Origin of the sequence: Acidovorax sp. YS12 (genome assembly GCA_021496925.1) — a bacterium.
Lineage (GTDB): Bacteria > Pseudomonadota > Gammaproteobacteria > Burkholderiales > Burkholderiaceae_C > Paenacidovorax.
The window spans coordinates 4,907,501-4,965,171 of record CP053915.1; the positions used below are offsets into that span (position 1 = coordinate 4,907,501).

A 57,671-nucleotide genomic window follows, 5' to 3' on the forward strand; every position below is an offset into this window, starting at 1 on the left:
GGAACTCGGCAAATTGATACCGTAACTTCGGGAGAAGGTATGCCCCAAGTAGGTGAACTCGTACAGAGGGAGCCAAAAGGGGTTGCAAAAAATCGGTGGCTGCGACTGTTTAATAAAAACACAGCACTCTGCAAACACGAAAGTGGACGTATAGGGTGTGACGCCTGCCCGGTGCTGGAAGATTAAATGATGGGGTGCAAGCTCTTGATTGAAGTCCCAGTAAACGGCGGCCGTAACTATAACGGTCCTAAGGTAGCGAAATTCCTTGTCGGGTAAGTTCCGACCTGCACGGGAATGGCGTAACGATGGCCACACTGTCTCCTCCGCAGACTCAGCGAAGTTGAAATGTTTGTGATGATGCAATCTCCCGCGGAAAGACGGAAAGACCCCATGAACCTTTACTGTAGCTTTGTATTGGACTTTGAACGGATCTGTGTAGGATAGGTGGGAGGCTTTGAAGTGAGGTCGCTAGATCTCATGGAGCCAACGTTGAAATACCACCCTGGTGCGTTTGAGGTTCTAACCTAGGTCCATTAGCTGGATCGGGGACAGTGCATGGTAGGCAGTTTGACTGGGGCGGTCTCCTCCCAAAGCGTAACGGAGGAGTTCGAAGGTACGCTAGTTACGGTCGGACATCGTGACGATAGTGCAATGGCATAAGCGTGCTTAACTGCGAGACTGACAAGTCGAGCAGATGCGAAAGCAGGACATAGTGATCCGGTGGTTCTGTATGGAAGGGCCATCGCTCAACGGATAAAAGGTACTCTGGGGATAACAGGCTGATACCGCACAAGAGTTCATATCGACGGCGGTGTTTGGCACCTCGATGTCGGCTCATCTCATCCTGGGGCTGTAGTCGGTCCCAAGGGTATGGCTGTTCGCCATTTAAAGAGGTACGTGAGCTGGGTTTAAAACGTCGTGAGACAGTTTTGTCCCTATCTTCCGTGGGCGCTGCAGATTTGAGGAAGCCTGCTCCTAGTACGAGAGGACCGGAGTGGACACACCTCTGGTGTACCTGTTGTCACGCCAGTGGCATCGCAGGGTAGCTAAGTGTGGAAGAGATAACCGCTGAAAGCATCTAAGCGGGAAACTCGTTTCAAGATGAGATCTGCCGGGGCCTTGAGCCCCCTGAAGAGTCGTTCTAGACCAGGACGTTGATAGGCTGGGTGTGGAAGCGCAGTAATGCGTTAAGCTAACCAGTACTAATTGCTCGTGCGGCTTGACCCTATAACTTTGACATACCGTCAGACAGTTATGCCAAGCACGCAATCAAATGAATGATTCGTCTCTATGAATTCGCTCTCCTGGCAAAAACCAGGAAAGCAACCGTTTAAGCCTGATGACCATAGCAAGTTGGAACCACTCCTTCCCATCCCGAACAGGACAGTGAAACGACTTCGCGCCGATGATAGTGCGGATTCCCGTGTGAAAGTAGGTCATCGTCAGGCTAATATTGTGAAACCCCCCGCAGCTACCAAGCTACGGGGGGTTTTCTTATTCTAGACTTCTCGATTGTGAGACCATGCAATTGCAGGATATTCTTTATTCCCAAGGCTTCGGAACCCGGCGTGTATGCGCGGGGCTGGTGCAGCAAGGCTGGGTGGAGATTTCCGGTCTAGGAGAGAAGGGCGCTCCCGTCATATGCACCGACGCAACGCAGGAATTTGTTCCGGAGGGGCTTCATTTGCGTGTTCAGGGCGTGGATTGGCTGTACCAGGCCAAGGCCTATCTGATGCTGCACAAGCCTGCGGGAACAGAGTGCTCCCAGAAGCCCTCGGCATACCCCAGCATCTACACCTTGCTGCCCAGTCCGCTGCGCCAGCGTCCCAGCAAAAGCGCGGTGCAGGGCGTTCAGGCTGTGGGCCGGCTGGACCAGGATACGACCGGCCTGCTGCTCATGAGCGACGATGGCCAATTCATTCATCGCATGAGTTCCCCCAAGAAGCACGTGCCCAAGGTCTATCGTGTGTATGCGAAACACGTGCTGACGGCGGAGCAGGTCGGGCGTCTGCTGTCCGGCGTTGTCTTGGACGATGATCCTCACCCCGTGAAGGCTGCGGATTGTGTGCGGGTCGATGACCACGTCATGGACCTTACGTTGACCGAGGGCAAATACCATCAGGTCAAGCGCATGGTCGCAGCCGTAGGGAACCGAGTGGAAGGATTGCATCGCTGGCGCATTGGTGGGCTGGCGTTGCCCCTGGATCTTGCCCCTGGCGAATGGCGCTGGCTGTCGGCCGAAGACCATGCGTTGCTGGGCTTGGCATAGCGCAGTCTGTCGCGTTTTTATCTTTCTCCGGTGATCCCTGCACGGCTACACTGGTGCGTTTCCGACAAAGCCCTTGTGTTTGTGAAGAATCTCTTTTCTGGCGCGCTGGCGGCCCTCTTGCTCTGGTCTGCTGGCGGTACTGCGGCATTGGCTGCTTCGGCCCCTCCGGTCTTCGTGCTCAATTCGCTGGATGCCAGCATCAGCGTCATCGATCCGGTGACCTGGCAGGAGAGCATGCGTCTTCCTACCGGCAAGGAGCCGCACCACCTCTATCTCACACCGGACGAAAAGTCGCTGATCGTTGCCAATGCGCTGGCCGACACGCTGACGTTTGTCGATCCCCGGACGGCCCAGGTGCAGCGGACGGTGCGCGGCATCGTCGATCCTTACCATCTGCGCTTCACGCCCGACATGAAGTGGCTGATCACGGCTGCCAACCGCTTGAACCACGTCGATTTCTACCGCTGGGATGGCAAGGAACCCACCTTGGTGCAGCGTGTGCCTACCGGCCGCACGCCCAGCCATCTGTGGGTGAACAGCCGCAGCACGACGGTCTATGCCACGATGCAGGACAGCGATGAGCTGGTCGCCATCGACATCGCCAGCCAGAGCATCAAATGGCGCACGCCCACGGGGGCCATGCCCGCAGATGTGTACGGCCGGCCCGATGACAAACTGCTCTTCATTGGCTTGACGGGGAGCGACAGCGTGGAGGTGTTCGACATCTCCGGCCCCGAACCGCGCAGCATCAATCGCATCAAGACGGGCAAGGGCGCGCACGCCTTCCGTGCTGCTGGCGACGGCCGCCATTTGTTCGTCAGCAACCGCGTGGCCAACACCATCAGCAAGATTGATATGCAGGCCCAGGAGGTGGTGGCCAGCTACCCGGCCCCGGGTGGGCCGGACTGCATGGATGTGTCTGCTGATGGGCGCTGGATCTATGTCAGCTCGCGCTGGGCCCGCAGGCTGACCGTGATCGATACGCGGGAAAGGAAGGTCGTGCAGCAAATCCCCGTGGGCAAGTCGCCCCACGGCGTATGGACGCTGCAGCACGCCCCCCGTTGAGGTCGCCTGTGTTGCCGTGCCGCTCTTTTGCTTTTGTTTTGATAGCTGCTAGCGCTTGCCAGATAAGCGTTGCAGGCCAAAATGACTGTGAAAAGCCGCTGTATCTGACCTGGGATACTGGCCATATGGAGATCGCTCCCATGGTGGCCGAAGTGCTGCAGCGCCAGCAGGTGCGTGTGACTTTCTTTGCCGCCAATGAAGCGACACGGCAAGGCGACGGCAGCCTGGGTGACCACTGGGCTCCCTGGTGGCGCGCGCGGGCCGCGGAGGGCCATGCGTTCGCATCGCACACCTGGAACCACGTGTACTGGCGTGCTGATGCGGGGCCGGAATCTGCCCCCCGTTTCCGCGTGCGCCCCTCGGCCGGGCCGCGCAGTGGGCAGGTGTTCGAGATGGATGCCGCGGGCTATTGCGCCGAGATCGCCCATGCCAGCACCCGCCTGCAAGAGATCACGGGGGACAAGCCATTGCCCTTGTTCCGCGCTCCCGGGGGCAAGACCTCGCCCCGGTTGCTGCGCGTCGCCAAGGGCTGCGGCTATGCCCACGTGGGCTGGAGCCCTGCTGGCTTTCTCGGCGATGAGCTGCCCAGCGAACGCTACAGCAACGCCCACCTGCTGGAGCAGGCGCTGCAGCGTATCCGCAGCGGCGATATTCTGCTGGCCCATCTCGGCATCTGGTCGCGCAAGGACGCGTGGGCGCCTGCGGTGCTGGAGCCGTTGATCGTCGGCCTGAAACAGCGCGGCTTTTGCTTTCGCACGCTGCGCGAACATCCTGACTACCAGGCTTGGCTGGCCGGGCACCCTTGAAGGTTTTGCAGCGCCATGGAATGGTTGAGCAGCTTGTTTGACGACGCGCAGCAGCGTCTGTTCGAGAGTGTGGTGCAGCCCGTGCTGTTCGGTCTCGGATGGGGCAACCTGTTGGAGGACGGGTACGTGGCCACGGGCTGGCTGCTGGTAGGCCTGCTGCAACTGGCGGTGATGGTCGCGGTCATCGCGCCCTTGCAGCGCTGGCGTCCGGTCGAGCCTGTGACGGACCGCCAGGCCATACGCACCGACATTCTCTACACCCTGGTCCATCGCCTGGGGCTGTTTCGCGTGGCGCTGTTCTTCGCTTTTGGCCCGCTGTGGGACGGCCTGTTCGGCCTGCTGCGCGTACAGGGCCTGACCACGTTCCACCTGGACGCGCTCTGGCCCGGCGTGACCGACATTCCCTGGGTCAGCCTGCTGCTGTACCTGGTGGTGTTCGATTTCGTGCACTACTGGATCCACCGCGGGCAGCACCAGTTCGAATGGTGGTGGCAGCTGCATGCCTTGCACCACTCGCAGCGGCAGATGACGATGTGGACGGACAACCGCAACCACCTGCTCGACGACCTCCTGAGCGACACCCTGATCGTTATCGTGGCCCAATTGATTGGCGTGGCCCCAGGGCAGTTCGTCGCCATCGTGGCCTTGACCCAGTTGAGCGAGAACTTCCAGCATGCCAACCTGCGGATGTGGTTCGGGCGTGTGGGCGAGCGGTTGTGGGTCAGCCCGCGCTTTCACCGGCTGCACCATGCGATCGGCATAGGCCACGAATCCCAGGGGCGGCAGACCCTGGGCGGGCACAACTTCGGCGTCCTGCTGCCCTGGTGGGACATGCTGTTCGGCACCGCCAATTTCGAGCTGCGCTACGACCCCACCGGGACGCGCGACCAGGTCGAACCCGATGCGCAGGGCCGTGCGCGCGACTATGGGCGCGGTTTCTGGGCGCAGCAGTGGCGTGGCCTGCTGCGCCTGGCGGGACGCGCCTAGCGGGGGAGAGGCGGCGTGAACACGCTATGCTTGCGCGCCATGGGACTGCTCTTTGACTCCTTCTGGCGCGCCGTGGCTTACTGCGTGCACCCGCGCGTGATCGCGCTGTCCTTCCTGCCGCTGCTCATCATGGCTGCGCTGGCGGCGGGCCTGCATTACTTTTACTGGGATGCCGCCGTGCAGTTCGTGCGCGCGGCGCTCGAATCCAGCAGCTGGCTGGGAACGGTGTGGCAGTGGCTGCAGAACTGGGGCATGACCGAAGTGCCAGCCTTTCTGGCGCCGCTGCTGGTCATCGTTGCCGTCACGCCCGCCGTGGTGGTGGTGGCCTTGCTGGCGGTCGGGCTGTTCATGACGCCTGCATTGGTGAGTCTGGTGGCCGTACGGCGCTTTCCTGCGCTGGAGCGCAAGAAGGGCGGCTCGCTGCTGCTGGGCCTGGGCTGGATGCTGGGCTCCACGCTGCTGGCGGTTCTGGCGCTGCTGGTGTCCATGCCGCTGTGGCTGATTCCGCCGCTGGTGCTGCTGCTGCCGCCGCTGATCTGGGGGTGGCTCACCTTCCGCGTGATGTTCTTCGATGCGCTGGCCGAGCATGCCAGCAAGGAGGAGCGCCGCGCGCTGCTCACGCGCTACCGCTGGAGCCTTTTGGTGATGGGCGTGCTTAGTGGGTACCTAGGGGCGGCTCCGGGCATCGTCTGGGCGTCGGGCGTGGTGTTCGCCGCGGCCTTCATGGTGCTGATTCCGGTCGCGATCTGGATCTACACGCTGGTGTTCGCCTTCTCCTCGCTGTGGTTCGCCCACTTTTGCCTGGCGGCGCTGCAGCAGTTGCGCCGGGAGAATGGCGTGGAGCCGCCGGCCAGCCCGCAGCCGCCCGCCGCGGTGGAGGTGATTGACGTGACTCCCACGCCCGCCTTGCCGCCCCCGGCGCCCGGCATTTCAGCTCCCTGAGCCATGTCCAGCACCTTCGGCCTCCTCATCATCGGCGACGAAATACTTTCGGGCAAGCGTGCCGACAAGCACATGGCCAAGGCCATCGAATTGCTGGGCCAGCGCGGGCTGGCGCTGTCCTACGCGGAGTACGTGGGGGACGACCCCCGGCGCATCACCGCTGCACTGGCGCGCGCCTTTGCCTCGGGCGACGTGGTTTTTTCCTGTGGCGGCATCGGCGCCACCCTGGACGACCATACGCGCCGCTGCGCCGCTCAGGCCCTTGGCGTGGAACTGGTCCTGCATCCCGAAGCCAAGGCACTGATCCGCGAACGCATCCAGGACGTGGCGCGCGAGCAGGGGCTGCCCTACGAGCCCGAGCGGCCCGACAACCTGCACCGCCTGCACATGGGGGAATTCCCCGCCGGGGCGCGCCTGATTCCGAATCCCTACAACAAGATCCCGGGCTTTTCCTGCCGGGGCCAGGGCGGAGGCAGCGTGCACTTCGTTCCGGGCTTCCCCGTGATGGCATGGCCCATGATCGAATGGGTGCTGCAGGCGTACTGCGCCGATGCGTTCAATGGCGCTCCGCAGGCGGAGCATTCGGTCATCGTGTACCGTGGCATGGAGGCCGCGCTCACCCCGTTGATGGAATCCATCGAGGCCGCCCATCCCGGTGTCAAGGTATTCAGCCTGCCCAGCGTGGACCACCCCGAGCATGGCCTGCACATCGAACTCGGCGTGAAGGGGGCTGAATCGCTGGTGCCCCCTGCCTGGGCGGCGCTCCTGCAAGGCTTGCACCAATATGGTGCAAGCCTTGGCCCCGAATTGGTGCGTCACCGCTGATTCACCGTGCTGGTGCGCGCTGCCGTACAGTAGCGGTGCCTGGCACACAAACTGCTTACAACTTTCGTATCTTTCAACAGCCGCTTTTTCTGGAGAACACTGATGGCCAAGACCGTTGCAGACGTGATGAAGATGGTGGAAGAAAACGAGGTCAAGTTCGTTGACTTCCGTTTCACCGACACCCTGGGCAAGCAGCACCACACGACGGTGCCCGTGTCGCACTTCGACGAAGACAAGTTCACCGCGGGCCACGCCTTCGACGGTTCGTCGATCGCGGGCTGGAAGGGCATCGAGGCGTCGGACATGCAGCTCATCCCCGACCCGAGCACCGCCAACATCGACCCGTTCTTCGAGGAAACCACGCTGATCCTGACCTGCGACGTGATCGAGCCCAGCGACGGCAAGGCCTACGACCGCGACCCGCGCTCCATCGCCAAGCGTGCCGAAGCCTACCTGAAGGCATCCGGCCTGGGCGACACGGCCTTCTTCGGCCCCGAGCCCGAGTTCTTCATCTTCGACGGCGTGCGCTGGAGCACGGCACCGAACAACACGTTCTACGACATCGAGGAATACGAAGCCCCCTGGAACACCGGCGCCAAGCTCGAAGGCGGCAACCGGGGCCACCGTCCCACCGTCAAGGGCGGCTACTTCCCCGTGCCGCCCATCGACAGCACGCAGGACATGCGCGCCGAGATGGCCCTGGTGCTCGAATCCCTGGGCATCCCGGTCGAAGTGTTCCACCACGAGGTGGCCGGTGCCGGCCAGAACGAGATCGGCACCAAGTTCTCCACCCTGGTGGAGCGTGCAGACTGGACCATCCTGCAGAAGTACGTGATCCACAACGTGGCCAACACCTACGGCAAGACCGTGACCTTCATGCCCAAGCCCTACCACGGCGACAACGGCTCGGGCATGCACGTGCACCAGTCGGTGTGGAAGGAAGGCAAGAACCTGTTCGCGGGCGACGGCTATGCGGGCCTGTCGGACTACGCGCTGTACTACATCGGCGGCATCATCAAGCACGCCCGCGCGCTCAACGCCATCACCAACCCTGGCACCAACAGCTACAAGCGCCTGGTGCCGCACTTCGAGGCGCCAGTGAAGCTCGCCTACTCGGCCAAGAACCGCTCCGCCTCGATCCGCATCCCCTACGTCTCCAACCCCAAGGCACGCCGCGTGGAAGCCCGCTTCCCCGATCCGCTGATGAACCCCTACCTGGGTTTCGCCGCCCTGCTGATGGCGGGCCTGGACGGCGTGGAGAACAAGATCCACCCCGGCGAAGCCGCCACCAAGGATCTGTACCACCTGCCGCCCGAGGAAGACAAGCTGGTGCCGACCGTGTGCCACAGCCTGGACCAGGCCCTCGAAGCGCTGGACAAGGACCGCGCGTTCCTGACCAAGGGCGGCGTGTTCAGCGACGCCATGATCGACGCCTACATCGACCTGAAGATGCAGGACGTCACGCGCATGCGCATGTCCGTGCATCCGGCTGAGTTCGACATGTACTTCTCCCTGTAAGTCCCCCTGTAAGCGCGCGTGCGCTGAAAGAGGAAAAAGGCGGCGCAAGCCGCCTTTTTTCATGCAGGAACCAATCCCCTGCGGAGCTGTCGGACGGGATTCATTGGCCCCTGGGTGGGATTGCGGGATACTTTCCGCCTTGGCTGGCTTGGCCCTAAGGAAATCGAATGAACAAGACGCTCTTCTCCCTGTTGTTGGCTGCGGCACTGCTGCCGGCGGGGGCCTGGTCGCAGGACCGGATCTACCGCTGCGGCAACGAATACACCAACAACGCCACCCAGGCCAAGGAGCGTGGCTGCAAGCTGGTCGAGGGCGGCAACGTCACCGTGCTGGGCTCATCGCCCAGCCGTCCGGCCAGCGGCGGAGGGGCAGCCGCCAGCGGGGGCGGGAGCGCCAGTGCCGGCAGCTCTCCCGCGGCGGCGCCGCGCGTGGGCGGCAACGAGCAGCGCGCCCGCGATGCCGATGCCCGCGCCATCCTGGAAGCCGAGCTGCGCAAGGCCGAGGCCCGCCAGGCCAGCCTGGCCAAGGAATACAACAATGGCGCGCCCGAGCGTACGGCGCAGGAGCAGGGCAACCCGCAGCAATACGCCGAGCGCACCGCCGATCTCAAGGCCGCGCTCGCCAGGGCGGAAAGCGACATCGCCGGCATCAAGCGCGAAATCGGCCGCCTGCCGCCCGCGGCCAACTGAGGCTGGCCCATGACCAGTGCCGCACGGTTTGCCGCGCTGGATTGGCTTTCCACCCTGGTCGCAGTGCTCGACGGCACGGGCGGCACGGTGCGCTTTGCCAATGCAGCCCTGGAAGATGCCCTGGGCTTGTCCCGCCGCACGCTCGGCGGGGCGGACTTTTCCCAGCTTTTCGCCGAGCCCGCGCTGCTGCAGTCCGCGCTGGCGGGGGCGCGTGGCGCCGAATTCACCGCCATGCGCTTCGAGGCCAGCCTGCGCCGCCTGGGGCAGGAGCCCATGCCGGTCCACGTCCAGGTGTCGGTGCTCGATGCCTCGGGCGAGATCCTGGCCGAGCTGTGGCCGCTGCAGCAGCAGGTGCGCCAGGACCGCGAGGAGCGGCTGCGCGAGCAGGCCCACGCCCAGAAGGAGCTGGTGCGCAACCTGGCGCACGAGATCAAGAACCCCCTGGGCGGCATCCGCGGCGCAGCGCAGCTGCTGCAGATGGAGCTGGCCAGCCCCGAGCTGGCCGAATACACCCAGGTGATCGTGCACGAGGCGGATCGCCTGCAAAGCCTGGTGGACCGCCTGCTGGCGCCGCACCGCCAGGCGCAGCGCGTGGGCGACGTGAACATCCACGAGGTGTGCGAGCGCGTGCGCTCGCTGGTGCTGCTGGAGCATCCGCAGGGCCTGCGCGTGCAGCGCGACTACGACACCTCGATCCCCGAATTCCGCGGCGACCGGGAGCAGCTCATCCAGGCGCTGCTCAACATCGTGCAGAACGCCGCCCAGGCGCTGTCGGGGCGCATCGCGGCGGGAGATGCCGAGATCGTGCTGCGCACGCGCGTGGCCCGGCAGGTGACTTTGGGGCGCCAGCGCTACAGGCTGGCATTGGAATTGCATGTGATCGACAACGGGCCAGGCGTGCCCGCTGCCATCGCGGACCGGATCTTCTATCCCCTGGTATCGGGGCGCGACGGTGGCTCAGGCCTGGGGCTGACACTGGCGCAAACCTTCGTGCAGCAGCACCACGGTTTGATCGAGTGCGACAGCCAGCCCGGCCGTACCGATTTCCGCATCCTGATTCCTTTACCTTGAAGCATGGGCTGCGGGCGGTGCGTAACACCATGAAGAACTGACACCCGTAAAGGCACTGCACATGAAGCCGATCTGGATAGTGGACGACGACCCTTCGATCCGCTTCGTCCTGGAAAAAGCGCTGGCGCGCGAGAACCTGCCCACGCGCAGCTTTACCAACCCGCGCGAGGTGCTCGATGCCCTGGCCGACCTGGAGCCCGGCGACCCGGGCCGCCAGGGGCCCCGGGTGCTGGTCAGCGACATCCGCATGCCCAACGGCTCCGGACTGGAGCTGCTGGAGAAGGTGCATGCCCAGCAGCCGGGCCTGCCGGTCATCATCATGACCGCCTACTCCGACCTGGACAGCGCCGTCTCGGCCTTCCAGCGCGGCGCCTTCGAGTACCTGCCCAAGCCGTTCGACGTGCCGCTGGCCATCGAGCTGATCCGCCGCGCCATGCAGGAGAGCGAGCGCGAGCAGGTGGACGAGGAAGGGCCGGGCGCCGCGCCCGAGATGCTCGGCCAGGCCAGCGCCATGCAGGAGGTCTTCCGCGCCATCGGCCGCCTGAGCCAGAGCCAGGTCACGGTGCTCATCACCGGCGAGTCGGGCACCGGCAAGGAGCTGGTGGCGCGCGCGCTGCACCGCCATTCGCCGGTGGCGCGCGGCCCCTTCGTGGCCATCAACACGGCGGCCATCCCCAAGGACCTGCTGGAGAGCGAACTCTTCGGCCATGAACGCGGTGCCTTCACCGGCGCGCAGACGCAGCGGCGCGGGCGCTTCGAGCAGGCCGAAGGCGGCACCCTGTTCCTGGACGAAATCGGCGACATGCCGCTGGACCTGCAGACACGCCTGCTGCGCGTGCTCAGCGACGGGCAGTTCTACCGCGTGGGCGGCCACCAGGCCGTCAAGGCGCATGTGCGTGTGATCGCCGCCACCCACCAGGACCTGGAGCAGCGCGTGCAGGCCGGCCAGTTCCGCGAAGACCTGTTCCACCGCCTGAACGTCATCCGCCTGCGCCTGCCCGCCTTGCGCGAGCGCCGCGAGGACGTGCCCATGCTGGCGCGGCACTTCCTGCAGCAGAGCGCGCGCCAACTGGGTGTGGAGCCCAAGCGCATTTCCAGCGCCGCGCTGGGGCAGCTCGCCACGTTCACCTTTCCGGGCAACGTGCGCCAGCTGGAGAACATCTGCCACTGGCTCACGGTGATGGCGCCGGCCCAGGTGATCGAGCCCAAGGACCTGCCGCCCGAGGTGCGCGGGCCTGTGTCTGCGCCCGCGGCGGCGCCCGCCATGGCCGAGGAGGCGCTCGCCTTGCCCGGGGCCGAACCCCTCCTGGCCCCGAGGCCCGCCGCGTTCACCGATGCCGCAGCCGCCGTGCCGTGGGAAGAGGGGCTGGCGGCCGAGGTGTTCTCGCAACTGGCATCGGGCTCCAACGACGTGTGGGACCAGCTCTCGCGCCGCTTCGAGTCGCGGCTCATCCAGGCGGCGCTGGCCAGCACGCAGGGGCGGCGCATCGAGGCCGCACACCGCCTGGGCATTGGCCGCAACACCATCACGCGCAAGATCCAGGAATTGGGTTTGGAGTGATTTTGGCCCGCAGCGCTTGCCAGGCAAGCGCTGCCAGCTATCAAGAACGTAGCAAAAAACCATGCAGCCATGCGGATTCGTGAGAAAAATCACGAAAAGATCACGCGACGGGATTTACAAAACTTTATAAATTTTGACAAACGGGCAAAATCCGGGCTCTTCGTTGCCCTCACAGGATGCCCCGCTTGTCTTCTTCCCTGGTTTTCTCTTCGTCCGTTTCCCAGGCCGCCGCCCGCCTGCGCGCCTGGGCCGGGCGCCGGGCGGTGCTCGATGGCAGGGGCGTGGCGCTGCTGATGGCCGTCTACGGCCTGGTCTGGGTGCTGCTGTACGCGCTGACCACGCTGTCGCCGCCGGTGGACAACGTCGAGCAGCTGGTGTGGCTGCGCTCCATGGAGTGGGGCTACTTCAAGCACCCGCCGCTGCCCACCTGGATCCTGGGGGCCGTGGCCACCGTGTTCGACGCCACGCCGGGGCTCACCTACCTGCTCGGCGCCCTGGCCACGCTGGCGTCGCTCGCGCTGTACTGGCACCTGCTGCGCGGCCTGCGGGGCGCGCGCTATGCCACGCTGGGGCTGCTCGCGGCCATGGGCATCACCCTGTACTGCGGCCGCATCTACTACTACAACCACAACGTCCTGCTGATGCTGTGGGTGGCGTGGGCCGCGTGGCTTTCCTGGCGCCTGGCCGTGCGGCCCAGCCTGGGCACCTGGGCGCTGCTGGGCCTGGTGGCGGGCCTGGGCATGCTCACCAAGTACCAGTTCGTGCTGGCGCTCGCCGTGGTCGGGCTGTGGTGGCTGCGTCTGCAAGGCTGGCGCCATGCCGTGCACCGCAATGGTGCGCTGCTTGCGGCGCTGGTGGCCGGGCTGGTGTTCGCGCCCCACCTGTGCTGGCTGGTGTCGCATGAGTGGATGCCCCTGGCCTACGCCCAATCCAGCGCCCTCGGCCATGACCTGCGCGGCACCCAGCGCCTGCTGCATGGGCTGCAGTTCGCCCTCGACTGGCTGCTCAACCGCAGCCTGCCCGCCTGGCTGGTGCTGGGCGGCGCCTGGTGGTGGGCGCGGCGCCAGCCCGCCGCCGTGCAGGTGGAGGCTGGCACGCCGGCCCCGCTGGCACGCCAGTTCCTGCTGCTCTGGGGCTTCGTGCCGTTGGCCCTGATGCTGCTGATGGCGTGGCTGGGCGGCTCCAAGCTGCACTTGCACTGGGGCACGGCCTTCATGCTGTGGACGGTTCCGGCGGTCATGGAATGCATCGGCGCGCGCGCGCCCTGGTCGGCACTGCGCACCGTGCGTGCCGCGTGGCTGGTGTTCGCGCTGGTGCAGGGCCTGGTGATGGCCCAGGCGTGGATGGCCTCGCCCAAGGGCGTGCGCGGCTACAAGGCCGACCATACGGATTTCTTCCCGTCCGAGCGCGTGGCGGCCAGCATCGAGCGGCAGGCGGAGGCCTTGCTCGACGGCCCGGTCGACATCGTCAGCGGGCCGCAGGAACTGGCCAGCGTGATTGCCGTGCGCCTGGGCGCCAAGCCCCGGGTGCTGGTCGATGGCAAGCTGGCGTTCAGCCCCTGGATACGCCCCGAGGAGCTGCATGGCCTGCGCGTGATCGAGGTCTTCTACGCCGCGAACAGCCTGCCCGCCGGGGCCTACCGCGCTGAAGGGAACGTCGCCTGGCGGCCCTGGACCGGTTCAGCATCAAAATAGCCTCCAGCCCTTGCCTGGCAAGCGCTGGAAGCTATCAAAACAGGAGTTTTCCCGGGTTCACGCGGCCTGCAGCGTGGCCACCACGGGCGCGTGGTCGCTCGGCTGCTTGTTCTTGCGCGGCTGGCGGTCCACCGTGCAGGCGGTCACCAGCGGCGCGAGCGCCTGGCTGACCAGGATGTGGTCGATGCGCAGGCCCCGGTTCTTCTGGAAGCCCAGCATGCGGTAGTCCCACCAGGAAAAGCTCTTCTCCGGCTGCGCGAACAGGCGGAACGCATCCGTCAGGCCCAGGTCCAGCAGCGCCTGGAAATGCTGGCGCTCCTGCGTGGTGTGGTGGATGGTTTCGCGCAGGCCTTCGGGGTCGTAGCTGTCGCGGTCTTCCGGGGCGACGTTGAAGTCGCCCACCAGCGCCAGGCGCGGGTGCTGCGCCAGTTCCCCGCGCAGCCAGTCCTGCAGCGCCTGCAGCCAGCGCATCTTGTAGGCGAACTTGTCGCTGTCCGGCGCCTGCCCGTTGACGAAGTAGCCGTTCACCAGGCGCAGCGGCCCGGCGGGCGTGTCCAGGGTGGCGGCGATCACGCGCGCCTGTTCGTCCTCGAAGCCGGGAATGTTGCGCACCATGTCGGCCATCGGGTGGCGGCTCAGGAGGGCCACGCCGTTGTAGGTTTTCTGCCCGAACGCCACTGCCTGATAACCTGCCGCAGCGAAGGCATCGGCCGGAAACTTGTCGTCGGTGAGCTTGAGCTCCTGCAGGGCCAGTGCATCGACGGGGTTGGCGGCCAGCCAGTCCAGCACCTGGGGCAGGCGCACGGCGAGGGAGTTGATGTTCCAGGTGGCAATACGCATTTGGTCTGTATTTTATTGATTTATAAGGCTTTTTAAGCGCTGGCTTGTTGCAGCCCCCTTACATGAGCGAAGAGGGAGGCTCCAGTGGCGTCGCCATGTTCGGGGGATGCATCGTGCCAATTTATCTGAATTGCTTGTAAGAGTAGAAATTTACAGTAGAATGCAAGGCTCTACGGAACATGATTTTGTAGGAAGTGCCGGTGTAGCTCAGTCGGTAGAGCAGCTCATTCGTAATGAGAAGGTCGGGTGTTCGATTCATCTCTCCGGCACCAAATTCCCAAAAAAATCAACAAGTTAAAAGCCGCCTCGTGCGGCTTTTTGCTTTTCTGCCGATGTGCCATGCGGCACCGCAACGCTCAGGGGCTGTCGGTACCAGGCGTGCACCATTTTTTGACGATCTGCGAGTCTCTGTGTCCCGCCTCGGCTGTCGGAGTCAGGACTTCTGTTTTCTCTAGAAGCAGGCCCAAAGCTGGTCGGCCAGGGTGACCAGGAAATCGGGCCGCGTGTACAGCCCGAACACCGCCAGCAGCGCCACCAGGGCAGCAACGTAGGCCAGGACCTGGCGCTTGGGCATCGGTCAGGCTCCTTGGGGTGCTGTGCGCTGGATGGCGTTTTCGCGCACGGGCAGGTTCACCAGGCCCGCGATCACGCCCAGTGCGATGGTCAGCAGCCACACGATGTCGTAGCTGCCCAGGCGGTCGTACAGGTAGCCGCCCAGCCACACGCCCATGAAGCTGCCGATCTGGTGGCTGAAGAAGACGAAGCCGCCGAGCATCGACAGGTGCGCCACGCCGAAGATCTGCGCCACCACGGCCGTGGTGGGGGGCACGGTGGACAGCCACAGCATGCCCATCACGGCGGAGAACAGGTACACGCTCATGGGCGACAGCGGCGCCAGCAGGAACACCGTGATGACCACCGAGCGCGCGAAGTAGATGAAGGCCAGGATGTTCTTCTTGGGCAGGCGCTGGCCCAGCGAACCGGCGGCGTAGGTGCCGATGACGTTGAACAGGCCCACCAGCGCCAGCGCATAGCTGGCCACCTGGGGCGACAGGCCCTGGTCCTTGAGGTAGCTGGGCAGGTGCACGCCGATGAACACCACCTGGAAGCCGCAGACGAAGTAGCCTGCCATGAGCAACTGGAAGCTGGGGTAGCTGAACGCCTCGCGCAGCGCCTGGCCGATGGTCTGCTCGCGTTGCAGCAGGGCCCCGCCGGCAAAGCCTGGCTCGCGCAGGCCGCGCGCCAGCGGCACGATGAGCAGCGCTGCCAGGCCCAGCAGCACCAGCGCCTGCTGCCAGCCGAACTGGCTGATCAGCAGCCCCTCGGTGGGCACCATCAGGAACTGCCCGAAAGAGCCCGCCGCCGCCGCGATGCCCATGGCCCAGGAGCGGCGCGAGGCATCGACGTTGCGTCCGATGACGCCGTAGATCACCGCGTAGGTCGTGCCCGCCTGGGCCATGCCGATCAGCACCCCGGCCGTGATGGCGAATACCATGGGGGTGGCCGAATACGCCATGCCCACCAGCCCCAGTGCATAGAGCAGGGCGCAGCCGACGATGACCTTGAAGGCGCCGAAGCGGTCGGCCAGCATGCCCGCGAAAATCCCCGTAATCCCCCACACCAGGTTCTGCACGGCGATGGCCAGGGCGAAATCCTGGCGCGTCCAGTCCAGCGCCTGCGTCATGGGCTGCAGCCACAGGCCGAAGCCGTGGCGGATGCCCATGGACAGCGTGACGATCAGCCCCCCGCAGGCCAGCACCTGGCCCATAGACAGTTTTTGGTTTTGCTTATGCATCGCGCGAATGTAGCCAATCCGGGAAAACTCTGCAGCGCGTGCTTCGCAGCCTGTTTTTTCATCCAGTGACGCAGTGCCTGCCGCACTACAATCCGCGCCCATGGCAGTCAAACCCCCTTCCGCATCCGACTATTCCGAGGGCTCGATCCGCGTGCTCAAGGGCCTGGAGCCCGTCAAGCAGCGGCCGGGCATGTACACCCGAACCGACAACCCCCTGCACATCATCCAGGAGGTGCTGGACAACGCCGCCGACGAGGCGCTGGCCGGCTTTGGCAAGAAGATCAAGGTGACGCTGCATGCCGACGGCTCGGTCAGCGTCGAGGACGACGGCCGGGGCATTCCCTTCGGCCTGCACCCCGAGGAAAACGCGCCGGTGATCGAGCTGGTGTTCACCCGCCTGCACGCGGGCGGCAAGTTCGACAAGGGCAAGGGCGGGGCCTACAGCTTCTCGGGCGGCCTGCACGGTGTGGGCGTGAGCGTGACCAACGCCCTGGCCACGCGCCTGGAGGCCACCAGCCACCGCGAGGGCCAGGCGGCGCGCCTGGTGTTTGCCGGGGGCGACGTGGTGGAGCCGTTGGCGGCGCGTGCGCTGGAGCCGGGCGAGCGCAAGCAGGGCACCACGGTGCGCGTGTGGCCCGATGCCCGGTATTTCGAGTCGAGCCACCTGCCCATGGGCGAGCTGACGCACCTGCTGCGCAGCAAGGCCGTGCTCATGCCCGGCGTGGCGGTGACGCTGGCCAACGAGAAAACCCGCGAAACCCAGACCTGGCAGTACAAGGGCGGCCTGCGCGACTACCTGTCGCAGACCCTGAGCGCCGACCCGGTGATCCCGCTGTTCGAGGGCGAAGGCTTTGCCGGTGCCGCTGACGAGAGCTTTGCAGAAGGCGAGGGTGCCGCCTGGGCCGTGGCCTTCACGGAAGAGGGTGCGCCGGTGCGCGAGAGCTACGTCAACCTCATTCCCACCAGCGCCGGCGGCACGCATGACAGCGGCTTGCGCGACGGGCTGTTCCAGGCCGTCAAGGGCTTCATCGAGCTGCACAGCCTGCTGCCCAAGGGCGTGAAGCTGATGCCCGAGGACGTGTTCGCGCGCGCCAGCTATGTTCTTTCCGCCAAGGTGCTGGACCCGCAGTTCCAGGGCCAGATCAAGGAGCGCCTGAACTCGCGCGACGCCGTGCGCCTGGTGAGCAGCTTCGTGCGCCCCGCGCTCGAACTCTGGCTGAACCAGCATGTGGAGTACGGCAAGAAGCTGGCCGAGCTGGCCATCAAGGCAGCGCAGACGCGCCAGCGCGCCGGCCAGAAGGTGGAGAAGAGAAAAGGCTCGGGCGTGGCCGTGCTGCCCGGCAAGCTCACCGACTGCGAAAGCCGCGACCTGGCCTACAACGAGGTCTTCCTGGTCGAGGGCGACTCGGCCGGCGGCAGCGCCAAGATGGGCCGCGACAAGGAAAACCAGGCCGTGCTGCCGCTGCGCGGCAAGGTGCTCAACACCTGGGAGGTGGAGCGTGACCGCCTGTTCGCCAACACCGAGGTGCATGACATCTCGGTGGCCATCGGCGTCGATCCGCACGGGCCGGATGACACGCCCGACCTCTCGGGCTTGCGCTACGGCAAGGTCTGCATCCTGTCGGACGCCGACGTGGACGGCGCGCACATCCAGGTGCTGCTGCTCACGCTGTTCTTCCGCCACTTTCCCAAGCTCATCGAGGCCGGCCACATCTACGTGGCGCGCCCGCCCCTGTACCGCGTGGACATTCCGGCGCGCGGCAAGAAGCCCGCCGCCAAGCTCTACGCGCTCGATGAGGGCGAACTCGAAGCCATCCTCGACAAGGCCGCCAAGGACGGCGTGCCGCGCGAGAAATGCCAGCTCAGCCGCTTCAAGGGCCTGGGCGAGATGAACGCAGAGCAGTTGTGGGAAACCACGCTCAACCCCGACACACGCCGCTTGCTGCCCGTGCAACTGGGCAGCCTGGGCTTTGCCGACACCGAAGGCCTCATCACCAAGCTCATGGGCAAGGGCGAGGCCGCCTCGCGCCGCGAGCTGATGGAGCTGCACGGCGACGCGGTGGACGTGGATATTTGATGTTTTTGGCCTCCAGCGCTTATCCAGCAAGCGCTGGTAGCTCCTATTTTTGAAGCATGAGCGACTCTCCTCTCCTCCTTCCCTCCGGTGCCGACGCGGGCGATGCGCTCGACCTGGGCGGCTACGCCCAGCGCGCCTACCTGGAATACGCCCTCAGCGTGGTCAAGGGCCGCGCGCTGCCCGATGTGTGCGACGGCCTCAAACCCGTGCAGCGGCGCATCCTCTACGCCATGGACCAGATGGGCCTGTCCTACAGCGGCCCGAACCGCAACGTGGCGGCCAAGCCGGTCAAGAGCGCGCGCGTGGTGGGCGACGTGCTGGGGCGCTTCCACCCGCACGGCGACCAGTCGGCCTACGACGCCCTGGTGCGCCTGGCGCAGGACTTCAACCAGCGCTACCCGCTGATCGACGGCCAGGGTAACTTCGGCAGCCGCGACGGCGACGGCGCCGCCGCCATGCGCTACACCGAGGCGCGGCTGACGCCCATCGCGGGCCTGCTGCTCGACGAAATCGGCATGGGCACGGTCGATTTCGTGCCCAACTACGACGGCAGTACCGAGGAGCCGCGCCAACTGCCCGCACGTCTGCCGTTCGCGCTGCTCAACGGCGCCAGCGGCATCGCCGTGGGGCTGGCGACCGAGATTCCCAGTCACAACCTGCGCGAGGTGGCCGACGCCTGCGTGGCGCTACTGAAGAACCCGCAGCTTGGCGATGAAGAGCTGTTCGCGCTGGTGCCTGGCCCCGACTACCCCGGCGGCGGGCAGATCATCAGCAGCGCCGCCGACATCCACGACGCCTACCGCAGCGGGCGCGGCAGCCTCAAGGTGCGCGCGCGCTGGAAGATCGAAGACCTGGCGCGCGGCCAGTGGCAACTGGTGGTGACCGAACTGCCGCCCGGCGTTTCGGCGCAGAAGGTGCTGGAGGAAATCGAGGACATCACCAACCCCAAGGTCAAGACCGGCAAAAAAGCGTTGACGCAGGAGCAGACCCAGCTCAAGGCCAGCATGCTGGCCGTGCTCGACGGCGTGCGCGACGAATCGAGCAAGGACGCGCCGGTGCGCATCGTGTTCGAGCCCAAGACCGGCAAGGTGCCGCAGCAGGAGCTGATTACCGCGCTGCTGGCGCACACCAGCCTGGAAACCTCGGCGCCCATCAACCTCACCATGGTGGGGCTGGACGGCCGGCCCACGCAGAAATCGCTGCGCCAGATGCTGGCCGAGTGGGTGGCGTTCCGCCAGGGCACCATCACGCGGCGCAGCCAGCACCGCCTGACCAAGGTGCTGGAGCGCATCCACATCCTCGAAGGGCGGCAGCTGGTGCTGCTCAACATCGACGAAGTGATCGCCATCATCCGCGCGGCCGAGGAGCCCAAGGCGGCGCTGATGGCGCGCTTCAACCTGTCGGAGCGCCAGGCCGAGGACATCCTCGAAATCCGCCTGCGCCAGCTGGCGCGGCTGGAGGCCATCAAGATTGAGCAGGAGCTGTCGGCGCTGCGCGAGGAGCAGGGCCGGCTGGAGGACATCCTGGCCAACCCGGCCTCGCTGCGCCGCCTGATGGTCAAGGAAATCGAAGCCGACGCGAAGCAGTTCGCCGATGCGCGCCGCACGCTCATCCAGGCCGAGAAAAAGGCCGTGGCCGAAGTCAAGGTACTCGACGAACCCGTCACCGTCGTGGTGTCGCAAAAGGGCTGGGTGCGCACGCGCCAGGGCCATGGGCATGAGGCGGGCAGCTTTGCCTTCAAGGCCGGCGATGCCCTCTACGGCACCTTCGAGTGCCGCACAGTGGACCAGCTCATCGTCTTCGGCAGCAATGGCCGGGTGTACTCCGTGCCGGTGGCCAGCCTGCCCGGCGGGCGCGGCGACGGCCAGCCCGTGACCACGCTGATCGAGCTGGAGACGGGCACCCAACTGCTGCACTATTTCGCCGGGCCGCCGCAGGCGCAGCTGCTGCTGGCCAGCTCGGGCGGCTACGGCTTTCTGGCGCTGGTGGAAAACCTGGTGTCGCGCCAGAAGGGCGGCAAGGCCTTCGTCACGCTGGGCGAGGGCGAGACGCTGTGCGTGCCCTCGCATGCGGCGGGCAGCAGCGGCAGCCAGCCGCTGCCGCCGGCCACGCACGTGGCCTGCGCCTCGGCGGGCGGGCGCATCCTCACGTTCGAGATCGGCGAGCTGAAAGCCATGGCCCACGGCGGGCGCGGCCTGATGCTGATCGACCTGGAGGACAAGGACAGCCTGGCGGGCGCCGCCGCGTACACGCGCAGCGTGCGCATCGAGGGCCTGGGGCGTGGCGCCAAGGAGCGCGAGGAACAGCTCGAAATCCGCAGCCTGAACAACGCCCGCGCCGCCCGTGCGCGCAAGGGCAAGGCCGCCGACCTGGGCTTCAAGCCCCAGCGGGTGACGCGCGTGGAGTGAGCGATGCCGGCATTGCGCTGGTGCAGCGCCGCTGAAATAAATGCTGCGCTCGTCTGTAAAGATAGGTAAATTGCAAGCAATGCCTGCGCACAATAGGCGCAACAAGAGACAAGGCACCAGGAGGAAAAAATGCCGCAACTTCGCATGGCCCACAAGCTGTGGTCGGCCGTCATCGTCATCGTCGTGGCGCTGGTGGCCGTGGTCGGGTTCTCCGGCTACCGGACGTCCAAGGCCCAGGCCCAGGCGGATGCCACGTCGCGCGAGATGGCCACGCGCGTCGAGTCCGCCCTGCGCTGGACGGGGTTGACGGAAACCAACGCCGCGCGCACGCAGGCCCTGGTGGTCAGCAGCGATCCGGCGGTGGAGGCCGAGTTCAAGGCCATCATCCCCGCGACCTCGGCGCAGATTTCCGAGGTGCAGAAAAAGCTCGAAACCCTGGCCACCGGCGACGCCGACAAGGCGCAGATGGCCAGGATCGCCGCTGCGCGCAAGGCCATGATCGACCTGCGCGGCCAGGCCATGAAGCTCAAGGCCGACGCGCAGCACGATGCCGCGGTGGAGCTGGTCAAGCAGTCCTACAACCCGGCGGTGGCGGCCTACCTGAAGACCCTGCACGACTTCGTGGAGCTGCAGCGGCAGCAGGCGCAGGCCAGCCAGGCGGACATCGCCGGCAACCGCCTGCTCACCGTGAAGATCGCTGCCGTGGTGGTGGGCCTGCTGATTCTGGCCATCGTCGTGGGCGCCTACTTCCTCATCGGCAGCATCGAGCGCCCACTGGAGCAGGCGCGCAGCCTGGCGGCGCAGATCGCCGAGGGCGACCTGAGCGGACGCGAGGCGGTGACGCGGGGCGACGAATTCGGCGACCTGCTGCGCTCGCTGTACGCGATGAGCGAAGCGCTGTCGCGCATGGTGCAGCAGGTGCGCCAGAGCACGGACAGCATCGCCACGGCCAGCGCGGAGATCGCACTGGGCAACCAGGACCTGTCGGCGCGCACGGAACAGACCTCGAGCAACCTGCAGCAGACGGCGGCGGCGATGGAGCAGTTCACCAGCACGCTGCAGCAAAGCGCGGGCAGCGCGCAGCAGGCCAGCAGCCTGGCGGCGGGGGCCTCGGGCGTGGCGCGCCGTGGCGGCGAAGTGGTCGGGCAAGTGGTCGCGACCATGCAGGACATCCACCACAGCAGCCAGAAGATCGCCGACATCATCGGCGTCATCGACGGCATCGCCTTCCAGACCAACATCCTGGCGCTGAACGCTGCCGTGGAAGCGGCACGCGCGGGTGAACAAGGCCGGGGCTTCGCCGTGGTGGCCGGCGAAGTGCGCAGCCTGGCGCAGCGCAGCGCCGACGCGGCCAAGGAAATCAAGGGACTCATCACTGCCAGCGTGGAGCGCGTGGAAACCGGCTCGCGCCTGGTGGAAGGCGCGGGCAGCACCATGCAGGAAGTGGTGCAGGCGGTGCAGCGCGTCACGGACATGATCGGGGAAATCACGGCGGCCTCGCAGGAGCAAAGCGCGGGCGTGGCGCAGGTCAACCAGGCGGTGGGGCAACTGGACCAGATGACGCAGCAGAACGCGGCGCTGGTGGAGCAGAGCGCGGCAGCGGCGCACAGCCTGCGCGAGCAGGCGCAGCAGCTGGCGCAGGCCGTCTCGGCGTTCAAGGTGGCGGGCGTGGCCGCCGCGCAGGCAGCCACCTACCAGGCACCGCGGGCGGTGGCGCCCCGGCCCGCCCCGGCCATGCCGGCGCCGGCCAAGCCGCGCGCCGTGGCGGGCAAGGCGGCGCCAGCACCCGCGCCACGGGTAGCCGCGCCCACACCGGCGCCCAAACCGGCAGCCAAGGCCGCGCCCAAGCCGCCCGCTGCCGCACCGCGCATCGCAGCCGCGCCCAAGAAGGCGGCCGACGATGGCGAGTGGGAAAGCTTCTGAGCCCTGGTGGGCGCACAAGCCTTCCGGCACCTGGCCTGCGGCGGTTCACCCGGGGCCTCGTGGTTTTCCCTGAAAGGGGGCGGTTTTGGCCGCGAAGTAGTCATCCCTGCCTAGAAAGTGGGAAAGGTCCCACAGTAAATTACGTTTAGTGACGTATTTGCTGTGGCGGGCTCCCAAGCATTTGGAACCGCTCCACTGGAGGAGACATGCGGTTTCAGAATATGCGCACGGCCACCAAGCTCTGGGGGGCCGTGGCCTGGATTGTCATCATGATGCTGGCGGTCGTAGCCTCTGCAGGCTACCGCTCGGCCCGCACCCAGGCCGAGGCCAACGTGGTGCTGCTGGAGCTGAACACCCGCGTCGAGGCCGCGCAGCGCTGGATGGGCCTGACCGAGACCAACACGGCGCGCACCCAGGCCCTGGTGCTGGGGGGCGACGCGGAAACCCGGGCCGAGCTCAAGGGCATGATCGCCGCGACGTCCGCCAGGATCGACGAAGCGCAGAAAACGCTCCAGTCCCTTCCCTTGAGAGACGAGGACAGGACGCAGATGGCCAAGATCACGGCCGCCCGCACCGACTTGCAGCGCATGCGCCAGCAGGCCAGCGCGCTGGCCGAGCAGGACAGCGCGGCAGAGGCCAAGGCGTTCCTGCGCCAGTCCTACAACCCGGCGGCCACCGCCTACCTGCAAATGCTGCAGGACTTCGTGACCATGCAGCAGCACTATGCGCGCGAGCGCCAGATCGCGCTGGGCGGCGAGCGCGTGCGCACGGTGCAGATTGCGGGCGGCTTTGCCAGCCTGGTGCTGCTGGCGGTGTGCGTGGGGGCGTATTTCCTGATCCGCAGCATCCAGCATCCGCTGGCCCAGGCGCGCAGCCTGGCGGATCGTATCGCCAGTGGCGACCTGAGCGGACGCGAGGCGGTGACGCGGGGCGACGAATTCGGCGACCTGCTGCGCTCGCTGTATGCGATGAGCGAAGCGCTGTCGCGCATGGTGCAGCAGGTGCGCCAGAGCACGGACAGCATCGCCACGGCCAGCGCGGAGATCGCACTGGGCAACCAGGACCTGTCGGCGCGCACGGAACAGACCTCGAGCAACCTGCAGCAGACGGCGGCGGCGATGGAGCAGTTCACCAGCACGCTGCAGCAAAGCGCGGGCAGCGCGCAGCAGGCCAGCAGCCTGGCGGCGGGGGCCTCGGGCGTGGCGCGCCGTGGCGGCGAAGTGGTCGGGCAAGTGGTCGCGACCATGCAGGACATCCACCACAGCAGCCAGAAGATCGCCGACATCATCGGCGTCATCGACGGCATCGCCTTCCAGACCAACATCCTGGCGCTGAACGCTGCCGTGGAAGCGGCACGCGCGGGTGAACAAGGCCGGGGCTTCGCCGTGGTGGCCGGCGAAGTGCGCAGCCTGGCGCAGCGCAGCGCCGACGCGGCCAAGGAAATCAAGGGACTCATCACTGCCAGCGTGGAGCGCGTGGAAACCGGCTCGCGCCTGGTGGAAGGCGCGGGCAGCACCATGCAGGAAGTGGTGCAGGCGGTGCAGCGCGTCACGGACATGATCGGGGAAATCACGGCGGCCTCGCAGGAGCAAAGCGCGGGCGTGGCGCAGGTCAACCAGGCGGTGGGGCAACTGGACCAGATGACGCAGCAGAACGCGGCGCTGGTGGAGCAGAGCGCGGCGGCGGCGCACAGCCTGCGCGAACAGGCACAGCAGCTGGCGCAGGCCATCTCGGCATTCAAGGTGGCGGGCGTGGCGCCAGCCCAGGCGGCCCGCTCGGCGCCACGGGCCGCCGCCGTACCCATGCCGGCGGCGCCAGCCAAGCCGAAGGCGGCTGCGGCGCCAGCGCCACGGGTGGCGGCGCCCAAGCCTGCTGCGCCCGCCGCGCCGCGCATTGCGGCCGCGCCGAAGAAGGCGGCCAGCGACGGCGAGTGGGAAAGCTTCTGAGGCATTAAAAAAGCGGGCCAGGCCCGCTTTTCTTTTCCGGGGCGGGCTGCACATCCTGCCCGCAAGTAGCACCCGTCAGCCCAGCTCGGCGATCAGCTCGATCTCCACGCACGCGCCCAGCGGGATCTGCGCCACGCCGAAGGCGCTGCGCGCGTGCGCGCCCTTCTCGGCGCCGAAGACCTGGCCCAGCAGCTCGCTGGCGCCGTTGGTCACCAGGTGCTGCTCGGTGAATTCGCCGGTGGAGTTGACCAGGCTCATCAGCTTCACGATGCGCTGCACCCGGTTCAGGTCGCCGCCGGTGGCGGCGTGCAGCGTGCCCAGCAGGTCGATGGCCACGGCCCGCGCGGCGGCCTGGCCTTGCTCCGTGGTCACGTCGCGGCCCAGTTGGCCGACCCAGGGCTTGCCATCCTTGCGCGCAATGTGGCCGCTGAGGAAAACGAGGTTGCCTGTCTGCGCGTAGGGCACGTAAGCTGCGGCAGGCACAGCCACGGGGGGCAGGGTGATGTTCAGGGCTTTCAATTGGTCGTAAACGCTCATGGTCTGGCTCGTTTCAGTCGGCGGATAAAGGGGCACATGGTACCCGGGAGCGCGGCCGCATGAACGCCTGGCGCCTGCCCTGGCTGCTGGCGGGCCTGCTTGCCGGGGCCGCCCTGCAACTGGCGCAGCCACGGCTGTGGCCAGGGGGCGGGTATGCGGCGGGCATGGCGGCCGCGGTGCTGCTGGCCGCGCTGCCCTGGCGCCGCCACCGCGCCGGGGTGATGGCGTGCGCCACGCTGGCCATGTTCGCCCTGTGCGGCCTGCGTGCCGTGGCCTTCCAGGCCCAGGCGCTCGATCCCCGGCTGGAGGGGCGCGACCTGCGCGTGCAGGGCGTGGTGGCGGCCATGCCGCAGCGCGGCGATGCGGGGCTGCGCTTTCGCTTCGCGGTGGAGGCGGCATGGCTCGACGGGCGGGCCGTGCGCCTGCCGCCGTTGGTCGAACTGGGCTGGTACGCCAGCGGGTGGCAGGGCGCCGATGCGCCGGGCGAGCCCCAGCGCCCGCTGCCCGCCCTGCGCGCCGGCCAGCGCTGGGAGGCCACCGTACGCCTGAAGGCGCCGCACGGCGCGCGCAACCCGCACGGCTTCGACTACGAGCTGTGGCTGTGGGAGCAGGACGTGCAGGCCACGGGCTACGTGCGCGCGGGCCGCAGGGACGCCGCGCCCCGGCTGCTGTCAGAGGGCTGGCGCCACCCGGTGGAGCAAGGGCGCCAGCGGGTGCGCGACGCCATCGTGCTGCGCCTGTCGCGGCCCGAGGCCGAGGCGGCGCAGCGCGAGCGCGCCGCACGTGCCGCCGGGGTGGTGGCGGCGCTGGTGACGGGCGACCAGCGCGCCATCGACCGCGCCGACTGGGACCTGTTCCGCGCCACCGGCGTGGCCCATCTCATGAGCATCTCGGGCCTGCACATCACCCTGTTCGCCTGGATTGCCATGGCCGCCGTAGGCTGGCTGTGGCGCCGTTCGCAGCGGCTGTGCCTGCGCTGGCCGGCGCAGCACGCGGCCCTGCTGGGCGGTGTGCTGCTGGCGGCGGGCTATGCGCTTTTCAGCGGCTGGGGTGTGCCGGCGCAGCGCACGGTGCTGATGCTGGCGGTGGTGGCGCTGCTGCGCCTGGCGGGGCGGCGCTGGCCCTGGCAGCAGGTCTGGCTGCTGGCGTGTGCCGCCGTGGTGCTGGCCGACCCCTGGGCGCTGCTGCAGCCCGGTTTCTGGCTCAGCTTTGTCGCCGTGGGGGTGCTGTTTGCTTCCGATTTCGTAGCTGGTAGCGCTGATGGGGCAGGCGCTGGCGGCCTTTTTTGCCATGTGCGCAGGTTCCTGCGCGAGCAGTGGGTGGTGACGCTGGCGCTTACGCCCCTGTCGCTGCTGCTGTTCGGCCAGGTGTCGGCGGTGGGCGCGCTGGCCAACCTGGCGGCCATTCCCTGGGTCACGCTGGTGGTGACGCCGCTGGCGCTGCTGGGCATGCTGTGGCCGCCGCTGTGGCAGGCGGCCGCGGCCAGCCTGGGGCCCCTGGTGGCGCTGCTGCAGGCCCTGGCGGCGTGGCCCGGGGCCGTGCTGGCCTTGCCAGCGCCGCCGCTGTGGGCCGCCGTGGCGGCGGTGCTGGGCGGTGCGTGCCTGGCGCTGCGCTGGCCCTGGCGCCTGCGCGTGCTGGGCCTGCCGCTGCTGGTGCCGGCGCTGTGCTGGCAGCCAGCCCGGCCCGCGCCGGGGCAGTTCGACCTGCTGGCGGCGGACGTGGGGCAGGGCAATGCCGTGCTGGTGCGCACGGCCGGGCATGCGCTGCTGTACGACGCGGGGCCGCGCTTCGGCATCCACAGCAATGCGGGCGAGCGCGTGCTGGTGCCGTTGCTGCGCAGCCTGGGCGTGCGCCTGGACGCGCTGATGGTGAGCCACGGCGACACCGACCACGCCGGCGGCGCCCCGGCCGTGCTCGCCGCGCAGCCCGGGGCCGCGCTGTGGGGCGCGGCGGTGGAAGGCGCCGCCGCCGAGGCCCGGCCCTGCGTGGCCGGGCAGCGCTGGGAGTGGGACGGCGTGGCCTTCGAGCTGCTGCACCCGCCGCAGCAGCAGGATGCACCGCGCCCCAATGCGCAAAGCTGCGTGCTGCGCATCCGCAGCGCCCAGGGCGTGGCGGCCGTGCTGGCGGGGGACATCGAGCAGCCGCAGGAGCAGGCCCTGCTGGCCCGTGGCGCGCCGCTGGCGGCCGTGCTGCTGCTGGTGCCGCACCACGGCAGCAAGACATCGTCGAGCCCCGCCTTCATCGGGGCCGTGGCGCCGCGCTGGGCCCTGGTGCAAGCGGGCTACCGCAACCGCTACGGCCACCCGGCGCCCGCGGTGGTGCAGCGCTACCGCGCGCGCGGCGCCGAGGTGGTGGACTCCAGCGCGTGCGGCGCGGCGCGCTGGGATTCGGCCCGGCCGCAGGAGATGCGCTGCGAGCGCGCGCAGCAGCCGCGCTATTGGCAGCACGGCGGATTCATTCACACGTTCTGATGCTGCCCCGGGGCGGCAGCCTGCGCGATGGTGCCAATCGGCGCACAATACGGGAATTCCCGCGCAGCACCGGCCTATCCCAGCGCCAGCACTGCTGCCCGACACCGCTCCGCCTCCCATGCCATCCCCGTCACGCAATGCCCTGATCGACTCGGTCAAGGGCTTGGCTTGCGCCACCATTGTCGCCCACCACCTGGCCTTCTACGGCCCCATGTCGGACTCCGCCCACGACCTGCTTCCAAGCCTGATCGACGGGCTCTCCGCGTACGGCCGCATGGCGGTGCAGGTGTTCCTGGTCCTGGGCGGCTACCTGGCCGCGGCCAGCCTGGCGCCCGACGGGGTGCTGCGCGAGGGGCCGGCGGCGCAGCACATCGGGCGGCGCTTCGTGCGCCTGATCGTGCCGTACGCGGTGGCGCTGCTGGTGGCCGTGCTGGCGGCGGCGCTGGTGCGCCCGTTCATGGAGCACCCCTCGGTTCCGGGCGAGCCCGGCCTGCACCAGCTGCTGGCCAATGCGCTGCTGCTGCAGGACATCGTGGGGGAGGAAGCGCTTTCCGCTGGCGTGTGGTACGTGGCCATCGACTTCCAGCTGTTCGCCTGCGCGGTGCTGCTGCTGGCGGCGCTGCGCCACGCGCCGGCGCGGGCGCAGCGCTGGGCGCCCGGCATGGTGGCCACGGGCGGAGCGCTGTCGCTGCTGGTGCTCAACCGCATGCCCGAGCAGGACATGTGGGCCTGGTACTTCTGGGGCTCGTACAGCCTGGGCATGTGCGCCTTCTGGGCCGCGCGTGCCCCCCGGGCCTGGGGCTGGGGCCTGTGCATGGCGGCGCTGGGGCTGCTGGCGCTGTGGCTGGAGTTCCGCGCGCGCATCGCCGTGGCGCTGGTGGCCGCCTTGGTGCTGATGGTGGTGAAGCGCCATGGCGCGGCGTGGCGCGGGGCCGACTGGCTGCCGCGCCTGGGCCAGATGTCGTACTCGGTGTTCCTGGTGCACTTCTCGGTGTGCCTGCTGGTGAATGCCGTGGTGAGCTACCTGTGGCCCGATGCGCCCTGGCCCGGCCTGCTGGGCATGGTGCTGGCCTTCGCGCTGTCGATCGCCGCCGGGCGCGTGCTGTACCTGCGCGTGGAGCGCCATGTGCCCTCCTGGAGCGTGGCGCTGCGCTGGCAGGCCGGCATGGTGGGCACCGGCATGCTGGTGGCGCTGGCCAGCAGCCGGTTGTGAAATGCTCTTGATTTCGTAGCTGCTTGCGCTTTCTGGCCAAGGGCTGGAGCCATTTTTCCCTGTAAGTCCTCAGCGGTGCAGTTCGCCTGCCGCTTCGGGCTGGTACACCACTTCCTTGACGCGCACCGTCATGGCCTTGCCGCCGGGGCCGGGCCAGGCCAGCTCGTCGCCCACCGACAGGCCGAGCAGCGCGCTGCCCACGGGCGCGAAGATGGAGATGCGGTCGGCGCTGCCGTCCATGTCGCGCGGGTAGACCAGGGTCAGGCAGAACGCCTTGCCGGTCTCGACGATGGTGAATTGCACCGTCGAGTTCATCGTGACCACGGTGGGCGGCATTTCCTCGGGCGCCAGCACGTCCGCGCGGTCCAGCTCGGCCTGCAGGTCGGCCTTGCCGGGGAAGGCGCTGGCCGGGATGGCGGCGAGCAGGGCTTCGATGCGGTCCAGATCGAGCGAGGACAGGATGATTTGCGGCTTGCGGGACATGGCGTGTGTTCTTTCCATGGAGAGAGGGATGTTGCGCGGGACTGTAGCGAAACGCCCATCCCGCACTGCCGCGCAGGGGTTAGCGGCAGGGCGCGAAGGCGTCCAGGCTGCCCTGGTACGCGCTGGTGTGCACGTCCAGCAGGCCCAGCACCGAGTGGAAGTAGTTGTCGTGCGAGAGGCGCTGGCGTGCCCACTGGCGCTGCAGGCAGGCGGTGGCCACGCCGCTGCGCGCCTGCAGCGCGGGCGACAGCCAGGCGATCCACGGCACATGCTTTTGCACGTCGGGCGCGATGGCGTAGGGCAGGCCGTGCAGGTACAGGTTGTTCTCGCCCAGCGATTCGCCGTGGTCCGAGACGTACAGCAGCGCCGTCTGCGCCTGGTGGGCGCGCGCCTGCAGCCATTCGATGGTGGCGTTCAGGAAGAAGTCGGTGGCGACGATGCTGTTGTCGTAGGCGTTGACGACCTGCTCGCGCGAGCACTGCTGCAGCGCGTTGGTCTGGCACTCCGGGGCGAAGCGCTTGTGCGCGGGCAGCGAGCGCCTGGCGTAGGCCGGGCCGTGGCTGCCCATCTGGTGCAGCACCACGACCACGCCGCGCGCGCGCCGCTCGGGCGGCAGGGCGGCGATGTGCGCGTCCAGGTCGCGCAGCATGATGGTGTCCTGGCAGTCGCCGCCGGGGCACAGTTGCGCGTCGGCCAGGCGCGCGGTGCCGATTTCGGTCACGCGGTCGCATACGCCCTTGCAGCCCGACTGGTTGTCGATCCAGACCACGCCCAGGCCGGCGTGCTGGAGCACGTCCAGCAGGCCTTCGGCATCGGTCTTGCGCTTGCCGAATTCGGCGCGCCCCAGGTGCGAGAACATGCAGGGCAGCGAGGCCGCCGTGCTGGTGCCGCAGGACCAGGCGTCGGGCGCGTTGGCCAGGTCCTGGCGGGCGGACAGCAGCGGCGTGGTGGGGCGCTCGTAGCCATTGAGCGCGAAGTTGGCCGCGCGCGCCGTCTCGCCCACCACGAGCACGAGCAGCGGGGGCTGGGCCTGCGCGGCGTAGCTGCTGCCCAATTGGGCGTCGCGCCCCAGCGGCGCGAGCGTGCGCGTGTCCATGCGCAGCGGCCGGGTGGCGAGGTCGACCACCGCGTACAGGCTGTTGAGCGGGTTGATGAGGTAGCGCAGCTGGGTGTGGTTGCGCATGGTGGCGGCGAAGTCCTGGAACACCAGCAGCAGGCTGCCCACGCCCACCAGCACCGCCGCCACGACCAGCAGCGCGCCGTGCCACAGCTGGCGCCACCAGCCCAGGCGGCGCACGGGGCGGGGCAGCAGCCACGCCAGGGGCGGTGCGGCCAGCAGCAGCAAGGCGGCGGCCATGCGCCAGTTGAGCAGGTCGCCGGCCTCGCGCGGGTCGGTCTGCAGCACGTTCACCAGCATGGTGGTGTCGATGACGATGCCGTAGCTCCACATGAAGTACACCCCGGCGGCGCCCGCCAGCAGCATCAGCGCGAGCACGGGCTTGAGCGCGCGGCCCCAGGCCAGCAGGCCGATCACGGCCGCGTTGCCCGCTGCCACCAGCACCATGAAGGCCAGGCCGAAGCCCCAGCCGCGCAGGCCTTCGGTACCGGGCAGCGCTGCCACGGCGCGCCACAGCGGCAGGTTGCACACGCTGGCCAGCCACAGGCTCGCCAGCACCACCAGGGTGGCGGGGTGCGAGGCGCGGGAGGCAGGAGGAAGGGGCGAGGGCGCGGCGCGGGTGCGGCGCAGGCGCTGCAGGAAGGCGGGCATAGGTGCGCGATTGTAGGCAGCAGGCTCAGCCCAGCGCCGCCGCGTGGTGATGCAGGTGGTCGTCGATGAAGCTCTGGATGAAGTGGTAGCCGTGGTCGTGGCGCGCGTGGCGGCGCAGGGTGAGGGGCTGCCCGGCGCGGGCGCACGCGGCCACCAGGGCATCGGGCTGCAGCTGCTGCGCGGCCAGCCAGGCATCGGCCAGCCCCTGGTCGACCAGGATGCCGCGCGGGTACGGGGCGCGGGCCTGGGCGGCCATCAGGGCGCAGGCGTCGTGCTGCAGCCAGGCCTGGCGGTCGGGGCCCAGGCAGGCGCCGAAGGCCTGCTGGCCGCACGGGCTGCTGGCGGCGCTGGCAATGGGCGCGAAGGCCGACAGGCTCCTGAACAGGCCGGGGTGGCGCAGCGCCAGCATGAAGGCGCCGTGGCCGCCCATGCCGTGGCCCAGGATGCCCAGGCGCAGGCCGTCGATGGGCAGTTCGGCGGCCACCAGCGGCAGCAGTTCGCGCACCAGGTAGCTCTCCATGCGCCAGTGGCGCGACCAGGGCGCCTCGGTGGCGTCGAGGTAGAAGCTGGCGGCCGCTTCGGGCAGGTGGGGCAGGTGCGCCGCGCGCGGGCGGGTGTCGGGGGTGAGCAGGGCCAGGCCCATTTCCGAAGCCAGGCGCTGGGCCCCGGCGAGGCTGGCGAAGGTGTCCTCGCTGGCGTCCACGTCCGCCAGGCACAGCAGCGCGGGCACGGGCGCGCGGTGCAGCGCGCGCGGCGGCAGGTAGATGCCGAACGGCATGTGCAGCCCGGTTTCCCGGGAGGCATGGCGGTAGTAGCGTTGCACGCCTCCGAAGCAGGCATGCGAGGCCACGAATTCAAGGGGTCTGTGCATGGCGGTTGCTTTGAAAACGATAGCTGCAGGCGCTTGTTGTAAAAGAATCTCAGAACGAAAACAAGCACAAAAGCTTGTGCAGCAAGCGCGGGCAGCTCACTTTTTCATACTGCCCACGGACGCGCGCCGATAAAAAAAGCGGCCCCGAAGGGCCGCTTGCCAGTGCAGCGTGCGCAACGCTCAGGCGGCAACGCCCTTGGCCACTTCCGCGTATTCCTCGATCTGGTCGAAGTTCATGTAGCGGTAGACGCTGGCCTTGTCGGCATCGATCACGCCCATTTCCTTGAGGTATTCCTCCTTGGTGGGCAGTTTGCCGATGCGCGAGGCGATGGCGGCCAGCTCGGCCGAGCCGAGGAACACGTTGGTGTTCTTGCCCAGGCGGTTGGGGAAGTTGCGCGTGGAGGTGGAGATCACCGTCGCGCCCTCGCGCACCTGTGCCTGGTTGCCCATGCACAGCGAGCAGCCCGGCATTTCGGTGCGCGCACCGGCTGTGCCGAAGGCGGCGTAGTGGCCTTCCTTGATCAGCTCGCTCTGGTCCATCTTGGTCGGCGGCGCCACCCACAGCTTGACGGGGATGTCGCGCTGGCCGCCCAGCAGCTTGGCGGCTGCACGGAAATGGCCGATGTTGGTCATGCACGAGCCGATGAAGGCTTCGTCGATCTTGGTGCCGGCCACTTCGGACAGGAACTTGGCATCGTCCGGGTCGTTGGGGCAGCAGACGATGGGCTCCTGGATGTCGGCCAGGTCGATCTCGATCACGGCGGCGTACTCGGCGTCCTTGTCGGCTTCGAGCAGGTTCGGGTTGGCCAGCCAGGCTTCCACCTTCTCGATGCGGCGCTGCAGCGTCTTGGCGTCCTGGTAGCCGTCGGCGATCATGTTCTTCATCAGAACGATGTTGGAGCGCAGGTACTCGGCGATCGGCTCGGGGTTGAGCTTGATCGTGCAGCCCGCGGCCGAGCGCTCGGCGGAGGCGTCGGACAGCTCGAACGCCTGTTCGACCTTCAGGTTCGGCAGGCCCTCGATTTCGAGGATCTTGCCCGAGAACACGTTCTTCTTGCCGGCCTTGGCCACCGTGAGCAGGCCCGCCTTGATGGCGTACAGCGGAATGGCGTGCACCAGGTCGCGCAGCGTCACGCCGGGCTGCATCTCGCCCTTGAAGCGCACCAGCACCGACTCGGGCATGTCCAGCGGCATCACGCCGGTGGCGGCGCCGAAGGCCACCAGGCCGGAGCCCGCAGGGAAGGAAATGCCGATGGGGAAGCGCGTGTGCGAATCGCCGCCCGTGCCCACGGTGTCGGGCAGCAGCAGGCGGTTGAGCCAGCTGTGGATCACGCCGTCGCCGGGGCGCAGGGCCACGCCGCCGCGGTTGCTGATGAACTGGGGCAACTCGCGGTGCGTCTTCACGTCCACGGGCTTGGGATAGGCGGCGGTGTGGCAGAACGACTGCATCACCATGTCGGCCGAGAAGCCCAGGCAGGCCAGGTCCTTCAGCTCGTCGCGCGTCATCGGGCCGGTGGTGTCCTGCGAGCCCACGGTGGTCATCTTCGGCTCGCAGTACGTGCCGGGGCGGATGCCCTGGCCTTCGGGCAGGCCGCAGGCGCGGCCAACCATCTTCTGCGCCAGCGTGAAGCCGGCGTTTGATTCGGCCGGTGCCTTGGGCAGGCGGAACACGGCCGAGGCGGGCAGGCCCAGGGCCTCGCGCGCCTTGGCGGTGAGCGAACGGCCGATGATCAGGTTGATGCGGCCGCCGGCGCGCACTTCGTCCAGCAGCACGTCGCTCTTGAGCGCAAACTCGGCCACGGTCTCACCGTTCTTGACGATCTTGCCGTCGTAGGGCAGCACGTCGATGACGTCACCCATTTCGAGTTGGGACACGTCCACTTCGATCGGCAGCGAGCCCGAGTCTTCCTGCGTATTGAAGAAGATGGGGGCGATCTTGCCGCCCAGCGTGACGCCGCCGAAGCGCTTGTTGGGCACGAAGGGGATGTCCACGCCCGTGGCCCAGATGATGGAGTTCGTGGCCGACTTGCGGCTGGAGCCGGTGCCCACCACGTCGCCCACGTAGGCCACCATGTGGCCCTTCTTCTTCAGGTCGTCGATGAACTGCATCGGACCGCGCTTGCCGTCTTCCTCGGGCTTGAAGGCCGCGTCGGGACGGGTGTTCTTGAGCATCGCCAGGTAGTGCAGCGGGATGTCGGGGCGGCTCCAGGCGTCGGGCGCGGGCGAGAGGTCGTCGGTGTTGGTCTCGCCAGGCACCTTGAACACGGTGACGGTGATCTTCTTCTCGACCTCGGGACGGGTGGTGAACCACTCGGCGTCGGCCCAGCTCTTCATCACTTCCTGCGCCTTGGCGTTGCCGGCCTTGGCCTTGGTGGCCACGTCGTTGAAGAAGTCGAACATCAGCAGCGTCTTCTTCAGCGCCTCGGCGGCCACGGCGGCGACTTCGGCGTCGTCCAGCAACTCGATCAGGGGATGCACGTTGTAGCCGCCCACCATGGTGCCCAGCAGCTCGGTGGCCTTGGCCTTGGAGATCAGGCCGACGGCGATGTCGCCATGCGCCACGGCGGCCAGGAACGAGGCCTTGACCTTGGCGGCATCGTCCACGCCCGGCGGCACGCGGTGCGTCAGCAGGTCGAGCAGGAATTCGGCCTCGCCCGCGGGCGGGTTCTTGATCAGCTCGATCAGCTCGGCCACCTGCTTGGCATCGAGGGGCAGCGGCGGGATGCCCAGGGCGGCGCGCTCGGCGACGTGGTCGCGGTAGGCTTTCAACATTTCTTACTCTCTCCAGTCGTTTTCAAAAAGTGGGGCTAGCTATTGGGGTACGTGGGGGGGCGCGCCGCGCCTGTACGCGGCCGCCGCAATCACTTGTCGGCGGGCTTGTCGAGCAGGCTGGGCTGCGGATTGGTCTTCAAGGCCTCGGCCACCTGAACCTGGGCCGGGCTCATGCAGTCGTCGGCCAGGCGCTGGCCGAGCTTCTGGTTCATGAGCATGGATTTGTTGGCGATCTGCAGCCACACGGCGCCGCGCTGCGTGTCTTCCAGGCGCACCGCGCCGGTGCTGCTGACCACCGGGGTCATGTGGTAGGCAAAGCCCTTGCCACTGATGTGAAAGCGCCCCGGCGCCTTGGGATCGGGCGTGACGTTGACCGAGGCGCCCAGCTCGCAGGCGATGTGGCCGGTGTGCACGCGCTCGGCCACGGCCAGCTCTTCCGGGCCCAGCTCCGCGCTGGTGGGGGTCGAAGCCACGGCCGCTGCGGCGGCGGCCGCCGCACCCGCCGTGCCGGCGGCGGCAGCGGCGCGGGTGGAGCGCGGGGCGGCCTTGGCCACCACCACCTTCTTGGGTGCGGCCTTGGCGCTGGCCTTGCTGGCCTGCGCCTTGGCGGCGGGCTTGGCAGACTTGGCGGGCGCAGCCTGTGCCAGCACCAGGGCGGGCGCCAGCAGCAATGCGGAGACGAGGAGCGATTTCATGGCGATTCCGACGAGAAAGAAGAAGGGGATCCATCATAGAACCAGTGCTGCACGGCCTCGGGCAGCGTGCGGCCGGTCTGATGGGCCCGCTCCAGCAATTGCCAGTAATAGCGGTAACTGGCGCGGTCGTGCAGCACTCCGGCGCTGCTGATGGGCGCCCAGTCGGCCGCGGCCGCAGCGGCGACGATGCGCGCAGCCTGCTCGATCTCGCCCTGTGCGGGCGCGAAGGCGGCGAGGATGGGGCGGATCTGCGCAGGGTGGATGCTCCACATGCGCGTGTAGCCCAGCTCGCTGGCGGCGCGGCTGGCGGCGGCATGCATGGCCGAGGCGTCGGTGAACTCGGTCACCACGCAGTGCGACGGCACCTTGCCGTGGGCGTGGCAGGCGGCGGCGATCTCCAGCTTGGCGCGCACCACCAGCGGGTGGCTGAACTGCCCGGCCACGCCCATGGCCGACGCGGGGATGGCGCCACCGTGGGCCGAGACGAAGTCCATGAGCCCGAAGCTGATGCTCTGCACACGCGGGTGGGCGGCAATGGCGAAGGCCTGCTGCACGGCAGCGGGCGACTCGATCAGCACATGCAGCGGCAGACCGGCCGCGCCGGCACGCAGCAGCGCCTGCTCGGCGCGCAGCACATCGTCCACCGACTCGACCTTGGGCACCATGATGTGGCACAGGTGCTGTCCCGCCTCGCCGGCGATGACGGCCATGTCGCTGGCGAACGCCGGGTGGTCCACGGCGTGCACGCGCGCCGCCACGCGGGCCCCGGGGGCGGCCTGCTGCGCCAGTTGCACGACGAGCGCGGCATGCGCGCGTTCCTGGCCCACGGGGGCGCCGTCCTCGCAGTCGAGCGTGACGTCGAACATGCAGTGGCCGAACTCGGCCATCAGCTCGGCCTGCAGTTGCAGGCTCTTGCGCATGCGCGCCTCGACGCCGCTGTAGTGGTCGCACACCGGCAAGGAGCAGGCGGCGGCCTGGGCGCCGAGCAGGATCTCTCTGGGGTGGGGCATGGCAGCGGTCATCAAGAGCGGGGCTGACGGAAAAATGGTGTTGCCGCTGCAATACCGTGCGAAACACGGGCAACGGCAACATCATGTCTCTATCGAAAAGAGAGCTGCTGGCGCTTTTCCAGCAAGGGTTTCAGAGTGTTTTATGCCCCAAAACCCCTGCCATCAAGCGCTGGCAGCTATGCTTTTCAGAGCAAATGCTTGACGCCGTCCTGCTCGCCCTGCAGCTCGGCCAGGGTCTTGTTGATGCATTCCTGCGAGAAGGCGTCGATGTCCAGGCCCTTGACGATCTGGTATTCACCGTTCTCGGTGGTCACCGGGAAGCCGAACACGATGCCGGCGGGGATGCCGTATTCGCCGTTGGAGGGCACGCCCATCGTGACCCACTCGCCCTTGGAGCCCAGGGCCCAGTCGCGCATGTGGTCGATGGCGGCGTTGGCGGCCGAGGCAGCGGACGACAGGCCGCGCGCTGCGATGATGGCGGCGCCGCGCTTGCCCACGGTGGGCAGGAACACGTCCTTGTTCCAGGCCTGGTCGTTGATGGCGTCCTTGACCGACTTGCCATCGACGGTGGCGAAGCGGTAGTCGGCGTACATGGTGGGCGAATGGTTGCCCCACACGGTCAGCTTGCGGATGTCGCCAACCTTGAAACCGCCCTTGGCGGCCAGTTGCGAGGCCGCGCGGTTGTGGTCCAGGCGCAGCATGGCGGTGAAGTTCTTGGCCGGCAGGTCGGGGGCCGACTTCATGGCGATGTAGGCGTTGGTGTTGGCAGGGTTACCGACCACCAGCACCTTGACGTTGCGCGAAGCCACGGCGTTCAGGGCCTTGCCCTGGGCGGTGAAGATCTGGGCGTTGGCGGCCAGCAGGTCGGCGCGCTCCATGCCGGGGCCGCGCGGGCGGGCGCCCACCAGCAGGGCGTAGTCGGTGTCCTTGAAGGCGGTCATGGGGTCGCTGTGGGCCTCGATGCCGGCCAGCAGCGGGAAGGCGCAGTCTTCCAGCTCCATGATCACGCCCTTGAGCGCGTTCTGGGCCTTCTCGTCGGGGATTTCCAGCAGTTGCAGGATGACGGGCTGGTCCTTGCCCAGCATTTCGCCGGAGGCGATGCGGAACAACAGGGCGTAGCCGATTTGGCCAGCGGCACCGGTAACGGCGACACGAACGGGCTTCTTGCTCATGGTGAGACTCCAATCAAGGATGGACAAAAACGGTGTGGTGCAAGGTCGCACCAGCGTCTGTCACCAGCAGCCCGCGCCCCGCAGAACAGCTCGCAAGTGTAGCGCCGATTCGAGGCCTGCGTCAATTTGTCTTATGTCTTATATAAGATATGATTGGACAAACAGACGGATGCGGCGCAGCATAGCGCGCCGCCCTTGCCCCGCCCCATGTCCAACACCACGCCCGCCGCCCCCGAAGCCCCCGCTGCCGCCAGCGGCAGCGGCCAGGGCACCCCCGCCTTCAGCCCGCTGTACCAGCAGATCAAGGGCCTGATCCTGCAGAGCCTGCAGGCCGGCGAGTGGAAGCCCGGCGAGGCCATCCCCAGCGAGATGGAGCTGGCCGCGCGCTTTCGCGTGAGCCAGGGCACGGTGCGCAAGGCCATCGACGAACTGGCCGCCGACAACCTGGTGGTGCGCCGCCAGGGCAAGGGCACCTTCGTCGCCACGCATGCCGAGCAGCACGTGCAGTACCGCTTCCTGCGCCTGCTGCCCGACACCGGCGACGCCAGCGAGGAAGGCCCGGCACAGCGCAGCATCATCGACTGCAAGCGCGTGCGCGCCAGCGCCGACGTGGCGCGCGCCCTGCAACTGCGCACGGGCGACGCCGTGCTGCAGGCGCGGCGCGTGCTCGCCTTCGCCGGCACGCCCACCATCCTGGAAGACATCTGGCTGCCCGGCCAGGCCTTCAAGGGGCTGACGGCGCAGCACATGGCCAGCTACCCCGGCCCGACCTACGCCATGTTCGAGATCGACTTCGGCGTGCGCATGGTGCGCGCCGAGGAAAAGCTGCGCGCCGTGCTGCCCGACGCCGCGCAGGCCCGCCTGCTCGGCGTGGACTGCACTACCCCGCTGCTGAGCGTGGAGCGCATCGCCTACACCTACAACGATGTTCCCATGGAGTTACGCCGTGGGCTGTACCGCACCGACACCCACCACTACCGCAACGCACTCAACTGAGCACCCCGAGTGCCAGCAGAGTACGCATGTACCGGACTTATCGCAAAAACATCCCTCTTTGTAAGCCCCTGTTTATTGCGTTGCAATAGAATTTTGGGCTGTTCGCCTCCAGGCGATTACAACGCAGTTACATCCACGAGAAAGCACTTGCCATGACCGAGCTTGCCAAGAAGCGGCCTGAGTACCGCAACATCAATGTCTTCCGCGACGTGAGGACCTATCGCCTGCCCCTGGCGGGCATCGTGTCCATCCTGCACCGTATCAGCGGCATGATCATGTTCCTGCTGCTGCCGTTCGTGCTGTGGATGTTCGACACCTCGCTGTCGTCCGAGATTTCGTTCGCCCAGTTCAGCGCGGCCTTCACGGCAGGCCTGGGCTTCGTGCCTGGCTGGTTCGTCAAGCTGGTGGCGCTGGGCCTGATCTGGGCCTACCTGCACCACCTGATCGCCGGCCTGCGCCACCTGTGGATGGACATCGACCACCACATCGTCAGCAAGGAATTCGGCCGCACGTCGGCCGTCGTGACGCTGGTGCTGAGCCTGGGCCTGACGCTCGTGCTGGGCGCCAAGTTGTTCGGCCTGTACTGATCCCGCCCCCGATAGAAGGAAAAAACACCATGTCCGTGACCTATGGTTCCAAGCGCACCGTCGTCGGTGCCCACTACGGCGTGCGCGACTGGCTGGTCCAGCGCGGCACCGCCGTCGTGATCGTCCTGTTCACCTTCGCCGTGCTGGCGCAGGTGCTGTTCAGCAAGGGCCCCATCGGCTACGACCTGTGGGCCGGCATCTTCGCCGCCCAGTGGATGAAGGTGCTCACTTTCACCGTGATCCTGGCGCTGGTCTGGCATGCCTGGGTGGGCGTGCGCAACGTGTGGATGGACTACGTCAAGGCCGACGGCCTGCGCTTCGCCCTCTACATCTTCACCATCGTCTGGCTGCTGGCCTGCACCGGCTGGGGCTTCCAGACCCTGTGGCGCCTCTGATTCCCCGCGATTGAAAGAAAACAATGAGCTATACCAAAGCCAACATCACCAAGCGCAAGTTCGACGTGGTCATCGTGGGTGCCGGCGGCTCCGGCATGCGCGCCTCGCTCGAACTCTCCCGCGCGGGCCTGAACGTGGCCTGCCTGTCCAAGGTCTTCCCCACCCGCTCGCACACCGTGGCCGCACAGGGCGGCGTGTCCGCATCGCTGGGCAACATGAGCGAGGACAACTGGCACTACCACTTCTACGACACCATCAAGGGCTCCGACTGGCTCGGTGACCAGGACGCCATCGAGTTCATGTGCCGCGAGGCGCCCAACGTGGTGATCGAGCTGGAACACTTCGGCATGCCGTTCGACCGCAACCCCGACGGCTCCATCTACCAGCGCCCCTTCGGCGGCCACACCGCCAACTACGGCGAGAAGCCCGTGCAGCGCGCCTGCGCCGCGGCCGACCGCACGGGCCACGCCATGCTGCACACGCTGTACCAGCAGAACGTCAAGTCCAAGACCAACTTCTTCGTCGAATGGATGGCGCTGGACCTGATCCGCAACACCCAGGGCGACGTGGTCGGCGTCACGGCACTGGAACTCGAAACCGGCGACCTGTACGAGCTGCACGCCAAGGCCGTGCTGCTGGCCACGGGCGGCGCGGGCCGCATCTTCGCGGCATCGACCAACGCCTTCATCAACACCGGCGACGGCCTGGGCATGGCCGCGCGCGCGGGCATCCCGCTGCAGGACATGGAGTTCTGGCAGTTCCACCCCACCGGCGTGGCCGGCGCGGGCGTGCTGCTGACCGAGGGCTGCCGCGGCGAAGGCGCCATCCTGCTCAACAGCAATGGCGAGCGCTTCATGGAGCGCTACGCGCCCACGCTGAAGGATCTGGCGCCGCGCGACTTTGTCTCCCGCTCCATGGACCAGGAGATCAAGGAAGGCCGGGGCTGCGGTCCGAACAAGGACTACATCCTGATGAAGCTGGACCACCTGGGCGCCGACACCATCCGCAAGCGCCTGCCCTCGGTGGAAGAGATCGGCCACAACTTCGCCAACGTGGACATCACCAAGGAACCGATCCCCGTGGTGCCCACCATCCACTACCAGATGGGCGGCATCCCGACCAACATCAACGGCCAGGTGGTGGTGCACGATGGCGTGGAAAACAGGATCGTCAACGGCCTGTACGCCGTGGGCGAGTGCTCGTGCGTGTCGGTGCACGGCGCCAACCGCCTGGGCACGAACTCGCTGCTCGACCTGCTGGTGTTCGGCAAGTCCGCCGGCAAGCACATCGTGCAGTACGTGAACGGCTACGGCGACCACCAGCCCATGCCGGCCGACGGCGCCGACCGTACCCTGGTGCGCCTGAACCAGCTGCAGGACTCCAAGGAAGGCACCTACGCGCAGGACATCGCGGGCGACATCCGCGCCAGCATGCAGCAGCACGCCGGCGTGTTCCGCACGCAAAAGGGCATGGACGAAGGCGTGGTGAAGATCAACGCCATCCGCGACCGCGTGTCCTCCGTCACGCTGCAGGACAAGTCCAAGGTCTGGAACACCGCGCGCATGGAAGCGCTGGAAGTGGACAACCTGATCGAAGTCGCCCAGGCCACCATGACCTCGGCCGCCGCGCGCCACGAATGCCGCGGCGCCCACACCGTCTACGACTACGAGCACCCGGCCGACCACCCCGAGTGCCCGCTGGGCCGCAACGACAAGGAGTGGATGAAGCACACGCTGTGGCACAGCGCCGACAACAGCCTGACCTACAAGCCCGTGAACCTCAAGCCGCTGACGGTGGACAGCGTTCCGCCCAAGGTCCGCACCTTCTAACCGTAGCCCCACGAGAAACCAACATGAAGCGCACTTTCCAAATCTACCGCTACGACCCGGACAAGGACAGCAAGCCCTACATGCAGACCGTCGAGATCGAGCTCGACGGCCACGAGCGCATGCTGCTGGACGCCCTGGTGAAGCTGAAGAAGCAGGATCCCACCATCTCCTTCCGCCGCTCGTGCCGCGAAGGCGTGTGCGGTTCCGACGCGATGAACATCAACGGCAAGAACGGCCTGGCCTGCCTGACGAACATGAACACCCTGCCGGGCACCATCGTTCTCAAGCCGCTGCCCGGCCTGCCGGTGATCCGCGACATGATCGTGGACATGACGCAGTTCTTCAAGCAGTACCACTCGATCAAGCCCTACCTGCAGAACGAGACCCCCGTGTCGCCGTTCAAGGAGCGCCTGCAGTCGCCCGAGGAGCGCGAGGAGCTCAACGGCCTGTACGAGTGCATCCTGTGCGCCAGCTGCTCGACCAGCTGCCCCAGCTTCTGGTGGAACCCCGACAAGTTCGTCGGCCCGGCCGGCCTGCTGCAGGCCTACCGCTTCATCGCAGACAGCCGCGACGAAGCCACGGGCGACCGCCTGGACAACCTGCAGGACCCGTACCGCCTGTTCCGCTGCCACAGCATCATGAACTGCGTCGACGTGTGCCCGAAGGGCCTGAACCCCACCCGCGCGATTGGCAAGATCAAGGAATTGATGGCCCGCCGCGCCCTCTGACGCCATGGTGGACGATCAACTGCTCGACGAACGGGAACGCGGCGTCCTGCGCTGGCGCAGCCGCCGCGGCCTGGTCGAGAACGACCTGTTCATCGAGCAATTCTTCGCGGCCCATGGAAATGGCCTGACCCGCGCGCAGGCGCAGGGTCTGGTCGCCTTGATGGATCTGGCCGACAACGACCTGCTCGACCTCCTGCTCCGGCGCAAGGAGCCCTCGGGCGACCTCGACACGCCGCAAGTCAGGCAGGTGCTGGAGCTTATGCGCCGCCCGCCCGCGGCACCGGCTCAACTGGCTTAACCCGTAAATCCCCTAGGAAGGAAACTGGCAATGAAACTGGCTGACAACAAAGCAACGCTCTCGTTCAGCAACGGCAGTGCGAGCATCGACCTGCCCATGTACCACGGCAGCATCGGCCCGGACGTCATCGACATCCGCAAGCTGTACGGCCAAACGGGCATGTTCACCTACGACCCCGGCTTCCTCTCGACGGCGGCCTGCCAGTCGTCCATCACCTACATCGACGGCGACAAGGGCGAGCTGCTGTACCGCGGCTACCCCATCGAGCAGCTCGCCACCAAGTGCGACTACCTCGACACCTGCTACCTGCTGCTCAACGGCGAGCTGCCGAACGAAACGCAGCGCACCGACTTCCACAAGCTCGTGCTCAAGCACACCATGGTGCACGAGCAGATGCAGTTCTTCCTGCGCGGTTTCCGCCGCGACGCCCACCCCATGGCCGTGCTGACCGGCCTGGTGGGCGCCATGTCGGCCTTCTACCACGACAGCACCGACATCAATAACCCCGAGCACCGCCACATCGCGGCTATCCGCCTGATCTCCAAGATGCCCACGCTGGTGGCCATGGCCTACAAGTACGGCAAGGGCGAGCCCTTCATGTACCCGCGTAACGACCTGTCGTACGCCGGCAACTTCCTGCGCATGATGTTCGGCACGCCGTGCGAGGACTACAAGGTCAACCCGGTGCTGGAAAAGGCGATGGACCGCATCTTCATCCTGCACGCCGACCACGAGCAGAACGCCTCCACCTCCACCGTGCGCCTGTGCGGCTCCTCGGGCACCAATCCGTTCGCCGCCATCGCCGCCGGCGTGGCGTGCCTGTGGGGCCCCGCCCACGGCGGCGCCAACGAAGCCTGCCTGAACATGCTGGAAGAGATCCAGGCCATGGGCGGCGTGGCCAAGGTCGGCGAGTTCATGGAGAAGGTCAAGGACAAGAACTCCGGCGTCAAGCTCATGGGTTTCGGCCACCGCGTGTACAAGAACTACGACCCGCGCGCCAAGCTCATGCAGGAAACCTGCGACGAAGTGCTCAAGGAACTGGGCCTGGAGAACGACCCGCTGTTCGCCCTGGCCAAGCAGCTGGAGAAGATCGCCCTGGAAGACGACTACTTCGTACAGCGCAAGCTCTACCCGAACGTGGACTTCTACTCCGGCATCGTGCAGCGCGCCATCGGCATCCCGACCAAGCTGTTCACCGGCATCTTCGCGCTGGCCCGCACCGTGGGCTGGATCGCCCAGCTCAACGAGATGATCAGCGACCCCGAGTACAAGATCGGCCGCCCGCGCCAGCTCTTCACCGGCTCGCCGCGCCGCGACGTCAAGTAAGCGCCGCTACCCGCCCGACAGCCCGCAGGCTCGCGCCTGCGGGCTTTTTTATTTCACGCTGACCCCGGTCTGGCACTTCGCTGGACTGCGCTGAAGTCTACCGGCGCAGCGTCATGCTCGCCAGCGGGCGCTACGCCATGCTCAATGACGGCAAGGCATTCAGCTTCATGCCGTGGAAGCCGGTCATTGAGCAACGGCTGGGTCAGCAACTTGCCGCCACGGTTCGTGGGGGGGTCTTGTGAGATAGGGCAGCGACGGGACATATCATGGGCTAGGAAGATATATTTAGCCTATATCATTTTTCATTCAGCACTCTGGCTCTCTTTCGCCACCACTTTGAATTTCGGAAATCACTTCAACCTTGTTTATTTTATTGATATGGGTCAATGGAAATATATGGTTTGCGTGTAAGTTGACCGGCAGAAGCAAGGCATGAGGAGACAGGCCAGCGCCTATGGGCTTGCTCCAACTCCAACGCGATGGGAGGGCAAACATGTCACGTCCAATCTCTTGGGTATCAGATGAAGTGCCGCAATCGACGCTGGAATTGACGGCTTGCCTATCCCGGATGGCAACGCTTCTTGAGTTCGAGTATTGGGCCATAGGCACGCGATTTCCACTGCCGTTGACCCGTCCGCGCGTTGCACTTGTGACCAGCTATCCCCAGGCGTGGGAGCAACGGTATGTCGATCAGGGTTACCATCGAATCGACCCATCGGTTGCACTTTGTCTTGGTCAGCGACGACCTATCGCCTGGAACGACCAGCTTTTTGAGGGGGCTGAGGAGATGTGGGATGAGGCACAATCTTTTGGCTTGAAGGAAGGCTGCTCCCAGTCCAGTCGCGATAGCCTTGGCATCGTCAGCATGCTCACATTTGCACGTTCGAGTTCCCCTGTGGAGGATACAGAGCTGCGAGCCAAGGAGCGGGAGATGAATGCGCTATTGGAACTGGCGCACAAATTCATGCTCCAGTCCATGCGTTCCCAAATCTTGAAGGAATTCTCATCACCATTGTCCAGTCGAGAAGTTGAGATTCTTCGATGGGCTGCCGATGGAAAGACGGGGAAGGACATTGCGCAGATTCTGGGAATATCTCTGGCAACGGTGCGCTTCCACACGGCAAATTCCATAACAAAGCTGCATGCACCAAATCTCCAATCGGCCATTGCCCGCGCGCTCATGCTGGATATTTTACAAGATGCCCAGTAATCAAGAGAGTTTGCAAAAATATGATAAGAAGGTTATGGGTTGCTCGCCAGAACATCTTCATAAAGCTGGATGAATGCTGAATTGGGTTGAAAACGTCCTGGGCGCTTCTGCGAATGCCAAATCAGAGCAGGAATTTTTTGACGCAATTCTTCACGCCGCGAAAACTATTGGGTTTGAGTATTGCGCATATGGTATGCGCCTTGCACTTCCAGCATCCAGGCCGAAATATTTCTTGATCAACAATTATCCAGCGCAATGGTGTGCGCGGTATGCAGAAATGGGCTATTTGGATCAAGACCCGACTGTGGTGCATGGCGTCAGGTCTCACCGGCCGGTGGTATGGAGCAATGAAGTCTTTGCTTCTACTCCTCAGTTGTGGGACGAGGCGCAGCATGCAGGCCTTCGTGTCGGATGGGCGCAGTCGAGTCCGACGCGAAATGGCATTGCTGGGATGCTGAGTCTTGCAAGATCGGTCGAGTCATTCACCCAATATGAATTGGAAAAAAATAGCGTGTGCATGCACTGGCTTGCCAGCATCGCCCATACAGGCTTTCTGCGTCTTGTGGATGCAAGGCGCATCATGTCTCCCTTGGCCCAGGAGTTGACGGATCGGGAGAGAGAAGTTTTGATATGGACTGCAGCAGGGAAGACCATCCCTGTCATTTCCGAAATTTTGCTGATATCGCCGGACACGGTGAGATTTCACACGCGTAAAGTCTTGGAAAAACTGAACGTCGCAAACAGGGCTGCTGCGGTGGCACATGCAGCATACTTGGGATTGCTGGATTGAGCCTCCAGGGTTCAGATACAGAGATATGACCAAGGGATGGTAGCGATCATGCTGCGTAACAACCTGCACTGTGACGGTTTTTTGCGTATCGACCTTGGTTCCAAGCTGGCATCCAAGTTCACTTTTTTTCGGTCTGTGCCCGGAGCCCGCACCACATTTGACCGGCAGCTGGTGCCTGGCTTCGGGATTTTCGGAGTGGTGCAGTCTTGATTTCTGGGCAATATCGCTTGGCTGGGACTGGGCTTCCATGGCCGGCAGAGCAGTGCTTGCCTTGGTTCGCATGGGACTGCCAAGATCATGCTGGTCGATGGCCAAGGGCATGCCTATGGGTGGCTGGAGAGTCTGGAAATATTCACGACCGTGATTGATGCCCTCCCATGGCAGGGTGAGGTCTGGAGCAGGTTTTCGAGCTTGTCAACTGCACAGTCGGGTAGTTCTGGAAATGCGCTTGATTCGGTGGAATGTCCCAAGGACTAGCCACCATGAAGGAATCAGCATGCAATTCATATCAGGCACACTCCAAGACCTGGATCAAGTCTCGATGACAAAGATGGCCGCCTATCGGCACCGAGTATTCGTCGAAAAGCTCGGATGGCAACTCGATTGCCGGGATGGGCTGGAACTGGATCAGTTTGACCGGGAGGATACGGTTTACGTAGTTGCCGAGGACACCTGCGCCAATATTATCGGTACAGCCAGATTGCTGCCAACCCATCGGCCCTACCTCCTTGGCGAAGTTTTCCCCCAGCTCATGGAAGGCGTACCCGTCCCCAAGAGTTCTGTGATTTGGGAACTGTCACGCTTCGCAGCGGTGGATTTCAGCGGAGACTCACCCGGGCCACTGGGGCAGTTTTCATCGACCCTCACGCTGCAACTGCTCCGGGCTACCTTTGCGGCAGCCTCGTCACTGGGCGCTGAGCGTCTCATCACCGTTTCGCCGCTGGGGGTGGAGCGGCTCTTGCGGAATACCGGATTCATGGCCCACCGAGCAGGGCCACCGGTCATGGTTGGTGGGCGCCAGGTACTTGCGTGCTGGATTGAAGTCCAAGGCACAACCTGCGCTTGACATTCCAATGAGGGGCCTTGGCGCAAACCAGAGCATGTTTTGGTGAGTGCGTCAACTACACCAAACAATAGTTCTCTTGCCAAGCCGGTAAAAACATAATCTTCTTGGCGACCTGAATAAAGGCTGGGCCCCAGTTGCCTGGCTGCTCCCTCATCGGAGGTATTGCGCCTCGATGAATTGCTTCGTAGGAATCCAGGAGGAAATAATGTTGCACAGATTATTACGGCCCATGCGCCGCAATGGCGCCATGCCATCTCCTTGGCGTAAATGGCTCCGTCAGAGCCTGCCGGCTACCCTGATTGCAAGTACTGTTGCCTTTTGGGTACCAGCGGCCTGGGCCCAAGGCACGGATGAAAGCAGCCTGCCCAGTATTCCCGACTATTTCCAGCAAAAAGGCCTGCCCACCGTGCAAGGGGCTGAAGCGCAGTCGGCCCATGAGGTAATCAATACCTTCAGCGGCACACTGCAGTATTACTTCACCGATCTGCGCATTCCTGGCAACGGCGGCATGGATTTGGTGATTCAGCGCGCCTATAGCAGCATCGATGATCCACTCACCACCCCCGCAACCTGGAGCACCTACGAATACAGCCCGGTGGGCCTGGGCTGGACGCTGCACATGGGCAGGGTGATCCGCGGTGCCAGCAAGGCAATCTGTTCTGCCTCCTGGGCGACGGCTTCAGCCAACCCCGTGCTCGAACTGCCCGACGGCAGCAGGCATATTCTGTACGAGCACGACGACGGCGGCTCCACCACCACCTGGCTCACCAAGGATTTCTGGCGCGCCAAGTGCGTGAGCGGCTACCTGCACGTGAAGTCGCCCGATGGCACCACCTACGAGATGGCGGGCATCGGCCACACATTCGGCGAACCCGGCAGCATGCAGCGCGCCTTCTATGCCACGCGCATCATCGATCGCAATGGCAACTGGTTCAACCTGACCTACAAGTTCCTGCCCTACGGCAATTACACGCTCGACAAGATCACCACCAGCGACGGCCGTTCGGTGACCTTTGGCTACAGCGGCTCTACGCTCTCCAGCATTACCGACGACATGACCGGCCGTGTCTGGCAGTACACGGTCGGCAGCGCCATTGCGGGGCATCCGTTTCTCACGAAGGTGCAGCGGCCCGATGGTCTGTCTTGGAACTATGCGTACCGTTCGGCATCGCCTGGCCTGGGCTCGATGAGCCGCATCGAATACCCCAGCGGCGGCAGCATTGACTACACCTATGGCGATGTCAATTTCAAGGCCGGTACGCCGCGCACCGGCAACAGCACCGTGGTGGTGGGCAAAACGGCTAAAACCAACACGCCTGATGCTCAAACAGGCACATGGACCTGGGCCTATGAGGTGGCCACGGACGAATTGCCCTGGACGCTCAGCGGCAGCACGTACAGCTACTCCTACACCGTTCCGCCACCGGTTCGCTCGCAGGTGAACGTGACGACCGTGACCGACCCGCTGGGCAAGACCAAGGAGCATTTCCATCTGGGCCTGCATTCCGTGCGCGTTTCTGCACCCACCGATGTGGGGCGGCTGATCGGGACGGTCAGCGAAGATGAAAACCTGCTGCTCGGCTATACGGATTTTCCGATCTCCACCCAGCAGGATGTGGTGTCGTTCATGTTTTCGAGCAGCTACCGCTACCCGGAGACAACCTTCACCAGCCAGCAAATCCACGCTCGCCCGGGTGAGACATTCTCCGTCGTCAAGTCGGGCTACGACAGCTATGGCAACCCATCGCTGATCACCGAGACGGGCACCAACAACGACGACCGCACCTACACCCGGCAAACCAGCCTGACCTACGCCGTCAATACCGGCAAGTGGCTGCTGCGCCAAGTGAGTGGTTCAACCGTCACGGTGGATGCCCAAACCCATGCCACCTCGCGCGTGTTCGATACCAACGGCAACGTGCTCTCTCAGACCGTCGCAGGCGTGCCCACCACATTTACCTACCACGGCACGGGCGACGTGAACACCAAGACCAATGCCAAGGGCCAGGTCACGACGCTGGATAGCTACATGCGCGGCACCGCCCGCACCGAGGCCCAGCCGGAGAGCGTGTCCATCGCACGCACGGTGGATGCCGCAGGCAACGTCACCTCCGTCACCAACGGCCGGGGCAAGACCACCAGCTACGCCTACGACTCGTTGAATCGCATTACCGCCATCACCCCGCCCGCGGGCAACCCCGTGTCGGTCACCTGGAACCCCACGTCCCGCGTGGTGCAGCGCGGCGGCATGACTGACACGTCAACGCTTGACGGCCTGGGCCGCCAGTTGCGGCGCGAAGTCAGCGCGCTGGGCGAAACACCGGTGTGGGTCAACTCCAGCTACGACATGCTGGGGCGGCGCCTGTACCAGTCCTACCCCAACAGCACCAAGGGCACCGGATTCCGCTACGACACGCTGGGCCGCGTGATCCAGACACTGCACGGCAACCCGGCTGGCACCAACAGCGCCAACCTGATCGAGCGGGCCTCCTACGACAGTCTGCAGGTGCTGCGCTACGACACCACGAACCGCGCCTCGCTGGTTTGGTACCGGGCCTTCGGCAACCCCGACGAACAGCAGCCCCTGCGCTCTGTCGCCGGTGAAATCACCAGCGCCGGCCTGTATACAGACTACGACGTGAGCACGACCCGTGACCTGCTGGGCCAGCCCACCACCGTCACCATGGGCGGCAAGACGCGCACCTATGGCTATGACAGCCGCTACTACCTGACCTCGCGCATCGACCCCGAGACAGGTACGACAACCTTCGGGCGTGACGCATTGGGCAACATGACCAGCAAGGGTATCAGCGGACAGCCTGCCACCAGCTTCACCTACGACGCCCGCAACCGCCTGACAACGGTCACCTATCCGGCCTCTGAAAACCCCAGCGTCGCCAAGGCCCCCGACGTCACCCGCACCTACAACGGCAATGACCTGGTGACAGGCATCACCAGCGGCAGCGGCGCAGGCAGCGTGGTGCGCAGCTTCAGCTACGACGATGGCGACAAGCTCACGCAGGAAACACTGGCCATCACGGGCAGCGGTGTGGCGAGCCAGAACGTGGCCTATGGCTACAACACCAATGAGGCCCTGTCCACCATCACCTATCCCTCGGGCCTGCTGGTGCAGTACCACCCGGATGCGTTTGGCCGGGCGCGCAAAGTGCTGCCCTATGTGCATGAAGTGAACTACCACCCCAACGGCATGCCCAGCGAGCTGCACTATGCCAACGGCGTGGTCACCTCCATGGGCCTCAATGACCGCCAGTGGCCATCCACGCTGCAAGTGTCGCGCTCGGGCACCGGCATCGTGCACAGCACCTACAGCTACGACCCGATCGGCAACGTCACCGACATTGAAGACGCAGTGGATGACCTCTATGCCCGCTACTACCAATACGACAGCCTGAACCGGATCGTGGTGGATGCCGACGTGGCTGGCTGGCGCGAGTACTACTACGACGCCACGGGCAACCTGACCTACGTGCAGCAGCCTTCCTCCCTGCGCGCCTATGCCTATGCGTCCGGCACGGGCCTGCTCTCGGGCGTGACGGGCGGCGGCGTGGGCCGGGCCTACCTGTACGACTCCGCAGGCAACGTCCGCGATGACGGCGCCTGGACATTCGGCCACGACCGCGCCAACAACCTGCGCTGCGTTGCCTGCAGCGCGGCCACTCCCACACAGCACGCCTACGACGGCGACAACCTGCGCGTGCAGACCAGCAAAGGCGCAAGCACCACCCAGTACCTGCACAGCAAGCAAGGCCTGCTACTGCAAACCCTGGTGCCCGGCGTGGAGCGCAAGGAACACATCTATCTGGGCCGCCGCCAAGTGGCGCAGCGCCACGTTGTCGAATGACCGCAGGTCGAGCAAACGCACAGGAAGGACGAACCATGAACAAGCACGTGAACCCTCACCGCAGCCTGCGCCTGCACACCTTGACCTCGGCCCGCATGTGGTTGCCCCAGGCAGGGCTGCTGCTGGCCCTGGGCACGCTGCCCATGCTGGCCACGGCGCAGGGCCAGGCCAGCGTCATGCGGCCTCCCGCGCACCCAGCCGCCAAGGAGTCGCCCCAGGAACCCAATCAGCTGCTGCAGATCCCCAAGGCCCAAACCGGCAAGGCCATGGCGCCGGTCATGAGCGGAGGCGGCTGCGAGGTAGTGCTGCCTGAAGCCGCCGCAGACCGTGCCAGCGTCGCGCGGGGCGGCGCAGGCTGCACGCAAGGCCCAGGCGCACGGCCTGCGCCATCGCCCTTGTCCGAACAGCCCGGCACCCCCTCCACGGGGCGGCCCGGCGCGGGGCGCGGCGGCAACCTGCAGAACCTGGCCCTGCTCGACCGCGGCGAAGCCGCGCAGGTTCCTGCGGCGGTACTGGCCCAGCGCAAGGCCGATCAGGAGCGAACCACCGTGCTGGCCAGCTACAGCCCACCCCAGCTGCATCAGCAGACCGCCGTGCAGCCCAAGGCGGCAGGCGATGCGGTCGGCATCCCCACGCTCTCGCAATGGGGCCTGGTGATCCTGGCCTCCCTCGTAGGGGCCGCATCCCTGCGCGCCACCAGCAAGCGCGGCTGAGCCGCACAACCCACTGAACAGGGAGGCTTCATGAACTCGCACAGCAAACGACAAGCAGGCCGCACAGGGTCCTGGCTGCAGGCCCTGATGGCACTGATCCTGGGCGCCATGCTGCTGGCGGCGGGCCCGGCCCGTGCAGCGACGGAAACCATCACCTACATCCACGGTGACATCAGCGGCAGCCCGCTGGCCGCCACCAACGCCACCGGGGCGGTGGTGTGGAAGGAAAGCTACCGCGCCTACGGCGAGCGCTGGGTGAACGACCCCGGCAGCGCGCAGCAATCGCAATGGTTCCACGGCAAGGAGCAAGACGCGGCCACGGGGCTGCAGTACTTCGGCGCGCGGTACTACGACTCGGCCGTGGGGCGGTTCCTGGGTATCGACCCGGTGGACTACCAGGACGGGAACCTGCACAGCTTCAACCGGTATGCGTATGGGAACAACAATCCGGTGAGGTATGCGGATCCTGACGGCAATCAGTCCTATGAGCAAAGGACGATGATACTTGCCGACAACCAAGGCAATATTGGACCACGTACAGTTAACATGGTGCCGGGATTTCAGCCGCCTACAGAAACGGGGGCGCTTGCTGTCAATGCACTTAGTTTGGCTGCAGGAGCCCCCGGACTGAAATCCTTGGTAAGTCTAGGTGTTGGAGTCCTGAGAGGGGATGCCACAGCGGGAATGACGACGCTCTATCGCGCTGTAGGCCCTGCAGAGCTGGCAAGTATTAATAAAACGGGGGGGTTTACAAATATTTCTGGTATTGAGGGTAAATATTTTACGACATCGGCAGCTGAGGCGTCAGCTTATGCAAAACAGGCTGTCAAGGCATTTGGGGATGCTCCGTACACCACAGTTGGAACTCAAGTGTCAAAAAATTCTTTAAATGGAATTTCGCCCGTATCGGTTGATGGTGGAATTCCTGCATGGGTTCTTCCCTCGGATCGTCTAAAAGGACTGGTGCCGAATGTTATGGATCATAGCGTCTTGCCACCTAGGGGTTTCTAACAATGCAGCCCGATATTATTATTAATGTGCGTTTTATTCCAAAATCTGAAGGCGGACGTGATGGGGCCGTTCAGGGCGAGACTTACTCATGCCCTTTGTTTGTAAACGGTGATGGTTTTGATTGCCGATTACTTCTGAATGGCCGATGCCTTGAGTTGGGTGAGTTTTATGAAGTGCCGGTGAAGTTTTTGTATCGTGATAAAGCCATGCCAAACATGAAGCCCGGTCTCAAAATTTTTTTGTGGGAGGGTAGGAGTGTAGCCCAAGGGATTATCACGGAGGTTTTAAATAAATAAGGCCGCACCCAGCCAACATGGAGTCGGCGAAGCAGCCCTATCAGCTACTGCACATTCCCAAGGCCCAAACCGGCAAGGCCATGGTGTCGGTTATGAGCGGAGGCGGCTGCGAGCGCGGGGCGCCGCGGCACCTGGCCCTGCTCGACCGCGGCGAAGCCGCGCAGGTTCCTGCGGCGGTACTGGCCCAGCGCAAGGCTGACCAGGAGCGAACCACCGTGCTGGCCAGCTACAGCCCACCCCAGCCGCATCCGCAGACCGCCGTGCAGCCCAAGGCGGCAGGCGACGCGGTCGGCATCCCCACGCTCTCGCAATGGGGCCTGGTGATCCTGGCCTCCCTCGTAGGGGCTGCATCCCTGCGCGCCACCAGCAAGCGCGGCTGAGCCGCACAACCCACTGAACAGGGAGGCTTCATGAACTCGCACAGCAAACGACAAGCAGGCCGCACAGGGCCCTGGCTGCAGGCCCTGATGGCACTGATCCTGGGCGCCATGCTGCTGGCGGCGGGCCCGGCCCGCGCAGCGACGGAAACCATCACCTACATCCACGGCGACATCAGCGGCAGCCCGCTGGCGGCCACCAGCAGCACCGGCGCGGTGGTGTGGAAGGAAAGCTACCGCGCCTACGGCGAGCGCTGGGTGAACGACCCCGGCAGCGCGCAGCAATCGCAATGGTTCCACGGCAAGGAGCAAGACGCGGCCACGGGGCTGCAGTACTTCGGCGCGCGGTACTACGACTCGGCCGTGGGGCGGTTCCTGGGTATCGACCCGGTGGACTACCAGGACGGGAACCTGCACAGCTTCAACCGGTATGCGTATGGGAACAACAACCCGGTGAGGTATGTTGACCCTAACGGGCAGTGGGCGGAGGATGCTCTCCTGGCTTTGCCAGGGATGGTGGTGGGCTCATACAGTTTGGTGGATAACATCAAACAGGGCAATTGGACTGCTGCCACGGTCGATCTAGGAGGCTTGATTGCTGACGGTGTTGCCTTGGCCTTGCCGGGAGTGCCGGGGGGTGCGGGGCTGGCGATTAAGGCGGCAAGAGAGGGAATGGACGTTGCGGCAAAGGGCGCAGCGCAGAGTTCAAAGCAGGCTGCTGATTTGTCGAGTCACCTCGGGTACGCTGAGAAGTACGGTGCGGACGGGGTCAAGCAACTCGAAAACGGGCGCTTCCGTTATTACGGTGAGGTGCAACCTGCCAACAAGGCTGGTGAAATGGCTGGTCGCCGGTATGTTCATGAATTCAATCCCGCATCGGGTGGCTCGCGCGGTTGGCATGAAACCGTTGACCATGCTGGTACTGTTCGTCAGGTTCGTCCGGAGTTGAACAACGGCACCAAAACGCACTATCGCTTTGACAGCAATGGCAACTACGTCGGGAGTTGGTAAGTGGAAATCGACCTTGAATCTGTGCGTGGTGTCTTTCGTGAGGTGCTTGCTGGTCGGATGACGAGAGAAGCGGCTGATCGCTGGGCCTATGGGCTCGTGCAGCAGTCAGAAACGGGCTCTTTGATCTTCGTTCCGGAGTCGGAAAAAAAACGCATTTGGGACGGAATCATGTACCTCTATGGCGTTGACTCGATGGAGGAGCCTGGGGAGTACCTGCATACCGATGAGGGCATCCGGGCGGCCATGCAATCCAAGGTTGGTGGGAGCTGAGTTTGATTGCCTCGAATGAACAAAGGCCGCTGACCGCGGGCTCTTCGTCGTTTTGCATGGAACTTGACTTCACACCCGCCGCACGACAAGGCGCAGGCGGTACGCTGCGGGCGGTGTTGTAGCGAGGTGACGTGAAATGGCGGGACTGGAAGTCCAAGGGGAGCCTCTCGGGAACCTCTCACAACCCCATGATTGACGGATCCGAATAGGCACGATTGGACGCCAGCCGTTTTGAATGCGCGATGAGGCCTTACGGCGGTCTGCACCTCGTGCATTGAAGGGCCTTGCAGCCCCGATGGCTCAGGCTTTCGCTGTGTGCGGACGCACCTGTGCCTTGCAGGTGCCGGGTTGGGGCTTGAAGAACGCATCCACTCCCCGATGCAGGAACGACGCCAGGCGCTTCATGTTGTAGCAGGCAGCCATCATCGTCATCGCCACCGTGGCGCGCGCCTGCCCGATCGTGCGCACGAACTTGCCGCCCATGTGCCGGATGCCGGCAAACGCATGTTCGACCCGGGCACGCTTGCTGGCAATGCGCTGGTTGCGCCGCTTCTGGCACTCGCTCAGGGGCTGGCCCGGCTGGGCCCTGCGCTGCATCGCATCCACGAATCCCAGCACTTTCAGCATCTGGCGCCTTTGGCGGCTCGGGTAGGCCTTGTCCGCATGCACTGCCCGCCCGGTGTTGTGCATGTCCAGCACCTCATCGAAGTGGTGTCCGTCGTGCTCGCTGGCCGTGCCCGTGGCGATGCGGCGGATGAAGCCGTGCTTGAGGTCCACGCTCACGCTGAGCTTGTGGCCGAAGTAGCTCTTGCCGTGCTTTTTCGTGTGTGTGGCATCCACATCCCTTTGCCGGCGCTCGGCCTCACTCCAATCGGGCGTTCTGCCTTCGGCCAGGGCCTCGCGCTCCGGCCTGTCCAGGCGCTGGCGCGGCGCGGGCACCAGCGTCGCATCGATGGCTTGTCCGCCCCGGGCCATGTAGCCATGGCGGTGCAGTTGCGCATCCACTCCCTGGAACAGCACCGTGGCCCCATCCACGCCCAGCCGCTCGCCGAAGCGCCAGATCGTGTTGCGGTCCGGCACGTTCATCGCATCCTGCAGCAGGCAAAAGCGCTGGTAGCTCGCCCGATCCAGCAACTGGTACTCCATCTGCTCATCGGACAGGTTGTACAGCCGCTTCAAGACCAGGATGCGCACCATCACCTCGGTGGGATAGGCCGGCCGGCCACCCCGGCGGCCATCGCCACGCTCGATCAAGGCATCCACCAGCCCGGCCAGGGCTCCGAAGTCGATGTGCCGCGCGATCACCTGCAGCGGATCGCCCACCTCGTCCCTCTTGTGCTGGCGCGAGGCCTCGGCGAACAGGTCGAACTTCAGCGCGCTGCGGGGTGTGATCATGGCAAGGGGCGGGTCAGGCTTCTCGGGTCAGGAAGAGAGCGGTTGGGTTTTGAGAGGTTCCCTCTCATAACCCCTGATCCAGGCAGAACATCAAAGCCATCCGCGCATATTCCCGAGCCTTGAGTGCGCGGTAGCGCTTGCTCAAGGGGCCGAGCCCCGTGCCCCCGGGGCCTGGCGGCCCCAGCGGCTCATGCTTTCGCTGTGTGCGGACGCACCTGTGCCTTGCAGGTGCCGGGTTGGGGCTTGAAGAACGCATCCACTCCCCGATGCAGGAACGAGGCCAGGCGCTTCATGTTGTAGCAGGCAGCCATCATCGTCATCGCCACCGTGGCGCGCGCCTGCCCGATCGTGCGCACGAACTTGCCGCCCATGTGCCGGATGCCGGCAAACGTATGTTCGACCCGGGCACGCTTGCTGGCAATGCGCTGGTTGCGCCGCTTCTGGCACTCGCTCAGGGGCTGGCCCGGCTGGGCCCGGCGCTGCATCGCGTCCACGAAGCCCAGCACTTGCAGCATCTGCCGGCGCTGCCGGCTCGCGTAGGCCTTGTCCGTGTGCACGCTGCGCCCGGTGTTGTGCATGTCCAGCACCTCGTCGAAGTGGTGTCCGTCGTGCTCGCTGGCCGTGCCCGTGGCGATGCGGCGGATGAAGCCGTGCTTGAGATCCACGCTCACGCTGAGCTTGTAGCCGAAGTAGCTTTTGCCGTGCTTTTTCGTGTGTGTGGCATCCACATCCCTTTGCCGACGCTCGGCCTCACTCCAATCGGGCGTTCTGCCTTCGGCCAGGGCCTCGCGCGCCGAAGCGCCAGATCGTGTTGCGGTCCGGCACGTTCATCGCATCCTGCAGCAGGCAAAAGCGCTGGTAGCTCGCCCGATCCAGCAACTGGTACTCCATCTGCTCATCGGACAGGTTGTACAGCCGCTTCAAGACCAGGATGCGCACCATCACTTCGGTGGGGTAGGCGGGCCGCCCGCCCTTGCGGCCATCGCCGCGCTCGATCAAGGCATCCACCAGCTCGGCCAGGGCTCCGAAGTCGATGTGCCGCGCGATCACCTGCAGCGGATCGCCCACCTCGTCCCTCTTGTGCTGGCGCGAGGCCTCGGCGAACAGGTCAAACTTCAGCGCGCTGCGGGGTGTGATCATGGCAAAGGAGGGGGCAGGCGTTCTCGATCAACAAGGGATCGGAGAGGTTTTGAGAGGTTCCCCTGAGTCACACGTTCTCGTCACATCCCCCGCATGATCAGCCCTTGCAGTGCCCTGAAGTTTGACCTGTTCGCCGAGGCCGCGCGCAAGCGCAAGATCGACGAAGCGGGAGACCCGCTGCAGACCATCGCCAGCACATCGACTTCGCCGCATGGCGCGGCGAGCGCGGTGCTGGCGGATGGCTGTCACGCATTTGTCATGATTTCGTCACTATGCTGGCGCGCAGAACAACAAGAGCAGGAGGGTGCGCAGCATGGCAGCAGGAAACCCGTGGCTGGGGCGCGTGGCGTTGCTGGTGTTCAGCGCTGTTTTCGCCATCGCCTTCGGCCTGACCGGCTATTGGGCCGGGCTCAAGCCCCTGGCCGACACCTTGCACGCCGCATGGACGGTGCGCGGCTGGCAGCCGGTGCCCGCCCAGGTGCTCGACGTGCAGTTGCAGCGGCACGCCAGCAGCGAAGGCGGCGCCACCTACCAGGTGCAGGCGCGCTACCGCTACACAGTGGCCGGGCATGCCTACGAAGGCCAGCGCGTCGGGCTGGACCCGCATGCCAAGGCCGACAACCTGGGCGACTGGCAGCAGCGCTGGCACCGCACCCTGCAGCAGGCGCAGCAGCAGGGCACGCCTATCACCGTCTGGGTGAACCCCAGGGTGCCAGCGCAGGCGCTGATCGATCCGGACATCCGCTGGCGCCTGCAGATTTTCCGTATTCCGTTCGCGCTGGTGTTCAGCGGCGTGGGCTTGGCGGCGGCGTGGGTGTTCGGCTGGACGCTGCTCGGCCCGCGCGCGCCTGCGGTCGATGCGCCGCCGCGCCACTCGCTGGCCAAGGGGCGGTGGCTGCTGTGGTTCTTCACCCTGTTCTGGTGCGGCGTGGCCTTCCCCATGGCTGCGCTGATGTGGACGGA

At 65.8% G+C, this 57,671-nt stretch carries 48 protein-coding genes, 1 tRNA gene, 2 rRNA genes and 2 pseudogenes (2 of these 53 running past the window's edge); 41 read left to right on the forward strand and 12 right to left on the reverse strand.

Annotation, left to right across the window (positions count from 1 at the left end; translation table 11 throughout):
- The 13 genes from YS110_21970 to YS110_22030 all read left to right on the forward strand — a co-directional run.
- Positions 1–1,236: ribosomal RNA gene (locus YS110_21970) — 23S ribosomal RNA — on the forward strand (it extends 1,657 nt beyond the left edge of the window).
- Positions 1,237–1,335: 99 nt separating this feature from the next.
- Positions 1,336–1,448: ribosomal RNA gene (gene rrf, locus YS110_21975) — 5S ribosomal RNA — on the forward strand.
- 74 nt (positions 1,449–1,522) lie between these two features.
- Positions 1,523–2,269, forward strand: a complete 747-nt coding sequence (locus YS110_21980) for a pseudouridine synthase (protein UJB67235.1) — start codon at positions 1,523–1,525, stop codon at positions 2,267–2,269.
- Positions 2,270–2,350: 81 nt separating this feature from the next.
- The gene (locus tag YS110_21985; protein UJB67564.1) at positions 2,351–3,334 is read left to right on the forward strand and encodes a YncE family protein; all 984 of its coding nucleotides are present in this window, start codon (positions 2,351–2,353) and stop codon (positions 3,332–3,334) included.
- On the forward strand, positions 3,307–4,140 hold the full coding sequence (locus YS110_21990) for a polysaccharide deacetylase family protein (protein ID UJB67236.1): 834 nt from the start codon (positions 3,307–3,309) through the stop codon (positions 4,138–4,140). Before YS110_21985 ends, YS110_21990 begins: the two co-directional genes overlap by 28 nt.
- Before the next feature lie 15 nt (positions 4,141–4,155).
- Entirely contained in the window at positions 4,156–5,127 is a 972-nt protein-coding gene (locus YS110_21995) for a sterol desaturase family protein (protein ID UJB67237.1), read from the forward strand.
- A gap of 39 nt (positions 5,128–5,166) precedes the next feature.
- Positions 5,167–6,069, forward strand: a complete 903-nt coding sequence (locus tag YS110_22000; protein UJB67238.1) for an EI24 domain-containing protein — start codon at positions 5,167–5,169, stop codon at positions 6,067–6,069.
- Positions 6,070–6,072: 3 nt separating this feature from the next.
- A complete protein-coding gene (locus YS110_22005; protein ID UJB67239.1) occupies positions 6,073–6,894 on the forward strand; it encodes a competence/damage-inducible protein A in 822 nt (273 codons plus the stop codon).
- 102 nt (positions 6,895–6,996) lie between these two features.
- Positions 6,997–8,412, forward strand: coding sequence for a type I glutamate--ammonia ligase (gene glnA, locus YS110_22010; protein UJB67240.1), 1,416 nt, complete (start codon positions 6,997–6,999; stop codon positions 8,410–8,412).
- A gap of 167 nt (positions 8,413–8,579) precedes the next feature.
- Entirely contained in the window at positions 8,580–9,101 is a 522-nt protein-coding gene (locus tag YS110_22015) for a hypothetical protein (GenBank protein UJB67241.1), read from the forward strand.
- Positions 9,102–9,110: 9 nt separating this feature from the next.
- The gene (locus tag YS110_22020; protein ID UJB67242.1) at positions 9,111–10,172 is read left to right on the forward strand and encodes a PAS domain-containing sensor histidine kinase; all 1,062 of its coding nucleotides are present in this window, start codon (positions 9,111–9,113) and stop codon (positions 10,170–10,172) included.
- 61 nt (positions 10,173–10,233) lie between these two features.
- Entirely contained in the window at positions 10,234–11,733 is a 1,500-nt protein-coding gene (gene ntrC, locus YS110_22025; protein ID UJB67243.1) for a nitrogen regulation protein NR(I), read from the forward strand.
- A gap of 176 nt (positions 11,734–11,909) precedes the next feature.
- The gene (locus tag YS110_22030) at positions 11,910–13,427 is read left to right on the forward strand and encodes a glycosyltransferase family 39 protein (GenBank protein UJB67244.1); all 1,518 of its coding nucleotides are present in this window, start codon (positions 11,910–11,912) and stop codon (positions 13,425–13,427) included.
- 57 nt (positions 13,428–13,484) lie between these two features.
- Here YS110_22030 and xth read toward each other — a convergent pair whose 3' ends face one another.
- Positions 13,485–14,267 (reverse strand): exodeoxyribonuclease III, encoded by a 783-nt coding sequence (xth, locus tag YS110_22035; protein UJB67245.1) that lies wholly within the window; start codon positions 14,265–14,267, stop codon positions 13,485–13,487.
- A 196-nt stretch (positions 14,268–14,463) separates the two neighbouring features.
- On the opposite strand from xth, the gene YS110_22040 reads away from it, so the two are divergent.
- Positions 14,464–14,539 (forward strand) — tRNA-Thr (locus YS110_22040).
- 305 nt (positions 14,540–14,844) lie between these two features.
- Here YS110_22040 and YS110_22045 read toward each other — a convergent pair.
- The gene (locus YS110_22045; GenBank protein ID UJB67565.1) at positions 14,845–16,035 is read right to left on the reverse strand and encodes an MFS transporter; all 1,191 of its coding nucleotides are present in this window, start codon (positions 16,033–16,035) and stop codon (positions 14,845–14,847) included.
- A gap of 127 nt (positions 16,036–16,162) precedes the next feature.
- Here YS110_22045 and YS110_22050 point away from each other — a divergent pair, with 127 nt between their 5' ends.
- The 4 genes from YS110_22050 to YS110_22065 all read left to right on the forward strand — a co-directional run bounded on the left by YS110_22050 (position 16,163) and on the right by YS110_22065 (position 24,416).
- Positions 16,163–18,139, forward strand: coding sequence for a type IIA DNA topoisomerase subunit B (locus YS110_22050; protein UJB67246.1), 1,977 nt, complete (start codon positions 16,163–16,165; stop codon positions 18,137–18,139).
- Positions 18,140–18,195: 56 nt separating this feature from the next.
- Complete coding sequence (parC, locus tag YS110_22055; protein ID UJB67247.1) at positions 18,196–20,547, forward strand: DNA topoisomerase IV subunit A; 2,352 nt, start codon at positions 18,196–18,198, stop codon at positions 20,545–20,547.
- A 129-nt stretch (positions 20,548–20,676) separates the two neighbouring features.
- Positions 20,677–22,470 carry an MCP four helix bundle domain-containing protein gene (locus YS110_22060; GenBank protein ID UJB67248.1) on the forward strand — a complete coding sequence of 598 codons (1,794 nt, stop codon included), beginning with the start codon at positions 20,677–20,679 and terminating at the stop codon, positions 22,468–22,470.
- A gap of 206 nt (positions 22,471–22,676) precedes the next feature.
- Positions 22,677–24,416: an MCP four helix bundle domain-containing protein gene (locus tag YS110_22065; GenBank protein ID UJB67249.1), complete on the forward strand. Its 1,740-nt coding sequence runs from the start codon at positions 22,677–22,679 to the stop codon at positions 24,414–24,416.
- Positions 24,417–24,491: 75 nt separating this feature from the next.
- Here the strand turns inward: YS110_22065 and YS110_22070 are convergent, their stop codons facing one another.
- Positions 24,492–24,953: a RidA family protein gene (locus tag YS110_22070; protein ID UJB67250.1), complete on the reverse strand. Its 462-nt coding sequence runs from the start codon at positions 24,951–24,953 to the stop codon at positions 24,492–24,494.
- A gap of 59 nt (positions 24,954–25,012) precedes the next feature.
- Here YS110_22070 and YS110_22075 point away from each other — a divergent pair, with 59 nt between their 5' ends.
- Together YS110_22075 and YS110_22080 are read left to right on the forward strand one after the other, a co-directional pair.
- On the forward strand, positions 25,013–27,424 hold the full coding sequence (locus tag YS110_22075) for a DNA internalization-related competence protein ComEC/Rec2 (GenBank protein ID UJB67251.1): 2,412 nt from the start codon (positions 25,013–25,015) through the stop codon (positions 27,422–27,424).
- Positions 27,425–27,542: 118 nt separating this feature from the next.
- Positions 27,543–28,637, forward strand: coding sequence for an acyltransferase family protein (locus YS110_22080; protein ID UJB67252.1), 1,095 nt, complete (start codon positions 27,543–27,545; stop codon positions 28,635–28,637).
- 69 nt (positions 28,638–28,706) lie between these two features.
- Here the strand turns inward: YS110_22080 and rnk are convergent, their stop codons facing one another.
- From rnk to YS110_22110, 6 genes are all read right to left on the reverse strand, one after another.
- Positions 28,707–29,120, reverse strand: coding sequence for a nucleoside diphosphate kinase regulator (rnk, locus tag YS110_22085; GenBank protein ID UJB67253.1), 414 nt, complete (start codon positions 29,118–29,120; stop codon positions 28,707–28,709).
- Between the two features lie 79 nt (positions 29,121–29,199).
- Positions 29,200–30,888 carry a phosphoethanolamine--lipid A transferase gene (locus tag YS110_22090; protein UJB67254.1) on the reverse strand — a complete coding sequence of 563 codons (1,689 nt, stop codon included), beginning with the start codon at positions 30,886–30,888 and terminating at the stop codon, positions 29,200–29,202.
- Between the two features lie 25 nt (positions 30,889–30,913).
- Complete coding sequence (gene fghA / locus YS110_22095; GenBank protein ID UJB67255.1) at positions 30,914–31,759, reverse strand: S-formylglutathione hydrolase; 846 nt, start codon at positions 31,757–31,759, stop codon at positions 30,914–30,916.
- Between the two features lie 180 nt (positions 31,760–31,939).
- Complete coding sequence (gene acnB, locus YS110_22100; GenBank protein UJB67256.1) at positions 31,940–34,531, reverse strand: bifunctional aconitate hydratase 2/2-methylisocitrate dehydratase; 2,592 nt, start codon at positions 34,529–34,531, stop codon at positions 31,940–31,942.
- A gap of 89 nt (positions 34,532–34,620) precedes the next feature.
- The gene (locus YS110_22105; GenBank protein UJB67257.1) at positions 34,621–35,226 is read right to left on the reverse strand and encodes a hypothetical protein; all 606 of its coding nucleotides are present in this window, start codon (positions 35,224–35,226) and stop codon (positions 34,621–34,623) included.
- The gene (locus tag YS110_22110) at positions 35,223–36,248 is read right to left on the reverse strand and encodes a CoA ester lyase (protein ID UJB67258.1); all 1,026 of its coding nucleotides are present in this window, start codon (positions 36,246–36,248) and stop codon (positions 35,223–35,225) included. The genes YS110_22105 and YS110_22110 overlap by 4 nt, the downstream gene beginning before the upstream one ends.
- Here YS110_22110 and YS110_22115 point away from each other — a divergent pair.
- Positions 36,235–36,438 (forward strand): hypothetical protein, encoded by a 204-nt coding sequence (locus tag YS110_22115; protein ID UJB63260.1) that lies wholly within the window; start codon positions 36,235–36,237, stop codon positions 36,436–36,438. The genes YS110_22110 and YS110_22115 overlap by 14 nt on opposite strands.
- Here YS110_22115 and YS110_22120 read toward each other — a convergent pair.
- Positions 36,422–37,408 carry a malate dehydrogenase gene (locus tag YS110_22120; GenBank protein ID UJB67259.1) on the reverse strand — a complete coding sequence of 329 codons (987 nt, stop codon included), beginning with the start codon at positions 37,406–37,408 and terminating at the stop codon, positions 36,422–36,424. The two genes, YS110_22115 and YS110_22120, sit on opposite strands and share 17 nt — an antisense overlap.
- A gap of 207 nt (positions 37,409–37,615) precedes the next feature.
- Here YS110_22120 and YS110_22125 point away from each other — a divergent pair, with 207 nt between their 5' ends.
- The 19 genes and pseudogenes from YS110_22125 (at position 37,616) to YS110_22215 (ending at position 54,173) form a co-directional block, all read left to right on the forward strand.
- On the forward strand, positions 37,616–38,404 hold the full coding sequence (locus tag YS110_22125) for a GntR family transcriptional regulator (protein ID UJB67260.1): 789 nt from the start codon (positions 37,616–37,618) through the stop codon (positions 38,402–38,404).
- Between the two features lie 152 nt (positions 38,405–38,556).
- Positions 38,557–38,991 (forward strand): succinate dehydrogenase, cytochrome b556 subunit, encoded by a 435-nt coding sequence (gene sdhC, locus YS110_22130; protein UJB67261.1) that lies wholly within the window; start codon positions 38,557–38,559, stop codon positions 38,989–38,991.
- A 29-nt stretch (positions 38,992–39,020) separates the two neighbouring features.
- Positions 39,021–39,386: a succinate dehydrogenase, hydrophobic membrane anchor protein gene (gene sdhD, locus YS110_22135; GenBank protein ID UJB67262.1), complete on the forward strand. Its 366-nt coding sequence runs from the start codon at positions 39,021–39,023 to the stop codon at positions 39,384–39,386.
- Between the two features lie 23 nt (positions 39,387–39,409).
- Positions 39,410–41,215 carry a succinate dehydrogenase flavoprotein subunit gene (locus YS110_22140; protein UJB67263.1) on the forward strand — a complete coding sequence of 602 codons (1,806 nt, stop codon included), beginning with the start codon at positions 39,410–39,412 and terminating at the stop codon, positions 41,213–41,215.
- Between the two features lie 23 nt (positions 41,216–41,238).
- Positions 41,239–41,943 (forward strand): succinate dehydrogenase iron-sulfur subunit, encoded by a 705-nt coding sequence (locus tag YS110_22145; GenBank protein ID UJB67264.1) that lies wholly within the window; start codon positions 41,239–41,241, stop codon positions 41,941–41,943.
- Between the two features lie 4 nt (positions 41,944–41,947).
- Positions 41,948–42,241 carry a succinate dehydrogenase assembly factor 2 gene (locus tag YS110_22150; protein ID UJB67265.1) on the forward strand — a complete coding sequence of 98 codons (294 nt, stop codon included), beginning with the start codon at positions 41,948–41,950 and terminating at the stop codon, positions 42,239–42,241.
- Positions 42,242–42,271: 30 nt separating this feature from the next.
- Positions 42,272–43,567, forward strand: coding sequence for a citrate (Si)-synthase (gltA, locus tag YS110_22155; protein UJB67266.1), 1,296 nt, complete (start codon positions 42,272–42,274; stop codon positions 43,565–43,567).
- Between the two features lie 95 nt (positions 43,568–43,662).
- Positions 43,663–43,978 (forward strand): annotated as a pseudogene (locus YS110_22160) (DUF3363 domain-containing protein).
- A gap of 82 nt (positions 43,979–44,060) precedes the next feature.
- Positions 44,061–44,777, forward strand: coding sequence for an autoinducer binding domain-containing protein (locus tag YS110_22165; protein UJB67267.1), 717 nt, complete (start codon positions 44,061–44,063; stop codon positions 44,775–44,777).
- Between the two features lie 73 nt (positions 44,778–44,850).
- Positions 44,851–45,567, forward strand: coding sequence for a LuxR family transcriptional regulator (locus YS110_22170; GenBank protein ID UJB67268.1), 717 nt, complete (start codon positions 44,851–44,853; stop codon positions 45,565–45,567).
- A gap of 48 nt (positions 45,568–45,615) precedes the next feature.
- On the forward strand, positions 45,616–45,777 hold the full coding sequence (locus YS110_22175) for a hypothetical protein (protein ID UJB67269.1): 162 nt from the start codon (positions 45,616–45,618) through the stop codon (positions 45,775–45,777).
- Between the two features lie 286 nt (positions 45,778–46,063).
- On the forward strand, positions 46,064–46,633 hold the full coding sequence (locus YS110_22180; GenBank protein UJB67270.1) for a GNAT family N-acetyltransferase: 570 nt from the start codon (positions 46,064–46,066) through the stop codon (positions 46,631–46,633).
- A gap of 406 nt (positions 46,634–47,039) precedes the next feature.
- Positions 47,040–50,495, forward strand: coding sequence for an RHS repeat protein (locus YS110_22185; GenBank protein UJB67271.1), 3,456 nt, complete (start codon positions 47,040–47,042; stop codon positions 50,493–50,495).
- Between the two features lie 35 nt (positions 50,496–50,530).
- Entirely contained in the window at positions 50,531–51,208 is a 678-nt protein-coding gene (locus YS110_22190) for an IPTL-CTERM sorting domain-containing protein (GenBank protein UJB67272.1), read from the forward strand.
- 30 nt (positions 51,209–51,238) lie between these two features.
- Positions 51,239–52,219 carry an RHS domain-containing protein gene (locus YS110_22195; GenBank protein ID UJB67273.1) on the forward strand — a complete coding sequence of 327 codons (981 nt, stop codon included), beginning with the start codon at positions 51,239–51,241 and terminating at the stop codon, positions 52,217–52,219.
- A gap of 2 nt (positions 52,220–52,221) precedes the next feature.
- Complete coding sequence (locus YS110_22200; GenBank protein UJB67274.1) at positions 52,222–52,515, forward strand: hypothetical protein; 294 nt, start codon at positions 52,222–52,224, stop codon at positions 52,513–52,515.
- Positions 52,516–52,532: 17 nt separating this feature from the next.
- The gene (locus YS110_22205; protein ID UJB67275.1) at positions 52,533–52,895 is read left to right on the forward strand and encodes an IPTL-CTERM sorting domain-containing protein; all 363 of its coding nucleotides are present in this window, start codon (positions 52,533–52,535) and stop codon (positions 52,893–52,895) included.
- 30 nt (positions 52,896–52,925) lie between these two features.
- Positions 52,926–53,903 carry an RHS domain-containing protein gene (locus YS110_22210; protein UJB67276.1) on the forward strand — a complete coding sequence of 326 codons (978 nt, stop codon included), beginning with the start codon at positions 52,926–52,928 and terminating at the stop codon, positions 53,901–53,903.
- Entirely contained in the window at positions 53,904–54,173 is a 270-nt protein-coding gene (locus YS110_22215; GenBank protein UJB67277.1) for a hypothetical protein, read from the forward strand.
- Between the two features lie 300 nt (positions 54,174–54,473).
- Here YS110_22215 and YS110_22220 read toward each other — a convergent pair whose 3' ends face one another.
- The gene (locus YS110_22220; protein ID UJB67566.1) at positions 54,474–55,565 is read right to left on the reverse strand and encodes an IS5 family transposase; all 1,092 of its coding nucleotides are present in this window, start codon (positions 55,563–55,565) and stop codon (positions 54,474–54,476) included.
- A gap of 191 nt (positions 55,566–55,756) precedes the next feature.
- Positions 55,757–56,705 (reverse strand): annotated as a pseudogene (locus tag YS110_22225) (transposase).
- Between the two features lie 316 nt (positions 56,706–57,021).
- Between YS110_22225 and YS110_22230 the strand changes: the two are divergent.
- Positions 57,022–57,671: the 5' end (the start) of a DUF3592 domain-containing protein gene (locus YS110_22230; GenBank protein ID UJB67278.1), read on the forward strand. It continues 1,240 nt past the right edge of the window; only the first 650 of its 1,890 coding nucleotides appear in the window; its start codon is at positions 57,022–57,024; its stop codon lies beyond the right edge, outside the window.

Excerpts from the sequence above, each read along its gene's own strand:
- YS110_21980 (UJB67235.1), top strand. The coding sequence starts at position 1,523 with ATGCAATTGCAGGATATTCTTTATTCCCAAGGCTTCGGAACCCGGCGT.
- YS110_21990 (UJB67236.1), top strand. The coding sequence starts at position 3,307 with ATGGACGCTGCAGCACGCCCCCCGTTGAGGTCGCCTGTGTTGCCGTGC.
- YS110_21995 (UJB67237.1), top strand. The coding sequence starts at position 4,156 with ATGGAATGGTTGAGCAGCTTGTTTGACGACGCGCAGCAGCGTCTGTTC.
- YS110_22000 (UJB67238.1), top strand. The coding sequence starts at position 5,167 with ATGGGACTGCTCTTTGACTCCTTCTGGCGCGCCGTGGCTTACTGCGTG.
- YS110_22005 (UJB67239.1), top strand. The coding sequence starts at position 6,073 with ATGTCCAGCACCTTCGGCCTCCTCATCATCGGCGACGAAATACTTTCG.
- glnA (UJB67240.1), top strand. The coding sequence starts at position 6,997 with ATGGCCAAGACCGTTGCAGACGTGATGAAGATGGTGGAAGAAAACGAG.
- YS110_22015 (UJB67241.1), top strand. The coding sequence starts at position 8,580 with ATGAACAAGACGCTCTTCTCCCTGTTGTTGGCTGCGGCACTGCTGCCG.
- YS110_22020 (UJB67242.1), top strand. The coding sequence starts at position 9,111 with ATGACCAGTGCCGCACGGTTTGCCGCGCTGGATTGGCTTTCCACCCTG.
- ntrC (UJB67243.1), top strand. The coding sequence starts at position 10,234 with ATGAAGCCGATCTGGATAGTGGACGACGACCCTTCGATCCGCTTCGTC.
- YS110_22030 (UJB67244.1), top strand. The coding sequence starts at position 11,910 with ATGCCCCGCTTGTCTTCTTCCCTGGTTTTCTCTTCGTCCGTTTCCCAG.
- xth (UJB67245.1), bottom strand. The coding sequence starts at position 14,267 with ATGCGTATTGCCACCTGGAACATCAACTCCCTCGCCGTGCGCCTGCCC.
- YS110_22045 (UJB67565.1), bottom strand. The coding sequence starts at position 16,035 with ATGGGCCAGGTGCTGGCCTGCGGGGGGCTGATCGTCACGCTGTCCATG.
- YS110_22050 (UJB67246.1), top strand. The coding sequence starts at position 16,163 with ATGGCAGTCAAACCCCCTTCCGCATCCGACTATTCCGAGGGCTCGATC.
- parC (UJB67247.1), top strand. The coding sequence starts at position 18,196 with ATGAGCGACTCTCCTCTCCTCCTTCCCTCCGGTGCCGACGCGGGCGAT.
- YS110_22060 (UJB67248.1), top strand. The coding sequence starts at position 20,677 with ATGCCGCAACTTCGCATGGCCCACAAGCTGTGGTCGGCCGTCATCGTC.
- YS110_22065 (UJB67249.1), top strand. The coding sequence starts at position 22,677 with ATGCGGTTTCAGAATATGCGCACGGCCACCAAGCTCTGGGGGGCCGTG.
- YS110_22070 (UJB67250.1), bottom strand. The coding sequence starts at position 24,953 with ATGAGCGTTTACGACCAATTGAAAGCCCTGAACATCACCCTGCCCCCC.
- YS110_22075 (UJB67251.1), top strand. The coding sequence starts at position 25,013 with ATGAACGCCTGGCGCCTGCCCTGGCTGCTGGCGGGCCTGCTTGCCGGG.
- YS110_22080 (UJB67252.1), top strand. The coding sequence starts at position 27,543 with ATGCCATCCCCGTCACGCAATGCCCTGATCGACTCGGTCAAGGGCTTG.
- rnk (UJB67253.1), bottom strand. The coding sequence starts at position 29,120 with ATGTCCCGCAAGCCGCAAATCATCCTGTCCTCGCTCGATCTGGACCGC.
- YS110_22090 (UJB67254.1), bottom strand. The coding sequence starts at position 30,888 with ATGCCCGCCTTCCTGCAGCGCCTGCGCCGCACCCGCGCCGCGCCCTCG.
- fghA (UJB67255.1), bottom strand. The coding sequence starts at position 31,759 with ATGCACAGACCCCTTGAATTCGTGGCCTCGCATGCCTGCTTCGGAGGC.
- acnB (UJB67256.1), bottom strand. The coding sequence starts at position 34,531 with ATGTTGAAAGCCTACCGCGACCACGTCGCCGAGCGCGCCGCCCTGGGC.
- YS110_22105 (UJB67257.1), bottom strand. The coding sequence starts at position 35,226 with ATGAAATCGCTCCTCGTCTCCGCATTGCTGCTGGCGCCCGCCCTGGTG.
- YS110_22115 (UJB63260.1), top strand. The coding sequence starts at position 36,235 with ATGGCAGCGGTCATCAAGAGCGGGGCTGACGGAAAAATGGTGTTGCCG.
- YS110_22110 (UJB67258.1), bottom strand. The coding sequence starts at position 36,248 with ATGACCGCTGCCATGCCCCACCCCAGAGAGATCCTGCTCGGCGCCCAG.
- YS110_22120 (UJB67259.1), bottom strand. The coding sequence starts at position 37,408 with ATGAGCAAGAAGCCCGTTCGTGTCGCCGTTACCGGTGCCGCTGGCCAA.
- YS110_22125 (UJB67260.1), top strand. The coding sequence starts at position 37,616 with ATGTCCAACACCACGCCCGCCGCCCCCGAAGCCCCCGCTGCCGCCAGC.
- sdhC (UJB67261.1), top strand. The coding sequence starts at position 38,557 with ATGACCGAGCTTGCCAAGAAGCGGCCTGAGTACCGCAACATCAATGTC.
- sdhD (UJB67262.1), top strand. The coding sequence starts at position 39,021 with ATGTCCGTGACCTATGGTTCCAAGCGCACCGTCGTCGGTGCCCACTAC.
- YS110_22140 (UJB67263.1), top strand. The coding sequence starts at position 39,410 with ATGAGCTATACCAAAGCCAACATCACCAAGCGCAAGTTCGACGTGGTC.
- YS110_22145 (UJB67264.1), top strand. The coding sequence starts at position 41,239 with ATGAAGCGCACTTTCCAAATCTACCGCTACGACCCGGACAAGGACAGC.
- YS110_22150 (UJB67265.1), top strand. The coding sequence starts at position 41,948 with ATGGTGGACGATCAACTGCTCGACGAACGGGAACGCGGCGTCCTGCGC.
- gltA (UJB67266.1), top strand. The coding sequence starts at position 42,272 with ATGAAACTGGCTGACAACAAAGCAACGCTCTCGTTCAGCAACGGCAGT.
- YS110_22165 (UJB67267.1), top strand. The coding sequence starts at position 44,061 with ATGTCACGTCCAATCTCTTGGGTATCAGATGAAGTGCCGCAATCGACG.
- YS110_22170 (UJB67268.1), top strand. The coding sequence starts at position 44,851 with ATGCTGAATTGGGTTGAAAACGTCCTGGGCGCTTCTGCGAATGCCAAA.
- YS110_22175 (UJB67269.1), top strand. The coding sequence starts at position 45,616 with ATGCTGCGTAACAACCTGCACTGTGACGGTTTTTTGCGTATCGACCTT.
- YS110_22180 (UJB67270.1), top strand. The coding sequence starts at position 46,064 with ATGCAATTCATATCAGGCACACTCCAAGACCTGGATCAAGTCTCGATG.
- YS110_22190 (UJB67272.1), top strand. The coding sequence starts at position 50,531 with ATGAACAAGCACGTGAACCCTCACCGCAGCCTGCGCCTGCACACCTTG.
- YS110_22195 (UJB67273.1), top strand. The coding sequence starts at position 51,239 with ATGAACTCGCACAGCAAACGACAAGCAGGCCGCACAGGGTCCTGGCTG.
- YS110_22200 (UJB67274.1), top strand. The coding sequence starts at position 52,222 with ATGCAGCCCGATATTATTATTAATGTGCGTTTTATTCCAAAATCTGAA.
- YS110_22205 (UJB67275.1), top strand. The coding sequence starts at position 52,533 with ATGGAGTCGGCGAAGCAGCCCTATCAGCTACTGCACATTCCCAAGGCC.
- YS110_22210 (UJB67276.1), top strand. The coding sequence starts at position 52,926 with ATGAACTCGCACAGCAAACGACAAGCAGGCCGCACAGGGCCCTGGCTG.